At 63.6% G+C, this 54,771-nt stretch carries 57 protein-coding genes (1 of these 57 cut by a window edge); 25 read left to right on the top strand and 32 right to left on the bottom strand.

Translation table 11 applies throughout. The annotated features are described in order from the left end of the window. Nucleotides 1-36 precede the first annotated feature (36 nt). Together CW360_RS05395 and CW360_RS05390 are read right to left on the bottom strand one after the other, a co-directional pair. On the bottom strand, nt 37-942 hold the full coding sequence (locus CW360_RS05395) for a putative 2-dehydropantoate 2-reductase (RefSeq protein WP_093985176.1): 906 nt from the start codon (nt 940-942) through the stop codon (nt 37-39). Beyond that, on the bottom strand, nt 943-1,902 hold the full coding sequence (locus CW360_RS05390; protein WP_093985175.1) for a GGDEF domain-containing response regulator: 960 nt from the start codon (nt 1,900-1,902) through the stop codon (nt 943-945). Nucleotides 1,903-2,064: 162 nt separating this feature from the next. Here CW360_RS05390 and CW360_RS05385 point away from each other — a divergent pair, with 162 nt between their 5' ends. Further along, the gene (locus CW360_RS05385; protein WP_101192989.1) at nt 2,065-2,544 is read left to right on the top strand and encodes a YajQ family cyclic di-GMP-binding protein; all 480 of its coding nucleotides are present in this window, start codon (nt 2,065-2,067) and stop codon (nt 2,542-2,544) included. 106 nt (nt 2,545-2,650) lie between these two features. Continuing rightward, the gene (locus tag CW360_RS05380; RefSeq protein ID WP_093985173.1) at nt 2,651-3,484 is read left to right on the top strand and encodes a mechanosensitive ion channel family protein; all 834 of its coding nucleotides are present in this window, start codon (nt 2,651-2,653) and stop codon (nt 3,482-3,484) included. A gap of 11 nt (nt 3,485-3,495) precedes the next feature. On the opposite strand, the gene CW360_RS05375 is transcribed toward CW360_RS05380, so the two are convergent. The 16 genes from CW360_RS05375 to dksA all read right to left on the bottom strand — a co-directional run bounded on the left by CW360_RS05375 (nt 3,496) and on the right by dksA (nt 22,136). Then, a complete protein-coding gene (locus CW360_RS05375) occupies nt 3,496-3,804 on the bottom strand; it encodes a DUF2845 domain-containing protein (protein WP_093985172.1) in 309 nt (102 codons plus the stop codon). A gap of 1 nt (nt 3,805) precedes the next feature. After that, nucleotides 3,806-4,117, bottom strand: coding sequence for a DUF2845 domain-containing protein (locus CW360_RS05370; protein WP_093985171.1), 312 nt, complete (start codon nt 4,115-4,117; stop codon nt 3,806-3,808). Next, nucleotides 4,114-7,050 carry a DUF748 domain-containing protein gene (locus CW360_RS05365; protein ID WP_483878455.1) on the bottom strand — a complete coding sequence of 979 codons (2,937 nt, stop codon included), beginning with the start codon at nt 7,048-7,050 and terminating at the stop codon, nt 4,114-4,116. Before CW360_RS05365 ends, CW360_RS05370 begins: the two co-directional genes overlap by 4 nt. Nucleotides 7,051-7,109: 59 nt before the next feature. Continuing rightward, nucleotides 7,110-8,126, bottom strand: coding sequence for a class I SAM-dependent rRNA methyltransferase (locus CW360_RS05360; RefSeq protein WP_093985169.1), 1,017 nt, complete (start codon nt 8,124-8,126; stop codon nt 7,110-7,112). Between the two features lie 162 nt (nt 8,127-8,288). Beyond that, nucleotides 8,289-9,470 carry an acetyl-CoA C-acetyltransferase gene (locus CW360_RS05355; RefSeq protein ID WP_101192987.1) on the bottom strand — a complete coding sequence of 394 codons (1,182 nt, stop codon included), beginning with the start codon at nt 9,468-9,470 and terminating at the stop codon, nt 8,289-8,291. An 83-nt stretch (nt 9,471-9,553) separates the two neighbouring features. Beyond that, a complete protein-coding gene (gene pgi / locus CW360_RS05350) occupies nt 9,554-11,218 on the bottom strand; it encodes a glucose-6-phosphate isomerase (RefSeq protein WP_101192986.1) in 1,665 nt (554 codons plus the stop codon). Nucleotides 11,219-11,309: 91 nt separating this feature from the next. Continuing rightward, entirely contained in the window at nt 11,310-11,690 is a 381-nt protein-coding gene (gene panD / locus CW360_RS05345; protein ID WP_093985166.1) for an aspartate 1-decarboxylase, read from the bottom strand. A gap of 79 nt (nt 11,691-11,769) precedes the next feature. Next, nucleotides 11,770-12,621 (bottom strand): pantoate--beta-alanine ligase, encoded by an 852-nt coding sequence (gene panC / locus CW360_RS05340; protein WP_101192985.1) that lies wholly within the window; start codon nt 12,619-12,621, stop codon nt 11,770-11,772. Then, nucleotides 12,618-13,418 carry a 3-methyl-2-oxobutanoate hydroxymethyltransferase gene (panB, locus tag CW360_RS05335; protein WP_101192984.1) on the bottom strand — a complete coding sequence of 267 codons (801 nt, stop codon included), beginning with the start codon at nt 13,416-13,418 and terminating at the stop codon, nt 12,618-12,620. The genes panC and panB overlap by 4 nt, the downstream gene beginning before the upstream one ends. 103 nt (nt 13,419-13,521) lie before the next feature. Then, complete coding sequence (folK, locus tag CW360_RS05330; RefSeq protein ID WP_170307360.1) at nt 13,522-14,031, bottom strand: 2-amino-4-hydroxy-6-hydroxymethyldihydropteridine diphosphokinase; 510 nt, start codon at nt 14,029-14,031, stop codon at nt 13,522-13,524. A 1-nt stretch (nt 14,032) separates the two neighbouring features. Beyond that, complete coding sequence (locus tag CW360_RS05325; protein WP_093985162.1) at nt 14,033-15,439, bottom strand: polynucleotide adenylyltransferase PcnB; 1,407 nt, start codon at nt 15,437-15,439, stop codon at nt 14,033-14,035. A 636-nt stretch (nt 15,440-16,075) separates the two neighbouring features. Then, nucleotides 16,076-17,485 carry a sigma-54-dependent transcriptional regulator gene (locus CW360_RS05320; RefSeq protein WP_101192982.1) on the bottom strand — a complete coding sequence of 470 codons (1,410 nt, stop codon included), beginning with the start codon at nt 17,483-17,485 and terminating at the stop codon, nt 16,076-16,078. A 43-nt stretch (nt 17,486-17,528) separates the two neighbouring features. Continuing rightward, the gene (locus tag CW360_RS05315) at nt 17,529-20,477 is read right to left on the bottom strand and encodes a sensor histidine kinase (protein WP_101192981.1); all 2,949 of its coding nucleotides are present in this window, start codon (nt 20,475-20,477) and stop codon (nt 17,529-17,531) included. Continuing rightward, the gene (locus CW360_RS05310) at nt 20,461-20,637 is read right to left on the bottom strand and encodes a hypothetical protein (protein ID WP_093985232.1); all 177 of its coding nucleotides are present in this window, start codon (nt 20,635-20,637) and stop codon (nt 20,461-20,463) included. The genes CW360_RS05315 and CW360_RS05310 overlap by 17 nt, the downstream gene beginning before the upstream one ends. 78 nt (nt 20,638-20,715) lie before the next feature. Beyond that, the gene (gene gluQRS, locus CW360_RS05305; RefSeq protein WP_101192980.1) at nt 20,716-21,600 is read right to left on the bottom strand and encodes a tRNA glutamyl-Q(34) synthetase GluQRS; all 885 of its coding nucleotides are present in this window, start codon (nt 21,598-21,600) and stop codon (nt 20,716-20,718) included. A gap of 92 nt (nt 21,601-21,692) precedes the next feature. After that, the gene (dksA, locus tag CW360_RS05300) at nt 21,693-22,136 is read right to left on the bottom strand and encodes an RNA polymerase-binding protein DksA (protein WP_093985158.1); all 444 of its coding nucleotides are present in this window, start codon (nt 22,134-22,136) and stop codon (nt 21,693-21,695) included. Between the two features lie 192 nt (nt 22,137-22,328). On the opposite strand from dksA, the gene CW360_RS05295 reads away from it, so the two are divergent. Together CW360_RS05295 and sfsA are read left to right on the top strand one after the other, a co-directional pair. Next, a complete protein-coding gene (locus CW360_RS05295) occupies nt 22,329-23,510 on the top strand; it encodes a pyridoxal phosphate-dependent aminotransferase (RefSeq protein ID WP_101192979.1) in 1,182 nt (393 codons plus the stop codon). Next, nucleotides 23,500-24,210, top strand: coding sequence for a DNA/RNA nuclease SfsA (sfsA, locus tag CW360_RS05290; RefSeq protein ID WP_093985156.1), 711 nt, complete (start codon nt 23,500-23,502; stop codon nt 24,208-24,210). The genes CW360_RS05295 and sfsA overlap by 11 nt, the downstream gene beginning before the upstream one ends. Nucleotides 24,211-24,221: 11 nt before the next feature. On the opposite strand, the gene yjgA is transcribed toward sfsA, so the two are convergent. Next, nucleotides 24,222-24,743, bottom strand: a complete 522-nt coding sequence (yjgA, locus tag CW360_RS05285; RefSeq protein WP_101192978.1) for a ribosome biogenesis factor YjgA — start codon at nt 24,741-24,743, stop codon at nt 24,222-24,224. A gap of 84 nt (nt 24,744-24,827) precedes the next feature. On the opposite strand from yjgA, the gene pmbA reads away from it, so the two are divergent. Beyond that, complete coding sequence (gene pmbA, locus CW360_RS05280; protein ID WP_101192977.1) at nt 24,828-26,174, top strand: metalloprotease PmbA; 1,347 nt, start codon at nt 24,828-24,830, stop codon at nt 26,172-26,174. A 102-nt stretch (nt 26,175-26,276) separates the two neighbouring features. Here the strand turns inward: pmbA and CW360_RS05275 are convergent, their stop codons facing one another. The 10 genes from CW360_RS05275 to CW360_RS05230 form a co-directional block, all read right to left on the bottom strand. Further along, nucleotides 26,277-26,549, bottom strand: coding sequence for an HPr family phosphocarrier protein (locus tag CW360_RS05275; protein ID WP_101192976.1), 273 nt, complete (start codon nt 26,547-26,549; stop codon nt 26,277-26,279). A gap of 10 nt (nt 26,550-26,559) precedes the next feature. Then, entirely contained in the window at nt 26,560-27,417 is an 858-nt protein-coding gene (rapZ, locus tag CW360_RS05270; protein ID WP_101192975.1) for an RNase adapter RapZ, read from the bottom strand. An 8-nt stretch (nt 27,418-27,425) separates the two neighbouring features. Then, complete coding sequence (gene ptsN / locus CW360_RS05265; RefSeq protein ID WP_093985151.1) at nt 27,426-27,890, bottom strand: PTS IIA-like nitrogen regulatory protein PtsN; 465 nt, start codon at nt 27,888-27,890, stop codon at nt 27,426-27,428. Between the two features lie 4 nt (nt 27,891-27,894). Further along, nucleotides 27,895-28,203, bottom strand: coding sequence for a ribosome hibernation-promoting factor, HPF/YfiA family (gene hpf, locus CW360_RS05260; protein WP_093985150.1), 309 nt, complete (start codon nt 28,201-28,203; stop codon nt 27,895-27,897). A gap of 99 nt (nt 28,204-28,302) precedes the next feature. Beyond that, nucleotides 28,303-29,793, bottom strand: coding sequence for an RNA polymerase factor sigma-54 (locus tag CW360_RS05255; RefSeq protein ID WP_093985149.1), 1,491 nt, complete (start codon nt 29,791-29,793; stop codon nt 28,303-28,305). Nucleotides 29,794-29,930: 137 nt separating this feature from the next. Next, nucleotides 29,931-30,656, bottom strand: a complete 726-nt coding sequence (gene lptB, locus CW360_RS05250; protein WP_093985148.1) for an LPS export ABC transporter ATP-binding protein — start codon at nt 30,654-30,656, stop codon at nt 29,931-29,933. Further along, nucleotides 30,656-31,186 (bottom strand): lipopolysaccharide transport periplasmic protein LptA, encoded by a 531-nt coding sequence (gene lptA / locus CW360_RS05245; RefSeq protein WP_093985147.1) that lies wholly within the window; start codon nt 31,184-31,186, stop codon nt 30,656-30,658. Before lptA ends, lptB begins: the two co-directional genes overlap by 1 nt. Next, a complete protein-coding gene (lptC, locus tag CW360_RS05240; protein ID WP_101192974.1) occupies nt 31,173-31,751 on the bottom strand; it encodes an LPS export ABC transporter periplasmic protein LptC in 579 nt (192 codons plus the stop codon). Before lptC ends, lptA begins: the two co-directional genes overlap by 14 nt. After that, complete coding sequence (locus tag CW360_RS05235; protein ID WP_093985145.1) at nt 31,748-32,272, bottom strand: KdsC family phosphatase; 525 nt, start codon at nt 32,270-32,272, stop codon at nt 31,748-31,750. The genes lptC and CW360_RS05235 overlap by 4 nt, the downstream gene beginning before the upstream one ends. Before the next feature lie 2 nt (nt 32,273-32,274). After that, a complete protein-coding gene (locus CW360_RS05230) occupies nt 32,275-33,249 on the bottom strand; it encodes a KpsF/GutQ family sugar-phosphate isomerase (RefSeq protein ID WP_101192973.1) in 975 nt (324 codons plus the stop codon). 243 nt (nt 33,250-33,492) lie between these two features. On the opposite strand from CW360_RS05230, the gene CW360_RS05225 reads away from it, so the two are divergent. The 10 genes from CW360_RS05225 (at nt 33,493) to hisC (ending at nt 41,461) form a co-directional block, all read left to right on the top strand. After that, nucleotides 33,493-34,305 (top strand): ATP-binding cassette domain-containing protein, encoded by an 813-nt coding sequence (locus tag CW360_RS05225; protein WP_101192972.1) that lies wholly within the window; start codon nt 33,493-33,495, stop codon nt 34,303-34,305. Continuing rightward, on the top strand, nt 34,302-35,099 hold the full coding sequence (gene mlaE, locus CW360_RS05220; RefSeq protein ID WP_093985142.1) for a lipid asymmetry maintenance ABC transporter permease subunit MlaE: 798 nt from the start codon (nt 34,302-34,304) through the stop codon (nt 35,097-35,099). Before CW360_RS05225 ends, mlaE begins: the two co-directional genes overlap by 4 nt. Next, nucleotides 35,099-35,566, top strand: a complete 468-nt coding sequence (gene mlaD, locus CW360_RS05215) for an outer membrane lipid asymmetry maintenance protein MlaD (protein ID WP_093985141.1) — start codon at nt 35,099-35,101, stop codon at nt 35,564-35,566. Before mlaE ends, mlaD begins: the two co-directional genes overlap by 1 nt. Before the next feature lie 31 nt (nt 35,567-35,597). Next, nucleotides 35,598-36,236, top strand: coding sequence for an MlaC/ttg2D family ABC transporter substrate-binding protein (locus CW360_RS05210; RefSeq protein ID WP_093985140.1), 639 nt, complete (start codon nt 35,598-35,600; stop codon nt 36,234-36,236). Then, nucleotides 36,233-36,541, top strand: coding sequence for an STAS domain-containing protein (locus tag CW360_RS05205; protein ID WP_093985139.1), 309 nt, complete (start codon nt 36,233-36,235; stop codon nt 36,539-36,541). Before CW360_RS05210 ends, CW360_RS05205 begins: the two co-directional genes overlap by 4 nt. A gap of 91 nt (nt 36,542-36,632) precedes the next feature. Then, nucleotides 36,633-36,872 carry a BolA family protein gene (locus tag CW360_RS05200; protein WP_093985138.1) on the top strand — a complete coding sequence of 80 codons (240 nt, stop codon included), beginning with the start codon at nt 36,633-36,635 and terminating at the stop codon, nt 36,870-36,872. Nucleotides 36,873-36,897: 25 nt separating this feature from the next. Continuing rightward, nucleotides 36,898-38,163 carry a UDP-N-acetylglucosamine 1-carboxyvinyltransferase gene (gene murA / locus CW360_RS05195; RefSeq protein ID WP_093985137.1) on the top strand — a complete coding sequence of 422 codons (1,266 nt, stop codon included), beginning with the start codon at nt 36,898-36,900 and terminating at the stop codon, nt 38,161-38,163. A gap of 64 nt (nt 38,164-38,227) precedes the next feature. Then, on the top strand, nt 38,228-38,860 hold the full coding sequence (hisG, locus tag CW360_RS05190) for an ATP phosphoribosyltransferase (protein ID WP_101192971.1): 633 nt from the start codon (nt 38,228-38,230) through the stop codon (nt 38,858-38,860). Nucleotides 38,861-38,991: 131 nt separating this feature from the next. Next, nucleotides 38,992-40,302 (top strand): histidinol dehydrogenase, encoded by a 1,311-nt coding sequence (hisD, locus tag CW360_RS05185; RefSeq protein ID WP_101192970.1) that lies wholly within the window; start codon nt 38,992-38,994, stop codon nt 40,300-40,302. A 106-nt stretch (nt 40,303-40,408) separates the two neighbouring features. Beyond that, complete coding sequence (gene hisC / locus CW360_RS05180) at nt 40,409-41,461, top strand: histidinol-phosphate transaminase (protein ID WP_101192969.1); 1,053 nt, start codon at nt 40,409-40,411, stop codon at nt 41,459-41,461. Nucleotides 41,462-41,524: 63 nt separating this feature from the next. On the opposite strand, the gene CW360_RS05175 is transcribed toward hisC, so the two are convergent. Then, a complete protein-coding gene (locus CW360_RS05175) occupies nt 41,525-42,511 on the bottom strand; it encodes an outer membrane protein assembly factor BamD (RefSeq protein WP_101192968.1) in 987 nt (328 codons plus the stop codon). Nucleotides 42,512-42,657: 146 nt separating this feature from the next. Between CW360_RS05175 and rluD the strand changes: the two genes are divergently transcribed. From rluD to clpB, 3 genes are all read left to right on the top strand, one after another. Continuing rightward, nucleotides 42,658-43,632, top strand: a complete 975-nt coding sequence (gene rluD, locus CW360_RS05170) for a 23S rRNA pseudouridine(1911/1915/1917) synthase RluD (RefSeq protein WP_101192967.1) — start codon at nt 42,658-42,660, stop codon at nt 43,630-43,632. Further along, on the top strand, nt 43,622-44,350 hold the full coding sequence (gene pgeF / locus CW360_RS05165; protein ID WP_101192966.1) for a peptidoglycan editing factor PgeF: 729 nt from the start codon (nt 43,622-43,624) through the stop codon (nt 44,348-44,350). The genes rluD and pgeF overlap by 11 nt, the downstream gene beginning before the upstream one ends. A 164-nt stretch (nt 44,351-44,514) precedes the next feature. After that, a complete protein-coding gene (gene clpB / locus CW360_RS05160; RefSeq protein WP_101192965.1) occupies nt 44,515-47,079 on the top strand; it encodes an ATP-dependent chaperone ClpB in 2,565 nt (854 codons plus the stop codon). Between the two features lie 63 nt (nt 47,080-47,142). Here the strand turns inward: clpB and CW360_RS05155 are convergent, their stop codons facing one another. Then, nucleotides 47,143-48,111 (bottom strand): polyprenyl synthetase family protein, encoded by a 969-nt coding sequence (locus CW360_RS05155; protein WP_101192964.1) that lies wholly within the window; start codon nt 48,109-48,111, stop codon nt 47,143-47,145. A gap of 265 nt (nt 48,112-48,376) precedes the next feature. On the opposite strand from CW360_RS05155, the gene rplU reads away from it, so the two are divergent. The 5 genes from rplU (at nt 48,377) to CW360_RS05130 (ending at nt 51,973) form a co-directional block, all read left to right on the top strand. Beyond that, nucleotides 48,377-48,688 (top strand): 50S ribosomal protein L21, encoded by a 312-nt coding sequence (rplU, locus tag CW360_RS05150; RefSeq protein ID WP_093985128.1) that lies wholly within the window; start codon nt 48,377-48,379, stop codon nt 48,686-48,688. A gap of 25 nt (nt 48,689-48,713) precedes the next feature. Then, on the top strand, nt 48,714-48,971 hold the full coding sequence (rpmA, locus tag CW360_RS05145) for a 50S ribosomal protein L27 (protein ID WP_093985127.1): 258 nt from the start codon (nt 48,714-48,716) through the stop codon (nt 48,969-48,971). A gap of 119 nt (nt 48,972-49,090) precedes the next feature. Then, nucleotides 49,091-50,314, top strand: a complete 1,224-nt coding sequence (gene cgtA, locus CW360_RS05140) for an Obg family GTPase CgtA (RefSeq protein WP_093985126.1) — start codon at nt 49,091-49,093, stop codon at nt 50,312-50,314. Nucleotides 50,315-50,380: 66 nt separating this feature from the next. Continuing rightward, a complete protein-coding gene (gene proB / locus CW360_RS05135) occupies nt 50,381-51,499 on the top strand; it encodes a glutamate 5-kinase (RefSeq protein WP_093985125.1) in 1,119 nt (372 codons plus the stop codon). A 9-nt stretch (nt 51,500-51,508) separates the two neighbouring features. After that, nucleotides 51,509-51,973 (top strand): CreA family protein, encoded by a 465-nt coding sequence (locus CW360_RS05130; protein ID WP_101192963.1) that lies wholly within the window; start codon nt 51,509-51,511, stop codon nt 51,971-51,973. A 58-nt stretch (nt 51,974-52,031) separates the two neighbouring features. Here CW360_RS05130 and rpsT read toward each other — a convergent pair whose 3' ends face one another. Continuing rightward, nucleotides 52,032-52,307 carry a 30S ribosomal protein S20 gene (gene rpsT / locus CW360_RS05125; RefSeq protein WP_093985123.1) on the bottom strand — a complete coding sequence of 92 codons (276 nt, stop codon included), beginning with the start codon at nt 52,305-52,307 and terminating at the stop codon, nt 52,032-52,034. 158 nt (nt 52,308-52,465) lie between these two features. Between rpsT and murJ the strand changes: the two genes are divergently transcribed. Both murJ and ribF read left to right on the top strand, forming a co-directional pair. After that, on the top strand, nt 52,466-54,013 hold the full coding sequence (gene murJ / locus CW360_RS05120) for a murein biosynthesis integral membrane protein MurJ (protein ID WP_101192962.1): 1,548 nt from the start codon (nt 52,466-52,468) through the stop codon (nt 54,011-54,013). A gap of 73 nt (nt 54,014-54,086) precedes the next feature. Beyond that, nucleotides 54,087-54,771, top strand: the 5' portion of a protein-coding gene (gene ribF, locus CW360_RS05115; protein ID WP_093985121.1) for a bifunctional riboflavin kinase/FAD synthetase. It continues 254 nt past the right edge of the window; the window shows 685 of its 939 coding nt (coding positions 1-685); the start codon lies at nt 54,087-54,089; the stop codon falls past the right edge of the window.

Below are 54,771 nucleotides of genomic sequence, written 5' to 3'. Positions count from 1 at the left end.
GCGGCAGGGTAGCCTGTGTGCCGGACGGCCGCCAGCCTAGGCGCGGGCTGCTGCCTGACGCTCCTGCAGGCGTTGCAGGAGGTCTTCCAGTACCGCTAGGTGCAGTCCGTGCAGGCGCGCCTGCTGGCAGGCATAGCCGAGCAGGTAATCGGTCTCGGTGCGCCGGCCCTGGCTGACGTCCTGGTGCATCGAACTGAAATTGGCGGCGGTGGCGGCGATCACTTGCATGACTTCTGCCAGCAGGCCCTGGGCGGCGCTGCTTTGCCCGCAGGCCTGGAGTAACTGCTGGAGGGCCTGACAGAGGGTCTGCAGCGCCTCCTGATGGTCGCGCAGCTGGCCATTGCGGCAGTCGTGCAGCACGCTGAGTGGATTGATGGCGCAGTTGATGGCCAGCTTGCGCCACAGTCGACTGAGGATGTCGTCGCTCCAGCTGTGGGCAATGCCGGCCTGCTGCAGCTCTGCCAGCCAGCTGGGCGCCGCACTGGCGCCGCGCAGGTCGCCCAGCCAGGTATGCCCCTGGCCGGCAAATACCACCTGGAAATCTGCCTGGCGGAAGGCCCCTTCGGTACTCGACGCGGCCAGGCAGCGTACACCGGGCAGGCTGTCGGCAACGGCCTGCTGACTGCCCAGGCCGTTCTGCAGGAGGATCAATTCGGCGCCAGGTTGCAGACGTGGGGCCAGTTGGCGTGCCGCTGCTGGCGCGTCATAAGCCTTGCAGGCCAGTAGCAGGCGCTGGATGGGCGGGCTGTCCGTCACGCTGTGCGCGGGGAGGCGGTAATGCTGCGCCTGGCCGTGCTCGACCAGGGTCAGCCCGCCGGCACGCTGATAGTCGGCCAGGCGTTGCCGGTCGCGCAGCAGCAGGCCCACTGGCAATCCGGAACGGGCCAGGCGACAGGCCCACAGACTGCCCAGGCTGCCGGCTCCGAGGATATACCAGGTCATTCAGTGAGGCAGGCGGGTGGCAGCCATGCGGCCGCTGGCAATGGCTTCCGGAAGCAACTGGCGGGCTTCGGCGAACAGTTGCTCGGCATTGATCGGTAGCGCCTTGCCGTCCATGCCGACCAGAGCGATGGCCGCCTTGACGCTGACGAAGCCTTCGCTGGTCTTGAAGGCCTTGAGATTGAGCCCCTCATGCAGGCGCTTGAAGCTGGTCGGCGAGCATTCCTGGAGGTTTTCCAGCAGGGTGATGACGGCAAAGTGCTCGTCGTCCAGGCGCGCCAGCACATCCAGCGGGCGGACCAGTTGCTGCAGGCGGCGGGCCACGCCACGCTGCAGTTCCTGTAGATAGGCAGGGCCATGTTGCAGGCGCAGGTTGTCCACGCCCTGCAGGGCGACCAGCAGGAAGCATACGGCGCCGCCGCGGGTGTCGACCTGGCGCAGGCTGTCCTGCAGGCGCTGTTGCAGCAGGCGGGCATTGCCCAGCCCGGTCAGTGGGTCGACCAGATTGCGCTGTTCGAGGCTGGCGATGTTCTGGGTGAGCAGGCGGTTTTCGATGAGCAGGCGCTGCAGGGTGTTGCACAGGCGATCAGCGGCAAAGACCCGGGGTAGCAACTGCTCGTTCATCTGGCCCTTGTTGATGAAGTCGTCGACACCGTGGTCGAAGGCTTCGCTGAGGGCGTTGTCGCCTTCCTTGCCGGTGAGCAGGATGACATAGGTGTAGTGATTGATGCTTTCGTCGAGCTGGCGTACCTGGGCGGTCAGTTGCAGGCCGTCGGTTTCCGGCATCAGCCAGTCGGCGAGCAGCACGCTGGCCGGGCGCTGTTCCAGCTGCTGCAGGGCATCGGCCGCGCTGTGGGCAAAGCGGATGTCCTGGTAGCCGGCCTGGCGCAGGCTGCGGCCGATCATGGCGCTGGAGAACTTGGCGTCGTCCACCACCAGGATGCTGAGTTGAGGATTGGGCATGCGTGTCTCGCTGGTCGCTGAGGCGGAGCGGATCATGAGGTGGCATGCTGCCGAATCCGCAGTGTTTTGGGAGGCTCAGTTATAATGAGCCGGCCTTTTTATCGTCAAGCCAGGTACGCCCCATCCGTGATGGGCTTCGTACCGTTTATCAGGAGAGTTTTCATGCCTTCGTTCGACGTGGTGTCCGAACTGGACAAGCACGAGGTTACCAATGCCGTGGACAACGCTGTCAAGGAACTGGAGCGGCGCTTCGACCTGCGTGGCAAATGCAGCCTGGAGCACAAGGACAAGACCGTGACGATTACCGCCGAGGCCGAGTTCATGCTTGAGCAGGTGCTCGACATCCTGCGCGGCAGCCTGATCAAACGCAAGATCGATTGTCAGTGCCTGGAAGTCAAGGACGCCTATGCCTCGGGCAAGGTCATGAAGCAGGAGGCGCTGCTGCGCGAGGGGATCGACAAGGAGCTGGCGAAAAAGATCGTCGCGTTGATCAAGGACTCGAAGATCAAGGTGCAGGCGGCCATTCAGGGTGAGCAGGTGCGGGTGACCGGCAAGAAACGCGATGAGCTGCAGGAAGTGATTGCCCTGCTGCGCACGCAAAGCCTGGGGATGCCCTTGCAGTTCAACAACTTCCGCGACTGATGCGCAGCGCCGGGGGAACCCGGTGGCTTGTCACGGGTCGGACAATGGACGTCGCCTGGTTGCGCCAGGCGACGTCTTTTTTTTGTGGCAAACCAAGGAGGTAGGCATGGAGATGAACGTGCAACAACTGGAACACTGGCTGGATCGCTCGGAGGCCTGGTTGCCGGTTGTCATGCAATATGCCGGACAGTTGCTGCTGGCTTTGCTGACCCTGACGGTGGGCTGGTGGCTGGTCAACGGTTTGACCCGACGGGTCGGCAATTTGCTGCAGTCGCGTCAGGTGGACCCAACCCTGCATGGTTTTATCGGTAGCCTGGCGAACATCCTGCTCAAGGTCCTGCTGCTGGTTAGCGTGGCCTCGATGATCGGCGTGGAGACCACGTCGTTCATTGCCGTGATCGGTGCCGCCGGCCTAGCTATCGGCCTGGCGTTGCAGGGCAGCCTGGGCAATTTTGCCGGCGGGGTGTTGATTCTGCTGTTTCGCCCTTTCCGGGTGGGGGAGTGGATTGAGGCACAGGGGGTCAGTGGTACGGTGGACAGTATCCAGATCTTCCACACGACGCTGCGCAGTGCCGACAACAAACTGCTGGTATTGCCGAATGGCAGCCTGTCCAACGGGGTGATCATCAACCACTCGCGGCAGCCGACCCGTCGTGTGGACATCAACCTGGGCATTGCCTACGGTAGCGATGTGCAGCAGGCCCGCAGCGTGTTGCTGGCGGTGGCCGAGGACAGCAGGGTGCTGCGTGATCCCTCGCCACAGGTGGTGGTAACCGCGCTGGGCGACAGTGCCATCAACCTGTCGTTGCGCCTGTGGGTCAATTCGCCGGACTACTGGCCAGTGCTGTTTGCCTTTACCGAGCAGGCCCAGCAGCGTCTGGCTGCGGCCGGTATCGAGATCCCCTTTCCGCAGCGCGTGGTGCACCTGCGCCAGGCGTGACGGGCGGCGCGTCAGCGGCCACGCCGGCTGCTGATGCGCACCAGGCGGTTACCCTCGAAACGCAGGAAGTAGTACATGCCATTGTACGGCCCGTAGCTCCATTCCTCGACGGCCACTTCGTGAAGGAAACCGTAGTCGTCGCGGCGTTCCCGGTAGCCCAGCGGGTCGCGGCTGTTGGGTTCGCCGCACTTGCTGTGTACTTCATGGCTGCTGTCGTCCAGGCTGACCAGCTGGTTGCCGCAGCGGTGGGTGGAGGCGGCCTGGAGCAGTGCGGGACTGCCCAGCAACAAAACCAGGCTCAGCAGGTGGCGGGGCGACATCTCAGCGGTTCCTCTTGCGTTCGATGCGCACCAGGCGGTTACCTTCGAAGGTCAGGATATTGAGCATGCCGTTGTTCGGGCCGTACACCCATTCCTCGATCAGCAGCTCGCGGCGCTCGTAAGGGCCGAGGGTATAGCCTACCGGGTCGCGGTAGCGCGGCTCGCCGCAGGCCTGTAGTACTTCGAACTTGCGATCACCCTCGCTTACCAGGCTGCTGCCGCAGCGCAGGCTGTCGGCCTGCGCTGGCAGGCTGGCGCCGCTCAGCAGCAGAAGGGTGAGGGCTAGGTGAGGTAGCGCACGGTAGTGGTTCATAGGCTATCCAGATGCAGGCGGGTTTCGCTGGCCCGCTCGGGCTCGCCGGCTTCGACGCTGACGTCGAGCAGGTAGACGCGGCTGTCTTCCAGGCCGGCTTCACTGACCAGGAAGTCCTTGATGGCGGTAGCACGGGTCTGTGCCAGTTGGCGCAGTAGCAGGTTGCTGTCTTGCCAGTGTTGCAGCAGGGCCTGGCGCAGTTGCGCAGTGCGTTGCTCATCGTCTAGCTCGCGCCAGGCCGCTGGGGGCTGTTGCTTGAGGCGCGCGCGGTAGATGCCTTCCAGCAGCGCCGGCTTGTCGTCTTCGGGAACCTGCAGTTCACGTGCCGAGGCGGGCACTCGCTCACCACGCCGTTGCAGGAGACGGTACCAAGTGTACTGGTATTCGCGCTCCAGGCGGGCTGCAGCGACGTGCGGGCCGTCGGCGGCCGTGCTGGCCAGCGCTTCGATTTCCAGGCGCAATGCCGGGCGGTCCTGCAGCGCCTTGCCCAGCGTGCGTAGATTGTCCTGGGCTGCACCATCCAGTTGCTGGCTGCCGGAGGCGAAGGGCACCACACTGAGGTCGGCGTTGTTGCCGCCGACCAGGCCGGCGACGAACTTGAAGGGCGCCTGGGCAGCGCGCAAGACCAGGTTGCGCAGGGTCTGCCAGACGATCGGCATGACACTGAACTCGGGGTTGTTCAGATCGCCCTGCACGGGTAGGCGGATCTCGATCTTGCCTTCGGTATCCTTGAGCAGGGCCACGGCCAGACGGATGGGCAGGTCGACGGCATCCGGGCTGTCGACTTTCTCGCCCAGTTGCAGCTGCTCCAGCACCACAGCGTTGTCGGCATTCAGCTTGCCCTGTTCGATGCGGTAGTGCAGGTCGAGGTTGAGCCGGCCCTTGCGAATGCGGTAGCCGGCGAACTTGCCGGAGTAGGGGGTCAGGGTGGTCAGTTCGACGCGCTTGAACTGGGTAGCGATGTCCAGTTTGGCCAGCGGGTCGAAGGGGGTGAGCTGGCCCTTGATGCTTACCGGCGCATATTTGTCGACCTTGCCGCTGATATCCACTCGGGCGGCACTGTTGCGCTGGCTGTCGAGCGTACCAATGCGTCCGTGCAACTGCTGGATGGCGGTGGCGAAGCTGGGCATCAGGCTGAAGTCGGCAAAGTTTGCCGAGCCGTCGTTGATGGCGATACCGCCGATGCGCAGGGCCAGGGGGCTGCCCGGGGCGGCTGCGGGAGGCGCGCTGGCGGGCTGGGGTATCAGCAGTTCACCCAGGTTGGTCGTGCGGTCTTCATTGATGATGAAGCGCACATAGGGCTGTTGCAGGTCGACGCTGGCGATGTGCAGGTGCTCGCCGTGCTGGTAATCCAGGCCGTCGAGGTTGAGTTTTTTCCAGCGTACGAAATCGCGTCCCTTGAGCTTGTCGAGGCTGTGCAGTTGCTCGACCTGCGCGGCGCCGCGTACCTGCAGTTGCAGGGGCGTGCCGTCGCGCAGGCTGACCTGCAGCTGGCTGCCGAGCAGGCCGCTGCGCAGCTCAAGGCGCACATACGGATTGAGATAGCCCTGGGCCAGGCGTAGATCGAGCTGCTGGGCATCGATGGTCAGCTCCACGGCCAGGGGTTGCAGTTGTATCTGGCCACTGCTTTTGAGGCGGCCCTGTTTGCCGACCTGGCTCTGCAGGCTGACCGGGAAGGCTTGGGCTGAGCGGCTGTCGAAGTTCTGCAGGCTCAGTTGCAGCTGGCTCAGCTCCAGAGCCAACGGCGGGTTGACGGTGCGGTCGGCGAGGTGCAGCTGGTAGTCGCGTAGGTCAAGCGCCTTGACCTGGATATGCCAGGGCTGGCTACTTGTTTCAGCCGTTTCACTGGACTCGTTTGGCGGCGTTGCTGCGGGCGGCGCAGCGGGCGTCGTGCGGCCAGGCGGTTGAGCCAGCAATTTCTGCCAGTTCAGCTGGCCGTCGGCTTCGCGGCTTAGCCAGGCTTGCAGTGCCTGGCTGTCGATACGCCCGAGGTGCAGCTGCTGCTTGGCCAGGTCCAGTTGTCCATCGTGCAATTCCAGGCTGGCCAGCTTGAGCAGGGGCTGGTCGCTGTCGCTGTGCAGGGCCAGGGCGTTCAGGCGGGTATGCAGCTGTTGCAGGCGCAGGTCGGTGCCCTGGCTGAGATCCAGAGTGTACTGAGCGGCTACCTGTAGTTCTCCGCCCTTCAGCTTCAGCGGCAGATGTTCGCGGACATAAGGCCAGAGCGCCTGCAGTTGCACATCGCGCAGGCTGAGCTGGCCGCTGGACTGCAGCGGTTGCAGCTGCAGCGTACCCTGCCAGTCGAGCTTGCCACCTTGCGCTCCCTGGGCGCTGAGCTGCAGTGCGGCGTGCTCCGTGGCGCGTGTGTCGAGGTGCAGCAGCTGCAGATCGAGGTCCTGGTAGTCCAGGGCAATGGGTTCGGCGAGGCGCTGGTCGGCGAAGGCCAGGGCGCCCTGGCGGATGGCTAGACGCTCCAGACGTATTGCGGGCATGGGGCTGTCAGCGGATTCGCTGGGCGGCTCGCTGGTCGGGCCGGGTTTGAACAGCTGTGCCAGATTGAGTTGACCGTCCGCGGCAAAGGCTACGGCAATCTGCGGCTGCTGCAGGCGTACTTCACCTAGGTGCAGGCGACCTTGCCACAGGCTGCTCCATTGCAGGTCGGCATACAGCTGCTCGAGACGAATCGGCTCCTGCTCGGGTGTGCCGATACGTAGCCCCCAGGCCTGTACTTCCAGGGTGAAGGGATTGAGCTGCAGGCGTTGCAGACTGGCAGCTTCGCTGGCCTGCAGGCTGAGCTGCTGGTTGATCAGGCGCAGGGCCAGACCGGGAATCAGCAGAAAGCCCAGCAGGCTGTAGAGGGTGAGGGTTACGGCAAGCGCGCGCAGGGCGCGGGTCAATCCTTTGGGCATGGCGAACGGCCTGTGTGACTCATGCATAAACGCGCTGGCATGCCAGCTCGCTCGAGTATGGCACGCCTGGGCCGGGCGACGAATGATCAGAAGCGCAGAATGAGCGTCTTCAGCGGCGGTTGAGCGTCGTGCGAGGGAAAGTCAGCGGCTGGCAGTAGTTGTTGCCAGTCGCGCACCGGGCGCCCCAGTTTGCTGGCGCAGCGCAATACCTGTTCCAGCCAGTCGCTGAAGGCTACCTTGGCCAGGTTGTTGTTGCAGACCAGGATGCCGTCACGTGCCGTGGTGAGGATCGCCGGTTTGAGCAGGCTCTGATAGTCGCGCAGCAGGTCCACCGTGCCGAAGGCACTGCGCGCCCAGGCCGGCGGATCGAGGAACACCATATCAAACTTGCGTTGTTCCAGGCGCGGGTAAGCCGGCAGGGCCTGGCCGCGGCGCCGCGCCAGGGGCAGGCCGGCCCACTGGCGGATGGCCGGAAAATAGTCGGACTGCACGAACTGCATGGCCGGCAAGTGCGGGTTGAGTTGGGCATTCTCCCGGCCAACCTGCAGGTTGCCCTCGGCAAAGTCGAGGTTGACCACCTCGCGGGCGCCACCGGCGGCGGCACACAGGCCGACACCACAGGTGTAGGCGAACAAGTTGAGCACGCGTTGCCCGGCGCTGTTGGCCTTGACCCAGGCACGTGCCTGGCGCAGATCGAGGAACAGCAGCGGATCCTGCCCGGCATGCCGGCCGCGCACCCGGTAGTGGATGCCCCATTCCTGACCCTGCTGATCGGCCAGCGCCTCGGCGCTGGCGCTGTACACGCTGTCACGCCGGTCGATACGCGAGTTGCCAGCGCTACGGTCGTTGTAAACCAGCTGCAACGGGCTGGCGAGTTGTGCGCAGCACAGGGCATGCAGGTCCAGCAGGGCTTCGCGGGTCAGTGGCTGGTGGAAACTCTGCACCAGCAGCTGGCTGCCATAGCGATCCACGGTCAGGCCGGGCTGGCCTTCCTGGCTGCCGTGGAACAGCCGATAGCAATCGGTCTGTTGTTGGTGCAGTTCGGCCAGCAGCGGCCGGCGGGCATCAAGGGCGGCGCGCAGCGCCTGGTCGAGAGAGGACATGCGCGGCGTCTCGAAATGAAAGGGTGCGCAGTCTACCAAGAAAAACGCCGGCTCCAGGCCGGCGTTACTTGGTGATCAGCGCAGCTTCTGAGCGCTACACCTATTCGCGAGCAGGGCTCGCTTCTGTGCTACAGGGCTGCGCTGTGGCGTATTGCGCCAGGATCAGCTGCGCTCGATGGCCAGTGCGACACCCTGACCGCCGCCGATGCACAGCGTGGCCAGGCCCTTCTTGGCGTCGCGCTTGATCATCTCGTGCAGCAGGGTCACCAGTACGCGACAGCCGGAGGCGCCAATGGGGTGGCCGAGGGCGATGGCGCCGCCGTTGACGTTGACCTTGGTGGCATCCCAGCCCAGCTCCTTGCCTACGGCCAGGGCCTGGGCGGCGAAGGCTTCGTTGGCTTCGATCAGGTCGAGGTCGGCCAGTTGCCAGCCAGCCTTGCTCAGGCAGCGCTGGGTGGCGCCGACCGGGCCGATGCCCATGATTGCCGGATCGACGCCGGCATTGGCGTAGGCGGCAATGCGCGCCAGTACCGGCAGGCCGAGGGCCTGGGCCTTGCTTGCGCTCATCAGCAGCACGGCAGCGGCGCCGTCGTTGAGGCTGGAAGCGTTGCCGGCGGTAACACTGCCATCCTTCTTGAAGGCCGGCTTGAGCTTGGCCAGCGACTCGGCTGTGGTGCCGGCGCGCGGCTGCTCGTCGCTGGCGAAGCTGACCGGCTCGCCTTTGCGCGAGGGGATGAGGATCGGGGTGATTTCATCGGCGAAGCGCCCGGCTTCGATGGCGGCCACGGCCTTCTGCTGCGAGGCGGCGGCGAAGGCATCCTGCTCCTCGCGGCTGATGGCGTACTTGTCCACCAGGTTCTCGGCGGTGATGCCCATGTGGTAGTCGTTGAAGGCGTCCCACAGGCCGTCCTGGATCATCGTGTCGATCAGCTTGCCGTGGCCCATGCGCTGGCCGGTGCGTGCGGCGGGCATGACATAGGGCGCCTGGCTCATGTTTTCCATGCCACCGGCGATTACCACCTCGGCGTCACCGCAACGAATCGCCTGGGCGGCCAGGTGCAGGGCCTTGAGGCCGGAGCCACAGACCTTGTTTAGGGTGAGGGCCGGTACGGCGTGCGGCAGGCCGGCCTTGAGCGCGGCCTGGCGAGCGGTGTTCTGCCCGGCGCCGGCGGTCAGTACGTGGCCGAGGATTACCTCGTCAACCTGGGCCGCCTCCAGCCCGGTTTGCTCCAGCAGGCGGCGGATGACCGCGGCGCCCAGGTCTACGGCGGCGACATTCGCCAGTGAACCCTGGAAGCTGCCAATGGCGGTACGGCTGGCGGCTACGATGACGACGTCTTGCATGCAATTCTCCTCTGCGCCCGGGTGCGGGCAGGGTGGGCCGAAAACACCGGCCATCTTGGCATAGCCGCGCTAGAGCGGCCAGTTCAGCCGCGATGGCGGTTACGGAAGAAACTCACCAGGCCGGCCGTGGAGGCATCCAGTGGCTGTCCACTGTCCTGGCCCTGTAGGTGCTGATAGACCTGACGTCCCAGCTGCTTGCCCAGTTCTACGCCCCACTGGTCGAAGGCATTGATGCCCCACAGCACGCTCTGTGCATAGACCTTGTGTTCGTAGAGGGCGATCAGTGCGCCGAGGCGGCGCGGGCTGACGCGCTCCAGAATCAGCGTGTTGCTCGGCCGGTTGCCGGGAATCACCTTGTGCGGGGCCAGGCGTTGTACGTCCTGCTCGTCCAGGCCCTGGGCGCGCAGTTCGGCGGCGGCCTCGGCGAGGGTCTTGCCGTGCATCAGCGCCTGGCTCTGCGACAGGCAGTTGGCATACAGCCACTGGTGGTGATCGGCCAGCGGCTGATGGCTGACCACCGGCACGATGAAGTCGGCGGGAATCAGCGGCGTACCCTGGTGCAGCAACTGGTGGTAGGCATGCTGGCCGTTGCAGCCCACGCCCCCCCAGATCACCGGGCCGCTCGGCGTGTGCAGCGGGCTGCCGTCCTGGCGTACCGACTTGCCGTTGGATTCCATGTCGAGTTGCTGCAGGTGGTCGGTGAAATTGCGCAGGTAATAGTCGTAGGGCAGGATCGCATGGCTCTGAGCGCCCCAGAAGCTGCCATACCACAGGCCCAGCAGGGCCAGCAGTACCGGCATGTTGCGGGCCAGCGGCGCCTGCAGAAAATGCTGGTCCATGCAGTACGCGCCGGCCAGCAGTTCCTTGAAGTTGGACATGCCGATGGTCAGGGCAATGGGCAGGCCGATGGCCGACCACAGCGAGTAGCGTCCGCCCACCCAGTCCCACAGCGGGAAGATGTTCTCGGCACGCATGCCAAAGTCGATGGCCGCCTGCGGGTGGCTGGTGACGGCGACAAAGTGCCGGTGCAGGCCGCTTTCGCTGCCCCCCTGGGCGAAGTACCAGGCGCGTGCCGCCTCGGCATTCTTCAGGGTCTCCAGGGTCGAGAAGGACTTGCTGGAAACGATGAACAGGGTGGTGGCGGCATTCAGCTGGGCGGTGACTTCGCGGAACTCGCTGCCATCGATGTTGGCCAGGTAGTGACAGTGCACGCCCTTCTGGTTGAACGGCTGGAGCGCTTCGGAAACCAGTTGCGGTCCGAGGAACGAGCCGCCGATACCGATGTTGACCACGTCGGTGATGGCCTGCTCGCTGTAGCCGCGCCACAGCCCGTTATGGATGCGTGCGACCAGTTCGGTCATCTGCTGCAGCACCTGATGGACCTGCGGCATGAGGTCCGTGCCCTGCAGGTACAGCGGCTGGCCAACCGGGCGGCGCAGGGCCGTGTGCAGCGCCGGGCGGCGTTCCGAGGTATTGACCTCGGCACCCTCGAACAGCGCGCCGATGGCTTGGGGCAAGCCAGCCTGCTCGGCCAGTTGCAGGAGCAGCGCGAGGCTCTGCTCGTCGATCAGGTTCTTCGAGTAGTCGAGAAACAGTCCGCAGCTTTCCAGGGAGTAGCGCTCGAAGCGCTGCGCATCGCTGGCGAAGGCTTCGCGCAGGTTGAAATGCTGCATGGCCTGGCGCTGCGCATGCAGGGCCGGCCAGGCGGGCAGGGCGGTGATGTCCACGGGGTTGAGAAAATGCGCCATGCCGGCAAAGTCCTTATGTCCTGCGGGAAATGCCCGGGCAGAAAAAGGCCCGGTGCTGACCGGGCCTGATTCTAACCGCAGTTGCCGGGTTTCAGGCGAGCTGCACGGGAATCGCGTTGCTGGTGTGGCTCAGCTCGTTGCCGGGCGCCATGTACAGCATGCGCGGCTGGAAGTGCTCCAGTTCGGCTTCGCTGTAGTGGGCATAGGCGCAGATGATCACCCGGTCGCCTACCTTCGCCTTGTGTGCCGCGGCGCCATTGACCGAAATGATCCGCGAGCCTTCCTCGCCACGGATGGCATAGGTGGTGAAACGCTCGCCATTGTCGACGTTGTAGATCTGGATCTGTTCGTATTCGCGGATGCCGGCCAGGTCCAGCCATTGCCCGTCGATGGCGCAGGAGCCTTCGTAGTCGAGCACGGCGTGGGTGACTTCGGCGCGGTGCAGCTTGGCCTTAAGCATGATGGCGTGCATGGCGTTTTCCTCCTCGGGACGCGGCGGCGGCAGAGTGTGCCTAAGGGGGCTGCGCCGATCAAGCGCAGCACGCAGGGATTCAGTCGAGACTGAACTGCAGGTTGTCGATCAGTCGGGTTGTGCCCAGGTATACGGCGGCGAGCAGGACCAGTTGGCGATCGCTGTCCTGTACCTCGCGCAGCCGGACGGCCTCACGCAGCTCCATGTAGTCGGGGCGCAGCCCTGCATCCTCAAGTTGCTGGCGGGCGGCAGCCAGCAGAGTGGACTGCGCAGACGGCTGGCGACGGATCTCTTCGGCCAGTTGCTGCAGGGTGCGATACAGCAGGGGCGCCAGGGCGCGTTGGCTTTCGTTCAGATAACCGTTGCGTGACGACAGCGCGAGGCCGTCGGCGGCACGCACGGTGGGCTCGCCCATGACCTGGATGGGTAGGTTGAGGTCGCGCACCAGCTTGCGAATGACCGCCAGTTGCTGGAAGTCCTTTTCGCCGAATAGCGCCAGGTCGGGTTGCACCATGTTGAACAGCTTGCAGACCACTGTGGCCACGCCCTCGAAGTGTCCAGGGCGACTGGCGCCGCACAAACCTTCGGAAACCAGCGGCACGCTGACGCGTGTCTGCTGCTGCATGCCGTCCGGGTAGACTTCCTCGACATCAGGGGTGAACAGCAGGTGACAACCTGCGCCGACCAGCTTTTCCTGATCGGCGACCAGGGTGCGTGGGTATTTGTCGAGGTCTTCGTTGGCGCCGAACTGCAACGGGTTGACGAAGATGCTGGCGACCACGAAATCAGCGCGCTGGGTGGCTTTTTCCACGAGAGCGATGTGCCCGGCGTGCAGGTTGCCCATGGTGGGTACCAGGGCGATACGCTTGCCCTCGCTGCGGGCACGGCTGACGGCGGCGCGCAGTTCGCGCAGGCTCTTGACGGTGATCATGCGGAGAATCCGTGTTCGGCGGCAGGGAACTCGGCGGCCTTGACCGCGCGGACATAGGCGCTGAAGGCGCCGAGCAGGCTGTCCTGGCCGCTCATGAAGTTCTTCACGAATTTCGGCGTGCGCCCGGATAGCGACAGGCCCAGCAGGTCGTGCATGACCAATACCTGGCCATCGGTATCCACGCCGGCACCAATACCGATTACCGGGATCTGTACGGCGCGGCTGATTTCGGCGGCCAGTGCGCTGGGCACGCACTCCAGCAGCAGCATCGCCGCGCCGGCCTGCTCCAGGGCCATGGCATCGGCGAGCAGTTGGCGCGCCTGGGCTTCGCTGCGTCCCTGCACCTTGTAACCGCCGAACACATTGACCGACTGCGGAGTCAGGCCAAGATGTGCGCAGACCGGTACGCCGCGTTCGGCCAGGCGGCTGATCGGCTCGGCCAGCCAGGCGGCGCCTTCCAGTTTGACCATGTGCGCGCCGGCCTGCATCAACGCTGCGCAGGAGGCGTAGGTCTGTTCCAGGCTGGCGTAGCTCATGAACGACAGGTCGCTGAGAATCAGCGCGCCCTGGTTGCCACGTTTGACGGCGGCGGTGTGATAAACCATGTCGGCCAGGCTGACCGGCAGTGTGCTGTCATGGCCTTGCACTACCATGCCCAGTGAGTCGCCAATCAGCAGCACATCGACCCCGGCCTGGCAGGCCAGTTGGGCGAACGTGGCATCGTAGGCCGTGAGCATGGCGATTTTTTCGCCTTTTTGCTTGAGCGCCTGCAGGGTGCTCAGGGTTACAGCGGGCATTTTTCTCGTCCTCATCGGCGCCGCCGGCACGGGGCTCGGGGCAACGGGACGCCTATAGTCCAGATGGGGGGGCGCCAAGTCAATTGCGGGTGTTACCCCGGTGTTACGCCGTTACCTCGTCGAGCAGGCGCTCTTCCAGGCGCTCCAGGCCCTGGTAAGGGCACTGTGCGAGCAGTTCGGTCAGCCGCCGTCCGTCGGGCAGGATCAGTTCCCCGGCGATCTCTGCCAGCGGATAGAGCACGAAGGCGCGGGCGTGCATGTGGTAGTGCGGTACCTGCAGGCGTGGCAGGTCGATACGCTGTTCGCCATACAGCAGGATATCCAGGTCGAGGGTGCGCGGCCCCCAGCGCTCCGCCTTGCGTTGACGGCCGTGGGCCTGCTCGATGCCTTGCAGGGCGTCGAGCAGCGCTAGTGGGGGCAGTTGGGTGTGCAGGCAGGCCACGGCATTCAGGTAGCGGGGCTGGTCGGGCGGGCCGAGTGGGTCGCTGGCATAGGCCGAAGACAGAGCCAGCAATTGACTGTCGGGCAATCTGGCCAGCGCCTGACAGGCATCGCGCAGTTGTGCCAGGGGCTGGGCAAGGTTGCTGCCCAGGCCGATGTATACCTGTGGCACCTTACTCGCCTGCCTGCTCGCTACGTGGCCCGCGTCGCCGCTTGCCGCCACGGCGGCGTTTGCGTGGTGCGGCACTGGCGGGCTCATCTGGCGTGGCACTGTCGCGCTGGCCTAGCTGGCGAATCATCTGGCGCCGCTGGCTGTCGCTGGCCTCCTGGTAGAGCGTCCACCATTCGCCCAGGCCATCGGTCTGCTCGCCGGCACTTTCGCGCAGGAGCAGGAAGTCGTAGCCGGCGCGGAAACGCGGATTCTCCAGCAACAGGTCGGCACGCTTGCCGCTGCGCCGAGGCAGGCGTTCCTGCATGTCCCAGATTTCCCGCATGGGGATGGTGAAACGCTTGGGTACGGCGGTGTGCTTGCATTGCTCTATGACCAGTTCCTGAGCCGCATCCTGCAAGGCCACGCTGGCCGGCAGGCCGCGCTCCTGCAGTTGTGCCGCGCGCGGTGCCAGTGCCGGCCAGAGCAGGGCGGCGAACAGGAAGGCCGGGGTGACCGGTTTGCCCTCGGCAATACGCTGGTCGGTATTGATCAGTGCCTGGCGAATCAGTGCCTCGCTGTAGCGCGGGTTGCGCTGCAGCGCCTTGGCGCTGGCCGGGAACAGCGGGGCGAACAGGTCGTACTGGCAGAGCAGGTCGAAGGTGATCTCGGCCTGGCCACTGAGGAACAGCTTGAGTACTTCCTCGAACAGTCGTGCCGCAGGAATGTCGCGCAACAAGGGGGCGAGGCGGCGAATCGGGGCGGCGGTGTGCCGCTCGATGTCGAAGTCCAGCTTGGCGGCAAAGCGTACCGCGCGCAGCATGCGTACCGGGTCTTCCTGGTAGCGTTGCTCGGGGTTGCCGATCAGGCGAATCAGCTGATTGCGAATGTCGTGGACACCATGCGCGTAGTCGAGGATGCGCTCGCTGCCCGGGTCGTAATACAGCGCGTTGATGGTGAAGTCGCGGCGCTCGGCGTCTTCTTCGAGGGTGCCGTAGACGTTGTCGCGCAGGATGCGTCCGCTTTCGTGATGCGCCGACTGCTGGTTGTCGGGGCGTGCCTGCTCGACATGGCCGGCGCGGAAGGTCGCTACTTCGATGATTTCGCGGCCAAAGTGCACGTGCACCAGCTTGAAGCGCCGGCCGATCACCCGGGCATTGCGAAACGCCGCGCGTACCTGTTCCGGGGTGGCGCTGGTCGCTACATCGAAGTCCTTGGGGGGCAGGCCGAGCAGCAGGTCGCGCACACAGCCACCCACGGCATAGGCCTGGTAACCGGAGTGCTGCAGTCGTTCGATCACGCTCAGCGCGTTACGACTGATCTGCTGGCGCCCCAGCGGATGCTGGCGCTTGCTGAGCACCAGCGGCGTGGTGCGTGGATGGGGCTGGCGTTTCCGTGGTGAACGCAAAGACTGGATCAGCTTTTTCAGCATGGGGGGCACTGTGTGGCGAATGAGGCGGCCGTTTACAGGCTTGACCGCAGAAGTGCCGCGGATTCTAGCACCGCTCGCCGGCAGGGTGAACGAAGTGGGTAGTCCAGGAAGCACAAGGGGGAGCCTAGGCTCCCCCTCAAATCACTGCGTGCTCTATTGTTATTATTGTCGTGGGCTTGCTTTTCTTGTTGTTTGACCCGGTCCCACTGGCTTGTGACCTGGGACAGCCCTCAGATCGAGGGGTAAGAGCAAACGGATTGCTTTGGTCGCTGGTGGATCTCGGAGCCAAGGCTCTTTGCAGTTCGGGCGCTGCCTTGAGGCAGTTTTATTGTTCTCGGACTGCTGCCGGGATTCCCTGGCCGACCAACCCTCTCCAAAAGAATCAGTTAGCTGCGCCTCCGCCTTGTTGTTCTTGTTGTGCTGGAGTCGTTGCGTGTTGTTCTTGTTATGGGTGTGCGGTTCTTCTTGTTGTTGTGCCTGACATAAAGCATTTGCTGTGCCAGTTTTTGTTTTTTATTTTAAAACAATGAGTTATGTTTTTGTCATTACTGAATGAGCATAAAAAAACCGGGGCCTCGTTACCGTAAGCCCCGGTTCTGTTACGTCTCGGCTTGTGGGTAACAGGCTGGTTGCGGATTATTCGCTGCCCGCTGCGCTCTTGCGGCGCGGAATACCCAGGCGCTGGCGGCGCTCCCACAAGCACTTGCGACTGATGCCCAGCTTGCGGGCCAGTTCGGTCTCGGTCATGTGATCCTGGTGCTCGAGCACGAAGTGCTGGAAGTAATCCTCCAGCGACAGGTCTTCACTGGGCTCCAGGCTGACGGCGGCCGCGCTGTTGGCGAAAGGATCGCCGTCGACTTCGAGATCCGGCTCGATATCGATACCCAGCAGTTCGGTGGAAATCTGCGGGCCTTCGCAAAGAATCACCGCGCGTTCAATGGCGTTCTCCAGTTCCCGCACGTTACCCGGCCAGCTGTACTGGCGAATCGCCTGTTCGGCTTCGCTGGCAAAATGCAGGGGTTCACGCTCCATGCGCTGACATTGCCGGGCGAGGAAAGATTGTGCGATTTCCAGCACGTCATTGCCGCGTTCGCGCAGCGGGGGGAGGCGCAGAGATATCACATGCAGCCGGTAGTAGAGGTCTTCGCGGAACTGGCCGATCTTCGACAGGGCCTTGAGGTCGCGGTGGGTCGCGGCGATCAGGCGCACATCGACTTTCTGTGACTGTACTGAACCGACCCGGCGGATCTCGCCTTCCTGGAGCACCCGCAGCAGGCGGGCCTGCGCCTCCAGAGGCAGTTCGCCGATCTCGTCAAGGAACAGGGTGCCACCATCGGCGGCCTCGACCAGGCCGGCCCGGCCGGCGCTGGCTCCGGTAAAGGCGCCTTTTTCATGGCCGAACAGCTCGGATTCGATGAGGGTTTCCGGAATGGCGGCGCAGTTCACCGAAATCAGTGGCGCTTTGGCTCGCCGTGACAGGTTGTGCAGGGCGCGTGCCACCAGTTCCTTGCCGGTGCCCGACTCGCCCTGGATCAGTACGTTGGAGTCGGTGGGGGCTACTTTGCGAATCTTGTTGTACAGCTCCTGCATGGGCGCGCAGGAACCGATGATGCCCAGCTCGCCAGTGGCCTGGCTGGGCGGTGTGCCAGTGGGCGAGGAGGACTGTTCGACGCTGGTTGGGCCGCGCTCGCCGCGCTGGCGTTCGCTGAGGATACGCGCCACGGCCTGGAGCATTTCGTCGTGGTCGAAGGGTTTGGCGATGTAATCGACGGCACCCATTTTCATCGAGTCCACGGCCGAACGCAGACTGGCATAACTGGTCATGATCAGCACCGGGGTGCCCTGGGCCAACTTGATCAGTTCGGTGCCGGGCGCGCCCGGCAGGCGCAGGTCACTGACCACCAGGTCGAATCCGGGGATGTTGAAGCGCTCCTGGGCTTCCTGTACCGAGCCTGCCTCGCTGACCTGATACTGGTTGCGCTCCAGCAGACGGCGCAGGGCCGAGCGGATGATGGTTTCGTCTTCGACGATGAGGATGTGTGACATCAATGCGTTTCTCTCGACGGTCTGGCGGCCTGGTTACGGCCTGCTAGTTCGCTGGGGACGTCGTGTCGACATGGCGCGGCAGGCTGATCCGCAGGCGTGTGCCACGCCCGCTGTGCGGATCGACCGGGCTGTCGATGCTGATCTGTCCATAATGCTCTTCCACGATTGAATAGACCAGCGCCAGGCCGAGCCCGGTGCCTTTGCCAGGGTCCTTGGTGGTGAAGAAGGGCTCGAAAACCTGCTGGAGAATCGCCTTGGGAATCCCGCTGCCCTGATCTTCCACCAGCCACTCCACGCTGTGCTCGCTGGCCTGGCTGCTGATGCGGATCAGCCCGCCGGCGGGCGAGGCATCGCGGGCGTTGCTCAGCAGGTTGATGATGACCTGCGCCAGGCGTTGCGAGTCGCCATCCACCCAGTGTTGTGGGTCGCACTGGTTGCGGAATTCGACGTCCACGGCATGTCGGTTGAGCGAGAGCAGGGCAATGGCTTCCTCGGTGACTGCGGCCAGGCACACCGGCTCGCTGCTTTGCTGGCGGCCGCCGGCATGGGCAAAGTTCATCAGCGACTGGACGATGCGTGACACCCGGCGGGTCTGCTCGATGACTTGGCTGCTGATTTCGTTGATCTCCGCATCGCCCTCCCGCTCTTCACGCAGGTTCTGCGCCAGGCAGGCGATGCCGGTAATGGGGTTGCCGATTTCATGGGCCACGCCGGCGGCCAGGCGGCCAATGCTGGCTAGTCGCTCGGAGTGGGCCAGGCGATCTTCCAGCAGACGGGTTTCGGTGACGTCCTCGACGAGGATTACCAGGCCGCTGTTGCCGGGAGCCAGTGGTTCCTCAATGGCCGCCTTGTGCAGGTTCAGCCAGCGTGCCTGGCCATCGACACTCAGGCGCTGCTTGTGGCGGTGCGGCTCGCTCTGTCGGCTGAACTCTTCCAGCAGGTTGCGCCAGGGCGCTTCCAGGCTGCCCAGCCGCGAGCCGACCACGCGTTGCGCAGATATTCCGGTGAGTTGCTCCAGGGCGCGGTTCCACATGAGGATTTCCTGGTCCTTGGCCAGTGAGCAGACCCCCATGGGCAGTTCCTGCAGGGTTTGCCGGTGGTAGCGGCGCAGGCTGTCCAGTTCGGCGGCCAGGCCGGTGAGGCGCGACTGATAGTCCTCCAGGCGGCTTTCAATGAAGTGGATGTCTTCGCTGACGTAGCTTTCGCTGCCGGATTTGTAGGGCAGGAAGGTTTCGATCATGTCCTGTGCCACGCTGGGCCCCATCAAGCCGGACAGGTTGGCTTCCAGGCGGTCGCGCAGACGGCGCAGGGCGTAGGGGCGGCGCTCGTCGAACGGCAGTTGCAGGTCCTGCAGGGCCTGCTCGACTTCGCGCTGAGCGGTGATGGCGCCCAGTGGCTTGCTCAGTTGCGCAGCGAATTCCTGCGGCGAATTGGCCAGCAGTTCGCGTCGCTGCGGGCGACGAACGTTATCCACGGTGCAGGCGTCGGCGGCGCTTTGTTCCTCGGCGCTGCTGCGGCTGAACAGCGAAACCAGGGTGAACACCGTGACGTTGGCGGCCAGTGAGGCGATGGCGGCGAGGTGCCAGTTGTTACTGTCCAGGTGCAGGGTGTAATCGGCCAGGTGCAGGCTTTGCAGTTCCGTGATCAGCGGCAGCAGCATGCTGACCAGCCACAGGGCGATACCGGTGAGCAGGCCGGCGATGAAACCGCGGCGATTGGCGCTGGGCCAGTAGAGGACGGAGAGGGTGGCGGGGAGAAACTGTAGTGTGGCCACGAAGGCGACGATGCCCAGATTGGCCAGGTCCTGTTCGGCCGCCAGCAGCAGGTAGAAGCCATAGCCGGCCATGATGATGGCAATGATCAGCAGGCGACGTGTCCATTTCAGCCAGCGATAGATGTTGCCGCCAGCAGGTGGCTGGTACAGCGGCAGCACCAGGTGATTGAGCACCATGCCGGACAGTGACAGGGTCGAGACGATGATCAGGCCGCTGGCGGCAGACAGGCCGCCGACGTAGGCGACCAGGGCCAGCAGATCATTATCCAGTGCCATGCCCAGGCCCAGGGTGAAGTATTCCGGGTTGGTGGTAGCGCCCAGGCGCAGGCTGGCCCAGAGGATCAGCGGTACCGCCAGGCTGAACAGCAACAGCAGCAACGGCAGGCCCCAGCTGGCGCTGACCATGGCGCGTGGGTTGAGGTTCTCCGTGAAGGTCATGTGATACATGTGCGGCATGACGATGGCCGAGGCGAAGAACACCAGCAGCAGGGTGCGCCATGGTCCCTCCTGCAGGGGCGTGTGCAATTCGCTGAGGCTGGCCTGGTTCTGTTGCAGCCAGACCTGCAGTTCCTGCGGGCCGTCGAACACGCCATACAGCGCATACAGGCCAATGGCGCCCAGGCAGAGCAGCTTGACCAGCGATTCGAAGGCAATGGCGAAGACCAGTCCCTGGTGTTTCTCGCGGGTGGCGATATGGCGTGCGCCGAACAACATGGTGAACAGCGTGATCAACGCACAGAAACCCAGGGCAAAGCGCTCCTGCAGTGGTTCGCGGGTGAGGATGCCTACCGAGTCGGCGACGGCCTGGATCTGCAGGGCCAGCAGCGGCAGCAGGCCGAGCAGCATGAACAGGGTGGTCAAAGCGCCGGCCCAGCTACTGCGAAAGCGGAAGGCGAACAGGTCAGCCAGCGAGGACAGCTGGTAGGTGCGGGTAATGCGCAGGATCGGGTAGAGCAACACTGGAGCCAGCAGGAAGGCACCGGACACCCCGAGAAAGCTGGCCAGGAATCCATAGCCGTACTGGTAGGCCATGCCTACGGTGCCGTAGAAGGCCCAGGCACTGGCGTAGACCCCCAGTGACAGGGTGTAGGTCAGCGGATGACGCATGATCCAGCGCGGAATCAGGCCACGGTCGCTGATCCAGGCAACACCGAACAGGGTTAGCAGGTAGAGGCAACTGATCAGGATCAGTTGGCCGAGGTCAAAGCTCGTCAGCATCGCGTTGGCTCTGCAGGATAAGGGTTACCACGATGAGGATCAGCCACAGCAGGTAGGGGCGATACCAGGCGCCGCTGGGCTCGATCCACCAGTCCATGATGGCTGGAGAGAACAGGTAGATGCCGACCACCAGGATCAGCACAAGGCGATAGATGTACATGACGAGCGATGAGTCTCAGGCAGCAGGCTGCCAGTTATAAGCGCTGGGCTTCGGCTTGGCGAGTGCTGCGTGGCGTCGTCACGGCAATTGTGCTTCGGCCAGGCTCGCGCAGCGTGGAATGCGCGCCGCCTGCCAGTGCGTGATGGCCCAGCGCATCACCTCGTGCGGCATGGCGTCGTGCAGCGCTCCGGGAGGCTGCTGGCCGAGCGCACGCAGGGCGCGCAGCAGCAGGGGGGCAGCCTGTTGCGCGGGCAGCGGTGGCGAACGGTAGCGCTTGCCCAGCTTCTGTCCGTCCGGCTGGATGATCAGCGGAACGTGCAGGTAGCGCGGCTCCGGCAGGCCGAGCAGTTGTTGCAGGTAGAGTTGGCGTGGCGTGGAATCGAGCAGGTCGGCGCCGCGCACGACATCGGTCACACCTTGCCAGGCGTCATCCACAACCACTGCCAGCTGGTAGGCGAACAGGCCGTCGCGGCGGCGAATGATGAAATCGCCGGCCTCTTGCAGTGCCTGGCTGAACATACCCTGCACGCGATCGGTGAAGTGGTAGGTGCAGTCCGGGACACGCAGGCGGATGGCCGCACCCTGTAGGGCATGACCGGCTGTGCGGCAGGTGCCGGGGTAGCGGCCGGCATGGCCTTCCAGTTGCTTGCGCGAGCAGGTGCAGGCATAGGCCAGGCCACGTTCCAGCAGCTGTTCGACAACTGCGGCGTAGGCCGCCAGGCGCTGGCTCTGGTAGAGCACCTGACCATCCCATTCGAAGCCGTAGTCTTCCAGGGTGCGCAGGATGGCCGCCTGCGCGCCGGGCATCTCGCGGGGAGGGTCGAGGTCCTCCATGCGCAGCAGCCACTGGCCGCCGGCATGGCGGGCATCCAGGTAGGAGGCCAGGGCGGCGACCAGCGAGCCGAAGTGCAGGTAGCCGCTGGGCGTCGGGGCGAAACGCCCGATGTAGGCAGAGTCGGTCATGGCGCGCAGGCTAGTGGCTGTGGCAGATACATGCCAGTCTGCAAAATGCCGACGGGGCGCCTTGGCGCCCCGTCGTGCTGCAGCGAGTGGCCTCAGGAGCCGAGCTGCTTTTCCTTGATTTCCGCAAGGGTCTTGCAGTCGATGCACAGGGTCGCTGTCGGACGGGCTTCCAGGCGGCGGATGCCGATTTCGACGCCACACGAGTCGCACCAGCCGTACTCGTTGTCTTCGATCAGTTGCAGGGTTTCGTCAATCTTCTTGATCAGTTTGCGCTCGCGGTCGCGGGCGCGCAGTTCAAGACTGAACTCTTCTTCCTGGCTGGCGCGGTCGGCCGGGTCGGGGAAGTTGGCGGCTTCGTCCTGCATGTGATGCACGGTGCGATCCACTTCCTGCATCAACTCAAGTTTCCACTTGTTGAGGATGTCGGTGAAGTGGGCGCGCATGGCCTCGCTCATGTACTCCTCGCCCTTCTTTTCTTTGTAGGGTTCGAAGCCACGAATCAGTTGGCTGTTTTGTTGCTTTGCTTTTGTGGCCATGGATGGCTGCCTCTCACTTGCTCTAATCCATCGCGCAGGGGCGTGTCCCTTGCTCGCGGTGCGAGCCCTGCGGCTGCGAGCGGGCGAACTTACCAGAAGCCTAGCAACGATGCCACTCCCGCATGTCGCACGTGCTGCCGCTTTGGCAGGCCTTGGGTACAATCGCGTGTTTTATCCTTGAAGGATAGGCCAATGGCCCGGATTTACAGTGCGCGCAGTCGCGCCATCGAACCTTTCCATGTCATGGCGCTGTTGGCGCGTGCCAACCAGTTGCAGGCGGCCGGGCATGATGTGATCCATCTGGAGATCGGCGAGCCGGACTTTTCCACGGCCGAGCCGATTGTGCGTGCCGGCCAGGCGGCGCTGGCCGCCGGGCACACCCGCTACACCGCGGCCCGCGGCCTGCCGGCGCTGCGCGAAGCAATTGCCGGTTTCTATGCGCAGCGCTACGGGGTGTCGGTCGACGCCGAACGCATCCTGATTACTCCCGGTGGCAGCGGTGCCTTGTTGCTGGCTGCTGCCTTGCTGGTTGATCCGGGCAAACACTGGCTGCTGGCTGATCCGGGCTATCCCTGCAACCGGCACTTCCTGCGGCTGGTCGAAGCGAGTGCGCAACTGGTGCCGGTCGGTCCGCAGCAGCGCTACCAGCTGGATGCAGACAGCGTGGCACAGTACTGGAACGCCGACAGCGTCGGGGCTCTGGTTGCTTCGCCCGCCAACCCGACCGGCACCCTGTTGCAGGCAAACGAGCTGGCCGCGCTGTCCGGCGCGCTGAAAGCGCGTGGCGGGCATCTGGTGGTGGATGAGATTTATCACGGCCTGACCTACGGCTGCACGGCCGATACGGTGTTGCAGGTGGATGACCAGGCGTTTGTCCTCAACAGCTTTTCCAAGTATTTCGGCATGACCGGCTGGCGTCTCGGCTGGCTGGTGGCGCCTGACGATGCGCTGGGTGAGTTGGAGAAGCTGGCGCAAAACCTCTATATCAGCGCGCCGAGCATCGCCCAATATGCGGCGCTGGCCTGCTTCAGCGATGAAAGCCAGGCGATTTTCGAGCAGCGTCGCCAGGCCTTTGCCGAGCGCCGCGACTACTTGCTGCCTGCGTTGCGCGAGCTGGGTTTTGCCATCGCGGTAGAACCGCAGGGCGCGTTCTATCTGTATGCCGATGTTTCGGCCTTCACCGACGATGCCTTTGCCTTCTGCCGCTATTTTCTCGAAGAGCAGCATGTGGCTTTTACCCCGGGGCTGGATTTTGGCCAGCACCTGGCGAGCCGGCATGTGCGTTTTGCCTATACGCAAAGCCTGCCGCGTCTGGAACAGGCGGTCGAGCGGATTGCCCGCGGTCTGCGTCAGTGGTCAGGTCATGCACTTTGATCCGCCCTTGCAGGAAGCGCGCCTGCTGCGCCGTTACAAGCGCTTCCTGGCCGATGTCGAGACGCCGCAAGGCGAGTTGCTGACCATCCACTGCGCCAACACCGGCTCGATGCTCAACTGCCAGGGCGAAGGTGCTCGTTTGTGGTTCAGTCGCTCGCAGGACCCCCGACGCAAACTGCCGGGCACCTGGGAACTGGTGGAAACCCCGCAGGGGCGCCTGGCCTGTGTGAATACCGCGCGCGCCAATGCGCTGGTGGAGGAGGCGCTGCTGCAGGGGGTGATCAGTGAGCTGGCAGGCTTCACCCGGCTGCGTCGTGAAGTGCCGTTTGGCGAGGAAAACAGCCGCGTGGACTTTTGTCTGGACTACCCCGGCGGGCCGGCCTATGTCGAGGTGAAGAGCGTCACCCTGGGCTTTGCCAACAGCCCGTTGGCGGCTTTTCCCGATGCGCGCAGCGTGCGGGCCTGCAAGCATCTGCGCGAGCTGGCGCGTCTGGCTCAGCAAGGCGTACGGGCTGTGCAGCTGTACTGTGTCAACCTCAGCGGGGTCGATGCTGTGCGGGTCGCCGAGGAAATTGATCCCGCGTATGCCGCCGAGTGCCGCCGCGCGCGGGACGCCGGGGTCGAGTTCCTGGCCTATGCCAGCCACCTGGATGTACAGGGTGTCTGGCTGCGCGAGTCTCTGCCGGTGTCCTGCGCTTAGGCTGGGGGCCTTCAGCGCAAGCCGCGCTGGCGCTCGTCGAGTTCGCGGATGTACTTGAAGACCTTGCGTGCGGCGGCCGGTGGCTTGTTGTGGGCCGCTTCATGCTGGGCATGGCGGATCAGCCCGCGCAGGTGCTGGCGGTCGGTGTCCGGGTAGTCGCTGACGAACTGTTCGAGGGTCTGGTCATCGCCATTGAGCAGGCGGTCACGCCAGCGCTCCAGGGCATGGAAGCGTTCGTTGTATTCGCGGGTGGAGGCGTCCAGCTGGTCAACCAGCGCGCGAATCGCCTCGACATCGGCGCTGCGCATCAGTTTGCCGATGTATTGCAGGTGGCGTTTGCGGGCAATATGCGCATGGTGCTTGGGGGCGTCGAGCAATGCCTTGTGCAGGGCGTCGCTGAGTGGCAACTTGGCCAGCATGTCGGGCGTCAGGGTGGTCAGGCGCGCGCCCAGCTCCTGCAGTTCGTGCAGTTCGCGCTTGATCTGGGATTTGCTCTTCTCGCCAGAGAAGTCGTCATCGAAAAATTCGGCCATGGGCAGGGTCCAGTGGGAAACCTGCCCATGATAACCAGTCCGGCAGCGCTTGTCCGAGCGACTGCCGGGTAGTGGAGTAAGGCAATGAGTGCAGTGCAAGGGGTAGGGCCGCAAGCTCAGCAACAGCTGGCCGAGCAGGTCGAACAGATTATCGATGAAGCGCGCCGGCAGGGCGCCAGTGCCTGCGAGGTGGCGGTGTCGCTGGAGCAGGGGCTGACCACCAGTGTACGCCAGGGTGAGGTGGAGACCGTTGAGTTCAATCGTGACCAGGGCTTTGGCATTACCCTCTATCTAGGGCAGCGCAAAGGCTCGGCGAGCACCTCGGCCAGCGGCACAGAGGCCATTCGCGAAACCGTGGCCGCCGCGCTGGCGATTGCCCAGCATGCCAGCGAGGATGACTGCGCTGGCCTGGCCGACGCGGCGTTGATGGCCCGCGAGCTGCCCGACCTGGATCTTTACCATCCCTGGTCGATCGAGCCTGAGCAGGCCATCGAGCTGGCCCTGCAGTGCGAGGCCGCAGCGTTTGCCCATGATCCGCGCATCCGCAATGCCGATGGCAGCAGCTTGTCCAGTCACCAGGGCTGCCGGGTCTATGGCAACAGTCACGGCTTCATCGGCGGCTACACCAGCAGCCGGCACAGCCTGAGCTGCGTGATGATTGCCGAGCAGGCCGGGCAGATGCAGCGTGACTACTGGTATGACTTGAACCGTCGCGCTGAGCGCCTGGAAAGCCCCGAGCTGATTGGTCGGCGTGCTGCTGAACGGGCGGTTCGGCGTCTGGGTGCGCGTTCGGTGCCGACCTGCGAGGTGCCGGTGCTGTTTGCCGCCGAATTGGCTGGTGGCCTGTTTGGTCATCTGCTGGCGGCGATTTCCGGTGGCAACCTGTACCGGCGCTCCTCGTTCCTGGTGGATGCATTGGGCCAGACGCTGTTCCCTGAGTGGATGACCATCGATGAACGCCCGCGGCTGCCGGGTGGACTGGCCAGTGCGGCGTTTGACGGCGATGGTCTGGCCACCTACGACAAGGCGTTCATTGCGCAGGGCCGTCTGGTCTCCTACGTGCTGGGTACCTACTCCGGGCGCAAGCTGGGCATGCCCAGCACCGCCAATGCGGGCGGTGTGCACAACCTGTTCGTCAGCCATGGCACGGATGACCAGGCCGCGCTGCTGCGGCAGATGGGGCGTGGCCTGCTGGTCACCGAGCTGATGGGGCAGGGCGTGAACTTGGTGACCGGTGACTATTCGCGGGGAGCGGCAGGCTTCTGGGTGGAAAACGGCGAGATCCAGTTCCCCGTCGAGGAAGTGACGATCGCCGGAAACCTGCGCGATATGTTCCGCCAGATAGTCGCGGTGGGCGCTGATCTGGAGTGGCGCGGCAATGTGCGTAGCGGTTCGCTGCTGATCGAACGGATGACCGTGGCGGGCAGTTAAGAGCAGGGTGCAAACACCAGCCCTGCACTGCACATCGCGGCGGGGCTTGGTTGCTCAGGCGGGCCGTGGACGGGCCGTTGATGTGCTGGCGACGTGCAGTCGCTATTCGCCTTCCTCGAAGAAGTCCTCGATCAGCGCGCACAGCGCGTCCAGCGCTTCTTCGGCCTGTTCGCCTTCACCATGCAGGCGCAGCGCGGTGCCCTTGCCGGCCGCCAGCATCATTACCGACATGATGCTCTTGCCATCCACCAGGCTGCTGTCGCAGCGCCCCAGGCGAATCTGGCAGGGGAAGCGATTGGCCACGCCGACGAACTTGGCCGCGGCGCGGGCATGCAGGCCGAGCTTGTTGATGATGGTGATGTCGCGCGCGGGCATGGGCTGGTCCTTAGTGCAGATCGCGATGGCGAATTTGCACGTTCTTCAGCAGTGGACGCAAGGCTTGTCCGAGGCGTTCGGCCAGGTAGACCGAGCGGTGTTGGCCGCCAGTGCAACCAATAGCCACGGTGACATAGGCGCGATTGCTTGCGGCAAAGCGTGGCAGCCACTTGTGCAGGTAGGCCAGCAGGTCGTTAAGCATTTCGCCGACATCGCTCTGCGCGGCCAGGTATTCCTGTACGCCCTGATCCAGTCCGGACTGGGCGCGCAGTTCAGGCTTCCAGTAGGGGTTGGGTAGGCAGCGCACATCGAATACCAGGTCGGCATCCACGGGGGCACCGCGCTTGAAGCCAAAGGACTCGATCAGGAATGCGGTGCCGGGCTCGGGGGTGTTGAGCAGACGCAGCTTGAGAATGTCGCGCAGCTGATAGAGGTTCAGCTGGGTAGTATCGATACGCAAGTCGGCCAGGTCGGCAATACTGCCGAGCAGGACCTTCTCGTCGGCAATAGCCTCGCCCAGTGAGCGCTGGTCGTTGGTCAGCGGGTGGCGGCGCCGGGTTTCGGAAAAGCGCTTGAGCAGGGTCTCGTCCGCAGCATCCAGATACAGGACATGGCATTGGATATGCCGGGCGCGTACGTCAGCCAGGAGTTCGGGAAAGCGTTGCAACTGGCTGGGCATGTTGCGCGCATCGATGGATACGGCGACCCGTGGATGCATCAGTTCGGTATGCAGCAGAGCGCGTTCGGCCAATTCCGGCAGCAACGCCGCCGGCAGGTTGTCGATGCAGTAGAAACCATGGTCTTCCAGCACGTCCAGTGCCGTACTCTTGCCCGAGCCGGAGCGGCCGCTGACGATGATCAGCTGCATGGCCAGGCTTAACTGCCGCTCTGCACGGCCAGTACCACCTGCAACAGGGCCTCGTTGCTGTCGGCCTGGCGCAGGCGCTCCCGCACGTCGGCGCGATCGAGCATGCTGGCGATCTGTCGGAGTAGTTCCAGGTGTTCGTCGGTAGCTGCTTCAGGAACCAGCAGGACAAACAGCAGATCCACCGGGGCGCCGTCGATGGCGTCGAAATCCACGGGGGCATCCAGGCGCAACACGGCGCTCAGTGGCTGGCTGCAACCGGGCAGACGACAGTGGGGGATGGCGATGCCGTTGCCAAAGCCGGTCGAGCCAAGCTTCTCGCGGGCAATCAGGCTTTCAAAGATTTGTTGTGCATCCAGGTCGGGCAGGTCGCGGGCAATCAGCTGAGCGATCTGTTCGAGGACGCGTTTCTTGCTGCCGCCCGGCACGTTCACCAGGGAACGGCCGGGGGTCAGGATATTTTCGAGACGGATCATGGGATCAGCGGACGGTTGCGCCCTGCTGGCGGTCGAGGTGCTTTTCCTTGTGCTTGATCAGCTGGCGGTCCAGTTTGTCAGCCAGCAGATCAATGGCCGCGTACATGTCTTCATGCTCGGCGTTGGCGACGACTTCGCCGCCGGCGATGTGCAGGGTGGCTTCGATTTTCTGCTTGAGCTTCTCGACCTCAAGGATGATCTGCACGTTGGTGATCTTGTCGAAATGGCGCTCCAGACGGCTGAGTTTCTCGCCGATGTAGTCGCGCAGGGCGTCGGTCACATCCAGTTGGTGTCCACTGATGTTGACTTGCATACCGCTTCTCCTTGTTGCCCGGTGGGTAGTGACAGGCTAGCTCAGCCGTCGGGGTAATTACTTGGCCTGAATCAATTTCCGGCCGTTGTCTGAGTGTGTTCAGAGTAGCCGCTTGCGTTCGCTGGAGGGTGCAATACCCAGTGACTCGCGGTATTTGGCCACTGTGCGGCGGGCTACCTGAATGCCTTGTGCTTCCAGTAGACCAGCGATCTTGCTGTCGCTCAATGGCTTTTTGCTGTTCTCCGCCGCCACCAGTTTCTTGATGATGGCACGTATTGCAGTGGATGAGCATTCGCCGCCTGCTGCCGTGCTCACATGGCTGGAGAAGAAGTATTTCAGTTCGTAAATGCCCCGTGGGGTGTGCATGTATTTCTGCGTGGTGACTCGCGAAATGGTTGACTCGTGCATGCCCACTGCTTCGGCAATGTCATGCAGCACCAGCGGCTTCATGGCCTCGTCACCGTAGTCGAGGAAGCCGCGTTGGTGTTCGACGATCTGGGTCGCCACCTTCATGAGGGTTTCATTGCGGCTCTGCAGGCTTTTGATGAACCAGCGGGCTTCCTGCAGCTGGTTGCGCATGAAGGTGTTGTCGGCGCTGGAGTCGGCGCGGCGAACGAAACCGGCGTATTGCGGGTTGACGCGCAGGCGTGGCATGGCCTCCTGGTTAAGTTCGACCAGCCAGCGCTCATTGTCCTTGCGCACGATGATATCGGGCACGATGTATTCGGGTTCGCTGCTTTCGATCTGTGCGCCGGGGCGTGGGTTGAGGCGCTGGATCAGTTCGACGACCTGGCGCAGTTCGTCTTCCTTGAGGCGCAGGCGCCGTCCCAGTGCGGCATAGTCACGGCTGCCCAGCAGGTCAAGATGTTCCTCGACCAGGCGTTTGGCTTCTTCCAGCCAGGCGGTTTGCGCAGGCAGTTGACGCAGTTGCAGCAGCAGGCACTCACGCAGATCGCGTGCGCCAATACCGGCGGGCTCGAATTGCTGGATGCGGTGCAGAACGGCCTCGATCTCGTCGAGTTCGACATCCAGTTCGGGATCGAAGGCTTCGAGGACTTCTTCAAGGGTTTCCTCAAGGTAACCCTGGGGGTTCATGCAATCGATCAGGGTGACCGCGATCAGCCGGTCCTTGTCGCTCATCGGCGCCAGATTGAGCTGCCAGAGCAGATGGCTGTGCAGGCTTTCGCCGCTGCTGGTGCGGCTGGTGAAGTCCCATTCGTCGTCATCATTGCTCGGCAGGCTACTGGCGCTGGTCTGGTAGACATCTTCCCAGGCGGTATCGACCGGCAGTTCGCTGGGAATGCGCTCGTGCCACTCACCTTCTTCGAGCTGTGCTTCGTGTTGTTCGCTGCTGGTACTGGCAATTTCCTGCGGGCTGGTCAGGGTCAGGCTGTCGCCTTCGGCCAGCGGGTCGCTGTTGTCGAAGTCTTCGCCTTCTTCCTGGCGTTCGAGCATCGGGTTGGATTCCAGCGCTTCCTGGATTTCCTGCTGCAGGTCCAGTGTCGAGAGCTGAAGCAGGCGAATGGCTTGTTGCAGCTGCGGTGTCATCGTCAGCTGCTGGCCCATCTTGAGTACGAGCGATGGTTTCATAGCAGGGGGCTAGCACCTTGTTTGCCGGCGCCTTCGCGCCATCCACTACAGGGCGCCTTGAGGCGCCGCCAGGAAGCAAGATATATGCCTGATTTTTTGCGCTTTGCCTAGCAGGCCGTTGCCTGCGAGGCGCGGCTTTATAAGCGGAACTCGTGGCCGAGGTAGACTTCCTTGACGTGCTGGTTGGCCAGAATGGCTTCAGCGTTACCTTCGGCAATCAGTCGCCCTTCGCTGACAATATAGGCGGTTTCACAGATGTCGAGGGTCTCGCGGACATTGTGGTCGGTGATCAGGATGCCGATGCCGCGATTCTTCAGGTGGTGGATGATCTGCTTGATATCGCCCACCGAGATGGGGTCGACACCGGCAAAGGGTTCGTCGAGCAGGATGAACTTGGGTTCGGTGGCCAGGGCGCGGGCAATTTCCACGCGGCGCCGTTCGCCGCCGGACAGGCTCATGCCCAGGCTGTCACGAATGTGGTGAATATGGAACTCCTGCAGGAGGTCCTCCAGGGCCTGGCGGCGACCGGCGCGATCGAGGTCCTTGCGGGTTTCCAGGATCGCCATGATGTTGTCGGCAACGCTCAGCTTGCGAAAGATCGAGGCCTCCTGGGGCAGGTAGCCGATGCCGGCACGGGCGCGGCCATGCATGGGCTGGTGGCTGAGATCCTGCTGATCGATGAGGATGCGCCCCTGATCAGCCTGTACCAGGCCAACGATCATGTAGAAGCAGGTGGTTTTGCCGGCGCCGTTGGGGCCGAGCAGGCCGACGATCTGCCCGCTGTCGATGCTGAGGCTGACGTCGCGAACCACCTGGCGGCCTTTGTAGCTCTTGGCCAGGTGCTGAGCTTGGAGAGTTGCCATTATTGGGCCTGGTTCTTGCGCGGTTGCAGGATCATGTCGATGCGCGGACGCGGCGTGCTGATGGCATTGCCGCTGGCACGACCGGCGTTGACGATCTGGCGGCGCGTGTCATAGACGATTTTTTCGCCCTCGAAGGTGTTGCCCTGCTGCACGACCTTGGCCTGATCGATAAGGATGATCCGTTCGTTGGCGGCAAAGTACTGGATAGTGCGGCCGTAGGCCTTGACGATGTCCTTGTCGACGGCCGGCTTTTGTTCGTAGTAGGCGCGATTGCCGACCGCCGTGAACACTTCGATATCACCATTCTTGTCTTGGGTGATGGTCACTGTGTCGCCGGTGATCTTCAGGGTGCCCTGGGTGATCACCACGCTGCCGCGGTAAACGGCTACACCCTGGCGTTCGTCCAGTTCGGCACTGTCGGCCTGCACGCGGATGGGTTGCTCGCGATCGCTGGGCAGGGCCATGGCGACGCTGCTGGCGCAGGCCAGGGCGAGCGAAAAAAACAGGGGGATTGGGTTATCGAACCTCATGCTGGCCTCTTACGTTGGACAGCAGGTGCATCCGGCTGTCTTGCAGGTACGCTTTCATTCCTTGTGCCGTGGTCACCCCGTTGGCGGCGTCGATTCTAACGGCTTGCCGGGTTTCGGCATATTCCTTGTCGGGAAAAACCGTCAGCCGGCTGGTGGTCAGCAGGGTCGGGCGGCCGCGTGCGTCGGTACGGGCAATGCGTACATTGTCGATCAGTTCCACCTCGCTGCCGTCGCCCTTGGCTTCGCCGCGGGTGCTTTGTACATGCCAGGGATGTGGGTTGCCGCGGTATAGCAGCAGGTCGGGCTGCTCGACCAGGGTTAGTTCGCTGCGCTGCAGGTGCTCCAGGCGCGGGGCCTGCAGGCGGTAGTCGAGGGTGCCGTCGGCCTGGTACTGCACGGTTTCCGTGCCGATGATGTAGAAGTCCACCTGCTCGGCGCTGCTGGTGTTGGCGGTCCGGGCCAGGAAGGTTTCCGGTCGGATGTTCCAGTAGCCCAGCGCCAGCAGACCGATAAGCACCGGCAAGCCCAACAGGGCCAGGCGCAGGTTTTTGTTCGGTCGTTTCACAGGTAGGCCGCCTGTGCCTGTTCGAGGGTGCCCTGGGCGCGCATGATCAGTTCGCAGAACTCGCGTGCGGCGCCCGCGCCGCCGGCGGCACTGGTAATGCCGTGAGCGTGCTGGCGTACGAAGGCATCGGCGCTGGCTACGGCCATGCCCAGGCCCACCCGGCGGATCACCGGCAGGTCGGGCAGGTCGTCGCCGAGGTAGGCAACTTCCTCGTAACCCAGGCCCAGTTCGCCGAGCAGCTGCTCCAGTACCACCAGTTTGTCCTCACGCCCCTGGATGAGGTGTTGGATGCCCAGGTTGGCGGCGCGTCGTTCAACCACTGGCGAACTGCGTCCGCTGATGATCGCGGTTTGTACGCCGCTGGCGATCAGCATCTTGATGCCGTGGCCGTCCAGTGTGTTGAACGTCTTGAATTCACTGCCGTCGGCCAGGAAATACAGGCGCCCATCGGTCAGCACGCCGTCGACGTCGAAAATGGCCAGGCGTACGGCCTTGGCGCGTTGCAGCAGGGCATTGCTCATGTTCAGAGAACTCCGGCACGTAACAGGTCGTGCATGTTCAGGGCGCCCACCGGACGGTCGTTACCGTCGACTACCACCAGGGCGTTGATCTTGTGGTCTTCCATGATTTTCAAGGCTTCCGCGGCGAGCATCTCGGGGCGAGCGGTCTTGCCGTGCGGGGTCATCACCTCGTCGATTGCCGCGCTGCGCAGATCAATGCCCTTGTCCAGGGTGCGACGCAGGTCGCCATCGGTGAAGACGCCGGCCAAACGGCCGTCACCTTCAAGAATTACCGTCATGCCCAGTCCCTTGCGGGTCATTTCCAGCAGGGCTTCACGCAGCGAGGTGCCGCGGGCGACGCAAGGCAGGCGCTCGCCGCTGTGCATGACGTGCTCAACCTTGAGCAGCAGGCGCCGACCCAAGGCTCCGCCGGGATGCGAGAAGGCGAAGTCTTCGGCGGTGAAACCGCGTGCCTCGAGCAGGGCAATGGCCAGGGCATCGCCGAGCACCAGGCTGACCGTGGTAGAGGCGGTGGGTGCCAGGTTCAGCGGGCAGGCTTCCTGCTCGACGCTAGCGTCAAGGTTGACTTCCGCGGCCTGTGCCAGCGGAGAGGCGCTATTGCCGGTCATGCTGATCAGGGTGATGCCCATGCGCTTGATCAGTGGTAGCAGCGTGACGATTTCCGAGGTGCTGCCCGAGTTGGACAGAGCCAGCACCAGGTCATCACGGGTGATCATGCCCATGTCGCCGTGACTGGCCTCGGCGGGATGCACGAAGAAGGCGGGGGTGCCGGTGCTGGCCAGGGTGGCGGCGATCTTGTTGCCGATATGCCCGGACTTGCCCATGCCGACCACGACCACGCGGCCCTTGCAGGCGAGGATCAGCTCGCAGGCACGGGTGAAGTCGCCGTTGAGGCGGGCACGCAGGCTGTCGATGGCTTGGCGTTCCAGGTCGATGGTGCGTTGCGCGGAGTGCAGCAGGGTGCGTGTGTCGGTCATGGGCGTAACAGCTGGCAACAAAAGATGCAGAGTATACCGCCAAAGCCCGGTATGCCTGCCAGTGCCTGTGTCGCAGGCTGTGTGCTGCAGATGCTGCCGGATGTTGCCGGATGTTGCCGGATGTTGCCGGATGTTGCCAGGTTGGGGTGCGCGGGGGGGCGGTGGTATAGTGCGCGGCCAATTCGCCGGGGCGCGAGATGCCGGCCCGGCCAGCGACAGGACGAGGGTCGCCAAGGAGAGATGATGAGCGTCGATAATGCCTATGCCGTCGAACTGAAAGGACTGACCTTTCGGCGCGGTGCGCGCACCATTTTCGACAAGGTGGATATCCGTATCCCGCGTGGCAAGGTCACCGGGATCATGGGGCCGTCCGGTTGCGGCAAGACCACCTTGCTGCGCCTGATTGCGGCACAGTTGCGCCCACATGCCGGCGAGGTATGGGTGAACCAGTGCAACCTGCCGCAACTGTCGCGTAGCGAGCTGTTTCACATGCGCAAGCAGTTCGGTGTGCTGTTCCAGAGCGGCGCGCTGTTTACCGATCTCAATGTATTCGAGAACGTGGCCTTTCCGCTGCGGGTGCATACGCGCCTGCCGGAGGAAATGATCCGCGACATCGTGTTGATGAAGTTGCAGGCGGTGGGCTTGCGAGGTGCCGTGGAACTGATGCCGGACGAATTGTCTGGCGGTATGAAGCGTCGTGTGGCACTGGCTCGGGCGATTGCTCTGGATCCGCAGATTCTCATGTATGACGAACCGTTCGTCGGTCAAGACCCGATTGCCATGGGGGTGCTGGTGCGCCTGATCCGGTTGCTCAACGATGCGCTGGGAATTACCAGCATCGTGGTGTCCCATGATCTCGCCGAGACGGCGAGCATTGCCGACTATATCTATGTGGTCGGTGATGCACGGGTGTTGGGGCATGGCACGCCGGCGGAGCTAATGGCCTCGCAGGATCCGCAGATTCGCCAGTTCATGCAAGGGATTCCTGATGGGCCGGTGCCTTTCCATTTTCCCGCCGTGGATTATCGGACCGACTTGCTGGGAGGTGCGCAATGAAGCGCCGCAGCCTGTTGGAACGGGTGCGTCTGCTCGGCGTCAGTGGCCTGGCGGTGCTGCAGGCCATGGGGCGTGCCGTGCTGTTCCTCGGCCATGCGCTGATCGGTCGCAGCGGTACGCGCAATGGTTTTGCCCTGTTGGTCAAGCAGCTGTATGGCGTGGGCGTGCTGTCTCTGCCGATCATCATCGTCGCCGGCGTTTTCATCGGCATGGTGCTGGCCCTGCAGGGCTATAGCATTCTGGTTGACTACGGTTCGGCGCAGGCCGTCGGGCAGATGGTCGCGCTGACTCTGCTGCGTGAGCTGGGGCCGGTGGTCACCGGCCTGCTGTTTGCCGGGCGTGCCGGTTCGGCGCTGACCGCGGAAATCGGCAACATGAAGTCCACCGAGCAGATTTCCAGCCTGGAGATGATCGGCGTCGATCCGCTCAAGTACATCATCGCGCCGCGTCTGTGGGCCGGCTTCATTTCCATGCCGCTGCTCGCCGCCATTTTCAGTGTGGTGGGAATCTGGGGAGGCGCCATGGTCGCGATCGACTGGCTGGGTGTGTATGAGGGCTCGTTTTGGGCCAACATGCAGAACAGTGTCAGCTTCTATGACGATGTGCTCAATGGCGTGATCAAGAGCGTGGTGTTTGCCTTCGTGGTGACCTGGATTGCGGTATTCCAGGGCTATGACTGCGAACCCACCTCGGAAGGTATCAGTCGTGCCACTACCCGTACCGTGGTCTATGCCTCGCTTGCCGTGCTGGGACTGGACTTCATCCTGACTGCCCTGATGTTTGGAGACTTCTGATGCAAAACCGCACCCTGGAAATCGGTGTCGGCCTGTTCCTGCTGGCCGGACTGCTGGCGTTGTTGCTGCTGGCCCTGCGGGTCAGCGGGCTGACGGTCAGCCCGAGCGCCGAGACCTATCGCATACAGGCCTATTTCGACAACATCTCCGGCCTGACTGTACGGGCCAAGGTCACCATGGCCGGCGTGGTGGTCGGCAAGGTCACGGCCATCGATCTGGATCGTGACAGCTACATGGGGCGTGTGACTCTGGAGATCGATAAGCGCGTCGATAACCTGCCGGTCGACTCGACGGCTTCGATTCTTACTGCGGGCCTGCTCGGCGAGAAGTACATCGGCCTGAGCGTAGGGGGTGAAGAAGAGGTTTTGGTGGACGGCAGTACCATCCACGACACCCAGTCGGCCCTGGTTCTCGAAGACCTGATCGGTAAGTTCATGCTCAATTCGGTCAACAAAGACAGCGAGTGATGGCGGCGCGGGCTGCCTGGAGGAAAAACAGATGTTCAGTCGTGTTCGTCAACTGGCCCTGGGGCTGCTGCTGGCCCTGCCGCTGAGCGCCCTGGCAATGCCGGCTGCACAGCAGGTTGTGCAGCAGACCACCGACACCCTGCTGGCTGACCTGAAGGCTAACAAGGTGCAGTACAAGGCTGATCCGGCGGCGTTCTACGCCAGCCTGGAACGCATTCTGGGCCCGGTGGTCGATGTGCAGGGAATTGCCCGTGGGGTGATGACTGTGCGCTACAGCCGGCGCGCCAGTGCCGAGCAGTTGCAGCGTTTCGAGGAAGAGTTCAAACGCAGCCTGATGCAGTTCTACGGCAATGCCCTGCTTGAGTACGACAACCAGGATATTCGCGTGCTACCGGTGGCCAATGCCCAGGATGCCCAGCGCAGCACGGTAAACATGGAGATTCGCGATGCCCGCGGCACGGTCTACCCGCTGTCCTACACCATGGTGCGCCTGGATGAGCAATGGAAGCTGCGCAACATGGTGATCAATGGCATCAACGTCGGCAAACTGTTCCGTGACCAGTTTGCGCAAAGCATGCAAAGCAATCGCAACGACCTGGACAAGACCATTGCCGGCTGGGCCGAGCTGGTGGCGCGCTCCCGCCAGGGCGAGCAGGCTGCAGCGCAATGAGTGAGGCCCAGGTCAATCTGCAGGGTAACTGCCTGAGCCTGAGCGGTGTGCTCGACTATACCAGCGGGCCGCAGTTGCGCGAGCAGGGCGGGCGCTTGTTGCGAGGGCTGGCTGGCGAGCAGCTGCAGATCGACTGTCAGGCCGTCAGCAAGTCGAGTAGTGTCGGTCTGGCGTTGTTGCTGGCCTTCATGCGTGACGCTCAGGCGCAGGGCAAGACGGTACGCATTGTCGGCCTGCCCGAGGACATGCGGCAGATTGCCGAGGTCTGTGCGCTGGATGAATGCTTGCCGCTGGGCGACAGCTGAGGTTTCGCCGGCGCGGGGCTTTTTGTATGATGGCCGGCTCCGAGAGGGGCCGTAGTCGGCTCCTTGGTTACCCGCTCGAATGAGGACGCCCATGCAGGCTGTTGAAGTGAAGCGCCTTCTTGAAGAGAAGATGGCCAATACCCAAGTCGAGATCGAAGGTGAAGGCTGCAACTTCCAGCTCAACCTGATCAGTGACGAACTGGCAGCCCTGAGCCCGGTCAAGCGCCAGCAACAGGTATATGCCCATCTCAATCACTGGATTGCCGATGGCAGCATTCATGCCGTCAACATGAAATTCTTCTCCCGCGCCGATTGGGCGCAACGCACCTGAGCGCCCGGCGGGCCAGAGACCCTATATGGACAAGTTGATCATTACCGGCGGCACACGCCTGGACGGTGAAATCCGTATTTCCGGCGCGAAGAACGCCGCGCTGCCGATCCTGGCAGCTACCCTGCTGGCCGATACGCCGGTAACGGTCGGCAACCTGCCGCACCTGCATGACATCACCACCATGATCGAGCTGTTCGGTCGCATGGGGGTGCAGCCGGTGATCGACGAAAAGCTCAATGTCGAGGTGGATGCCAGCACCATCACCACGCTGGTGGCACCTTACGAGCTGGTCAAGACCATGCGCGCCTCGATCCTCGTGCTGGGGCCGATGGTGGCACGCTTTGGTGAAGCCGAAGTGGCCCTGCCGGGCGGCTGCGCGATTGGCTCGCGTCCGGTCGACCTGCACATTCGCGGCCTCGAAGCGATGGGCGCGAAGATTGATGTGGAAGGCGGCTATATCAAGGCCAAGGCCCCTGAGGGTGGCCTGCGCGGCGCGCACTTCTTCTTCGATATCGTCAGCGTGACCGGTACCGAGAACATCATGATGGCAGCAGCCCTGGCCAAGGGTCGCAGTGTGCTGGAAAATGCCGCGCGCGAGCCGGAAGTGGTCGACCTGGCCAACTTCCTCAATGCCATGGGCGCCAAGGTCAGTGGTGCCGGCACCGATACCATTACCATCGATGGCGTCGAGCGCCTGGGTGGCGGGCGTTACAACGTGATGCCTGACCGCATCGAGACCGGCACCTATCTGGTGGCGGCGGCGGCTACCGGTGGACGCGTCAAGCTCAAGGATACCGATCCGACCATCCTCGAAGCGGTACTCGCCAAGCTGCAGGAAGCCGGTGCGGAAATCACCAGCGGCAAGGACTGGATCGAGCTGGACATGAAGGGCAAGCGTCCGCGTGCGGTCAACCTGCGTACCGCACCCTATCCGGCCTTCCCGACTGACATGCAGGCGCAGTTCATTGCCCTCAATGCGGTCGCCGAGGGGACGGGTACCGTGATCGAGACCGTCTTCGAGAACCGCTTCATGCATGTCTATGAAATGAACCGCATGGGCGCGCAGATTCTCGTTGAAGGCAATACCGCGGTGGTCACGGGCGTGCCGAGCCTGAAAGGGGCTCCGGTGATGGCTACCGACCTGCGGGCATCGGCCAGTCTGGTGATTGCTGCGCTGGTAGCCGAAGGCGAGACGCTGATCGACCGCATCTACCACATCGACCGTGGCTACGAGTGCATCGAGGAAAAACTGCAGCAGCTGGGCGCGAAGATTCGCCGCGTGCCGGGCTGATTAGCCAACCCTTACTGCCTGCCCGGCTTAGCGCCGGGCTGCCCGTTGCCAAGGAATTCGCTGCATGCTGACCATCGCCCTGTCCAAAGGCCGTATTCTCGACGACACCCTGCCGTTGCTGGCGGCGGCGGGTATCGCGCCGACCGAGAATCCGGAAAAGAGCCGGAAGCTGATCATTCCCACCACGCTGGAGGATGTGCGCCTGTTGATCGTGCGCGCCACCGACGTCCCGACCTATGTCGAGCACGGTGCCGCGGATATCGGCGTGGCCGGCAAGGATGTGCTGATGGAGTACGGTGGCCAGCTGTACGAACCGCTGGACCTGCGCATTGCCCAGTGCAAACTGATGACCGCCGGTAAGGTGGGCGCTGCCGAACCCAAGGGGCGCCTGCGCGTGGCCACCAAGTTCGTCAACGTTGCCAAGCGTTACTATGCCGAACAGGGGCGCCAGGTAGACATCATCAAGCTGTATGGCTCGATGGAGCTGGCGCCGCTGGTCGGCCTGGCCGACAAGATCATCGATGTCGTGGATACCGGAAACACCCTGCGTGCCAATGGCCTGGAGCCCCAGGAATTGATTGCCACCATCAGCTCGCGGCTGATCGTCAACAAGGCGGCGATGAAGATGCAGCATGCGCGCATCCAGGCACTGATCGAGACCCTGCGCGAGGCGGTCGAGGCGCGACATCTGGGCTGACTTTTCGCACGGCACTGCGCTGCCCGTGCATATCCCGGCCCTATCCGTGTCATAGAGACTTTTCTCGGGCGTCCAGGCGGAGGGCTTGCTAGTCTAGCGACGCCCGAGTATTTGCCATCAAGAGGCTCGTCATGACTGCACCTACCGCTATTCGCCGACTCAATGCCGCTGACCAGGACTTTGCCCAGCATCTGGATCATCTGCTGAGTTGGGAGAGCGTTTCGGACGACGCGGTCAACCAGCGCGTGCTGGAGATCATTCAGACGGTACGCGTGCGTGGCGATGCCGCGCTCGTCGACTTTACCCGGCAGTTCGATGGCCTGGACGTCGCCAGCATGGCCGAGCTGATCCTGCCACGTGAGCGTCTGGAGCTGGCGCTGACGCGGATCAGCAGCGAGCAGCGTGCGGCTCTGGAAAAAGCCGCCGAGCGCGTGCGGGTATACCACGAGCGGCAGAAACAGGACTCCTGGAGTTACACCGAAGCCGACGGCACCGTACTGGGGCAGAAGGTCACTCCGCTGGATCGCGCCGGCCTGTATGTGCCGGGTGGCAAGGCCTCCTATCCCTCGTCGGTGCTGATGAATGCCATTCCGGCCAAGGTGGCCGGGGTGCCGGAAGTGGTCATGGTGGTGCCGACGCCGCGTGGCGAGGTCAATGAACTGGTACTGGCCGCCGCCTGTATCGCCGGTGTCGACCGGGTCTTCACCATCGGTGGGGCGCAGGCGGTTGCTGCGCTGGCCTACGGCACCGAGAGCGTGCCGCCGGTGGACAAGATTGTCGGTCCGGGCAATATCTATGTGGCGACTGCCAAGCGCCACGTGTTCGGCAAGGTCGGTATCGACATGATCGCCGGCCCGTCGGAGATTCTCGTGGTCTGCGATGGGCAGACCGACCCGGACTGGATCGCCATGGACCTGTTTTCCCAGGCTGAACATGATGAGGATGCCCAGTCGATCCTGGTCAGCCCGGATGCAGCGTTCCTCGACCGCGTAGAGCAGAGCATCGAACGCCTGCTGCCGACTCTGGAGCGCGAGGCGATAGCACGTACTTCGCTGCAGGGGCGCGGCGCGCTGATTCAGGTCGCCGATATGGCCCAGGCTATCGAGGTGGCCAACCGTATCGCTCCCGAGCACCTGGAGCTGTCGGTAGAGAACCCCGGGCAATACCTGGCGCAGATCCGCCATGCCGGTGCCATTTTCATGGGGCGCTACACCGCCGAAGCACTGGGCGACTACTGTGCCGGGCCCAACCACGTGCTGCCGACCTCCGGTACTGCGCGCTATTCCTCGCCGCTGGGTGTGTATGACTTCCAGAAGCGCTCGTCGATCATCCATTGCTCGGCTGACGGCGCCTCGGAACTGGGCAAGGTGGCGTCGGTGTTGGCGCGTGGTGAGTCGCTGACCGCGCATGCGCGCAGTGCCGAATACCGCATCAAGGGCTGAAAAGCCGATAAAAGCGCCGGGGGCTGAAGGTTGGACGAGGTACATGCTGCTTTCGTCCAGCCTCCAGCCTCCTGCCTCCAGCGATTTTTAGAGGAGAGAAGGGCAGATGAGCAAATTCTGGAGCCCCTTCGTCAAGGACCTAGTGCCCTATGTGCCGGGCGAGCAGCCCAAGCTGAGCAAGCTGGTCAAGCTCAATACCAACGAGAATCCCTATGGGCCTTCGCCCAAGGCGATTGCCGCCATGCAGGCCGAACTGAACGATGACCTGCGCCTGTATCCTGACCCGAATGGCGAGCGCCTCAAGCAGGCGGTGGCCGACTACTACGGGGTGAGCAGCAAGCAGGTGTTCGTCGGCAACGGCTCCGACGAGGTGTTGGCGCATGCCTTCCATGGCCTGTTCCAGCATGGCCAACCCTTGCTGTTCCCGGATATCAGCTACAGCTTCTACCCGGTGTATTGCGGTCTGTACGGCATCGACTTTGTGCGGGTGCCTCTGGATGAACAGTTCCAGATCCGCGTGGAAGATTACGCTCGGCCCAATGGCGGGATTATCTTCCCCAACCCCAACGCCCCGACTGGCCGGGTCTTGGCGCTGCAGGCCATCGAACAGCTGCTCAAGGCCAATCCGCACAGTGTGGTGCTGGTGGATGAGGCCTATATCGATTTCGGGGGCGAAACGGCAATCAGCCTGGTCGATCAGTACCCCAATCTGCTGGTCACCCAGACCCTGTCCAAGTCGCGTTCCCTGGCCGGGTTGCGGGTTGGCCTGGCAGTGGGGCATGCCGATCTGATTGAGGCGCTGGAGCGGATCAAGAACAGCTTCAATTCCTATCCGCTGGATCGCCTGGCGATTGCCGGCGCTGCGGCGGCGTTCGAGGACAAGGCGTACTTCCAGCAGACCTGCCGGCAGGTGATCGATAGCCGCGAGCGCGTGGTGGCCGGGTTGCAGCAGCTGGGATTCGAGGTATTGCCGTCCGCAGCCAACTTCGTGTTTGCCCGCCATCCGCACAAGGAAGCCGCCCAGCTGGCCGCCGGCCTGCGCGAGCAGGGGGTGATCGTGCGTCACTTCAAACAGCCGCGCATCGAGCAGTTCCTGCGCATCAGCATCGGTGACGAGGCGCAGAACAGCGCGCTGCTGGACGCCCTGCGCGGGCTCTGAAAGCAGGTATTAAAAAGCCTCTGTCAGGTTGCCCTGGCAGAGGCTTTTTTGTGGCGCGTTGACTTAGTCGAGCAAGCCAAAGGTCAGGCGGCTGAACCAGCTGCGCTTGGCCGGCTGCTCCTGTTGAACGCCTTCGAGCAGTTCGCTGGGGATGGCCTCGGCGGCGTCTTCGTATTGCTTGATGACGTCCTGGCTGGCACGGGTCTGGCCCGGTGGCAGCGGGTCGCTGCTTTCCAGGAAGCCCAGTGCGGTGCGCGACAACCAGTTGCGCTCGTCGGCTTCGCTGACGCGCGGCTGGAAGCTGCCGCTGGCCAGCGACGGATGCTCTGGGTAGTTGAGCTGCAGGGTTTCCAGGCTGCTGGCGGCCAGATCATCCAGGGTCAGGCGCTGGTAGGCTTCGACCATGATGGCCAGGCCATCGCCGACGGCCGGGGTTTCCTGGAAGTTCTCCACCACGTAGCGGCCGCGGTTGGCGGCGGCGACATAGGCCTGACGCTTGAGGTAGTAGTGGCCGACATGCACTTCGTAGGCAGCCAGCAGGTTGCGCAGGTAGATCATGCGCTGCTTGGCATCCGGGGCGTAACGGCTATTCGGGTAGCGGCTGGTGAGCTGGGCAAACTCGTTGTAGGAGTCGCGTGCCGCACCGGGATCGCGCTTGGTCATGTCCAGCGGCAGGAAGCGCGCCAGCAGGCCGCGGTCCTGGTCGAACGATGCCAGACCTTTCAGGTAGTAGGCGTAGTCGACGTTGGCATGCTGCGGATGCAGGCGAATGAAACGCTCGGCGGCGGCGCGTGCAGCCTCCGGTTCAGCATTCTTGTAGTAGGCGTAGATCAGTTCCAGCTGGGCCTGCTCGGCGTAACGGCCGAACGGATAGCGTGATTCCAGGGCCTTGAGGCGGGCGATGGCGCTGCTGTAGCTGCGCGAGTCGAGATTGTCCTGGGCCTGCTGGTACAGCTGGGCTTCACTGAGGTTCTCGTCCACCACTTCCTTGGACGAACAGGCGGCGGTGAGGCCGAGAATGGCGATCAGCAGCAGGTGTTTCACGTGCATGGCGGCTTGCGTCCCTGTGACGGCCGGCTGTCGTGTGCGTAGCCGTCCTGTTATGATGAGCGCCCCGCTTCGGTCGGGGCAAAGACGCCGTATTTAACCACAAGCGTGCCGCCGAAACCAAAGGCCGCACCCCGCCGCAGTAGCCCATGCCCAACTCGCCGATCCAGACTATTCATTTGCAGGCCGAAGTGCCTTACGAACTGGGCAGCCAGCGCCTTGACCAGGTCGCCGCGCAGCTGTTCCCGGAGCACTCGCGTTCGCGCCTGAGCGCCTGGATCAAGGAGGGGCGTCTGACCGTGGATGGCGCCGTGTTGCGTCCGCGCGACCCGGTACATGCCGGTGCGCTGCTGGCGTTGCAGGCCGAGCAGGAAGCCCAGGGCGAATGGCTGGCCCAGGACATTGCACTGAATATCGTCTACGAAGACGAGCACCTGCTGGTCATCGACAAGCCTGCCGGGCTGGTGGTGCATCCGGCTGCCGGGCATGCCGACGGTACGCTGCTCAATGCCCTGCTGCACCATGTGCCGGATATCGTCAATGTGCCGCGCGCCGGTATCGTGCATCGCCTGGACAAGGACACCACCGGGCTGATGGTGGTGGCCAAGACCATCGAGGCGCATACCCAGCTGGTGGCGCAATTGCAGGCACGCAGTGTCGGGCGCATCTACGAGGCCATCGTGATAGGCCAACTGACCTCCGGCGGCACGGTGGATGCGCCGATCGGGCGCAGTTCGGCGCAGCGTCAGCGCATGGCGGTGACCGCCGGAGGCAAGCCCGCGGTGACCCACTACCGGGTGCTGGAGCGCTTCCGCTCGCATACCCATGTGCGCGTCAAGCTGGAGACTGGGCGTACCCACCAGATTCGTGTGCACATGAGTCACATCGGTTATCCGCTGGTGGGCGATCCGGTATATGCCGGGCGTTTTCGCATTCCTCCGGGCGCTAGCCCGACCCTGGTGCAGGAACTCAAGAGCTTCCCTCGTCAGGCGCTGCATGCGCGCTTCCTCGAACTGCAGCACCCGGCCACCGGGCTGCGCATGAAGTGGCAGTCAGCGCTGCCGGATGACTTCGTGTGGATGCTCAGCCTGCTGCGACAGGATCGTGAGTCCTTTGTCGGCTGACTGGCTGTGCCCGGACTGGCCGGCGCCGGCCCGGGTGCGCAGCTGTGTGACGACCCGTCAGCCCGGGGTGAGCCTGCCGCCCTATGACGCCTTCAACCTGGCCCTGCATGTCGGCGATGATCCCCGGCGGGTGGCGCACAACCGTGCCTTGCTGTGCCAGCGCCTGGGTTGCCAGCCGGGCTGGCTGGAACAGGTGCATGGTACGCAGGTGATGGCGGTCGATCCGCAGCGGGTGCTGGTGGCTGATGCCAACTGGACCGATCAGCCGGGGCTGGCTGCCTGTGTCATGACGGCTGACTGCCTGCCGGCGCTGTTCTGTGATCGCACCGGCCGTTGCGTCGCGGCAGCGCATGCCGGGTGGCGCGGTCTGCTGGATGGCGTGCTGGAAGCGACGCTACAGGCCTTGCCGGCGGCGCCCGAGGACGTGCTGGTGTGGCTTGGTCCGGCGATTGGGCCGGCGTCCTTCGAGGTGGGTGATGAGGTGCGCGAAGCCTTTGTGGCCCGCCAGGCGCAGGCGGCGCAGGCCTTCCAGCGTGCCGTGCAGCCTGGCAAATGGCTGGCCGATCTGTACCTGCTGGCGCGTCAACGCCTTGCCGGCTACGGAGTGACGGCCATCTATGGCGGTGGCTTCGATACCTTCCGTGATCCGCGCTTTTACTCCTATCGCCGTGGCACGCCGACCGGGCGTTTTGCTTCGCTGGTCTGGCTGCAGGACTGATTCGCGGCCGCTACGTCTCGCGTGCGGCGTCCGCCGAACGGGGTATTGACCCCGGCCCCGCTTGAAACCCTGTTAAACGCCCCTATGTTGAGTGCATCTCGGCAGGTTTTTCCCAGGGGGCGTTTGTCTGGCTCCGCCTGCCCAACACGAGGAAGGAAAGCCCTATGCGTATCGATCGTTTGACCAGCAAGCTGCAATTGGCCCTGTCCGACGCCCAGTCCCTGGCGGTGGGGATGGATCATCCGGCCATCGAGCCTCTGCACCTGCTGCAGGCCCTGCTGGAGCAGCAGGGCGGCTCGATCAGGCCGCTGCTCCTGCAGGTTGGCTTCGACATTAACGGCCTGCGCCAGGCGCTGGCCAAGGAGCTGGATCAGCTGCCGAAGATCCAGAACCCGACAGGTGACGTCAACCTGTCCCAGGATCTGGCGCGCTTGCTCAATCAGGCCGATCGCCTGGCCCAGCAGAAAGGCGACCAGTTCATTTCCAGCGAGCTGGTGTTGCTCGCCGGCATGGATGAAAACACCCGTCTTGGCAAGCTGCTGCTGGGCCAGGGCGTGACCAAGAAGGCCCTGGAAAATGCCATCGCCAACCTGCGCGGCGGCGAGGCGGTAAACGACCCGAATGCCGAGGAGTCGCGCCAGGCGCTGGACAAGTACACGGTCGACCTGACCAAGCGCGCCGAAGACGGCAAGCTGGATCCGGTGATCGGCCGTGATGATGAAATCCGCCGCACCATCCAGGTGTTGCAGCGCCGTACCAAGAACAACCCGGTGCTGATTGGTGAACCAGGCGTGGGCAAGACCGCCATCGTCGAAGGGCTGGCCCAGCGCATCGTCAATGGCGAGGTGCCGGATGGTCTGAAGGACAAGCGCCTGCTCTCGCTGGATATGGGCGCGCTGATTGCCGGCGCCAAGTTCCGCGGCGAGTTCGAGGAGCGCCTCAAGGCCGTGCTCAATGAGCTGGGCAAGCAGGAAGGGCGGGTGATCCTGTTCATCGACGAGCTGCACACCATGGTCGGTGCCGGCAAGGCCGAGGGCGCCATGGATGCTGGCAACATGCTCAAGCCGGCGCTGGCGCGTGGCGAACTGCACTGCGTGGGTGCCACCACGCTGGACGAATACCGCCAGTACATCGAGAAGGATGCCGCGCTGGAGCGGCGTTTCCAGAAGGTACTGGTCGATGAGCCGAGCGAGGAAGACACCATCGCTATCCTGCGTGGCCTTAAGGAGCGCTACGAGGTGCACCACAAGGTGACCATCACCGACGGGGCGATCATCGCCGCCGCCAAGCTCAGCCATCGTTACATCACCGACCGCCAGCTGCCGGACAAGGCCATCGACCTGATCGATGAGGCGGCCAGCCGTATCCGCATGGAGATCGACTCCAAGCCCGAGGAGCTGGATCGTCTGGAACGCCGGCTGATCCAGCTGAAGGTGGAGCGTGAGGCGCTGAAGAAGGAAGACGACGAGGCTGCGCTCAAGCGTCTGGAGAAGCTCAAGGAGGATATTGCCCGCCTGGAGCAGGAATATGCCGACCTGGAGGAAATCTGGAAGTCGGAGAAGGCTGAAGTGCAGGGCTCGGCGCAGATCCAGCAGAAGATCGAACAGGCCAAGGCGGATCTTGAAGCGGCACGCCGCAAGGGTGACCTCAATCGCATGGCCGAGCTGCAGTACGGCATCATTCCGGATCTGGAACGCAGTCTGCAGATGGTCGATCAGCACGGCAAGCCGGAGAACCAGTTGCTGCGCAGCAAGGTGACCGATGAAGAAATTGCCGAAGTGGTTTCCAAGTGGACCGGTATCCCGGTCAGCAAGATGCTCGAGGGCGAGCGCGAGAAGCTGCTGAAGATGGAAGGCCTGTTGCACCAGCGGGTGATTGGTCAGGAGGAAGCCGTGGTAGCGGTCTCCAATGCGGTGCGCCGTTCGCGCGCCGGATTGGCGGATCCGAACCGGCCGAGCGGTTCCTTCCTGTTCCTTGGCCCGACCGGGGTGGGTAAGACCGAGTTGTGCAAGGCGCTGGCCGAGTTTCTCTTCGATACCGAGGAAGCGCTGGTGCGCATCGACATGTCCGAGTTCATGGAGAAGCACAGCGTGGCGCGGCTGATCGGTGCGCCGCCCGGCTACGTGGGCTACGAGGAGGGCGGCTATCTGACCGAGGCGGTGCGCCGCAAGCCGTATTCGGTGGTGCTGATGGATGAGGTGGAGAAAGCTCACCCGGATGTGTTCAACGTGCTGCTGCAGGTGCTGGAGGATGGCCGGTTGACCGACAGCCACGGGCGTACCGTGGACTTCAAGAACACGGTGATCGTGATGACCTCCAACCTCGGCTCGGCGCAGATCCAGGAACTGGTCGGTGACCGCGAGGCGCAGCGGGCGGCGGTGATGGATGCGGTGAGCGGCCATTTCCGCCCCGAGTTCATCAACCGTATCGACGAAGTGGTGGTGTTCGAGCCGCTGGGCCGCGAGCAGATCGCCGGTATCGCCGAAATCCAACTGCAGCGCCTGCGTCGCCGTCTGGCCGAGCGCGAGCTGAGCCTGGAGCTGACGCCGCAGGCGTTGGACAAGCTGGTGGCGGTCGGCTACGACCCGGTGTATGGCGCGCGTCCGCTCAAGCGGGCGATCCAGCGCTGGATCGAGAACCCGCTGGCCCAGCAGATCCTGTCCGGGCAGTTTGCCCCGGGGGCGGTGGTGCGCGCCGAGGTGTCCGGCGAGGAGATTATCTTCGCCTGAGCTATCGGCACCTGAAAAAAACCGGCCTGCGGGCCGGTTTTTTAAGGGCTGTCTGCGTGTCGCTTAGTGGCTGCGTGCTACCGCGAAACGGGTCAGTTCGATGAGCGCCTGGCGGTGTGCGTTGTCCGGCAGTTCCTGCAGGCAGGCGATGGCCAGTTCGGCGTGTTGCTGGGCCAGGCGGGCGGTGTAGTCGAGTGCGCCGGCGGCTTCGACAGCGGCGCGAATACCTTCGATATCCTGGCTGCCGCCCTGCTGGATGGCTTGGCGCACCTGCGCGGCCTGCTCGGCGTTGCCGTCGCGCATGGTGACGATCAGCGGCAGGGTGGGCTTGCCTTCGGCCAGGTCATCGCCGACGTTCTTGCCCAGTTCGCTGGCGTCGCCGCGGTAGTCCAGCAGGTCGTCAACCAGTTGGAAGGCGATGCCCAGGTGGTCGCCGAAGCGTTGCAGGGCCTGGCGTTGACTGTCGCCGGTCTGCGCCAGGGCGGCAGCGCTGTGCGTCGAGGCTTCGAAGAGCATGGCCGTCTTGCCGCGGATAACCTCCATATAGGTTTCTTCGGTGGTGCTGGCGTCGCGCACCTTGGAGAGCTGCAGGACTTCGCCTTCGGCGATGACCCGTGTGGCATGCGAGAGAATCTGCATGACCGACATGGAACCGAGCTCGACCATCATTTCAAAGGAGCGTGAATAGAGGAAGTCGCCGACCAGTACGCTGGGCGCGTTGCCCCACTGGGCGTTGGCAGTGGCGCGCCCGCGGCGCATGCCCGACATGTCGACTACGTCGTCGTGCAGCAGGGTTGCGGTATGCAGGAACTCGATGGTTGCGGCCAGCAGGCGCAGGTCGTCGGCCTGATAGCCGAGCGCACGGCCGCTGAGCAGTACCAGCAAGGGGCGCAGGCGCTTGCCGCCAGCGGAGATGATGTAGTCACCGATTTTCTGTACCAGCGGTACACGCGACACCACCTGCTGCCGGATGATCTCGTCAACCGCCTGGAAATCCTCGGCGACTACACGGTAAAAGGCGGGCGACTGCATGGTGGACGATACTCCTGGCGACGTGCGCGGCATGCTAGGCGGCAGGTGGGGGGGTGTCAAGGAAAGCCCCCGGCGGGAGCCGGGCTGCGCGCTGTGGATGGCTTGCAGTGCGCGCGGCGCTTGCGTACAATCGCGGCCCCTAACTTTCTTGGGCATTTCCCTGCCTTACGCAATTGCACAGGTGTCAGTCCGGCCTTGTGCAGCCATGCCGGCCAATAGCTATTTTCATAAAGCGTCGGGTGAGCAGGTTTAACGGAGAAGATCCATGTACGCAGTAATTGTTACCGGTGGCAAGCAATACAAAGTCGCCGAAGGTGAATTCCTGAAGGTCGAGAAGCTGGAAGTCGCTACTGGCGAATCCCTGACTTTCGATCGCGTTCTGCTGGTCGCCAATGGCGACGACGTCAAGATCGGTGCGCCGGTCGTAGATGGTGCCAAGGTGACTGCCGAAGTGGTCAGCCAGGGTCGTCACGACAAGATCCGCATCATCAAGTTCCGTCGCCGTAAGCATCACATGAAGCGTCAGGGCCACCGCCAGTGGTTCACTGAAATCAAAATCACCGGCATCCAGGCCTAATATTCCTTTTTGGAGGATTTGACACATGGCACACAAAAAAGCTGGCGGTAGTACTCGTAACGGCCGCGACTCAGAAAGTAAACGCCTTGGCGTGAAGATGTACGGCGGTCAGGCCATCAAGGCCGGCAACATCATCGTGCGTCAGCGCGGCACCCAGTTCCACCCCGGTGTAGGTGTGGGCATGGGCAAGGATCACACCCTGTTCGCCAAGGTCGAAGGCGTGATCAAGTTTGAAGTGAAGGGCGCTTTTGGCCGTCGCTATGTAAGTGTTGTGACTGCCTAAGTCCGCGCTTGCTGGAAAAGCCCTGTCTTGCGACGGGGCTTTTTTGTTTGTAGGCCTGCTGTGGGCCGCACTGTATTCTTTTGTTGTTTCTGACCCGCTGCCTGGCGGGAGGCGCCTAGATGAAATTCGTCGATGAAGTATCCATACACGTGAAAGCGGGCGACGGCGGCAATGGCTGCATGAGCTTCCGTCGCGAGAAATTTATCGAGAAGGGCGGCCCCAACGGCGGCGATGGCGGCGATGGCGGCTCGGTCTTCCTGGTGGCTGACGAGAACCTCAATACCCTGGTGGACTATCGCTATACCCGCCGTTTCGATGCCCAGCGTGGGCAGAATGGTGGTAGCTGTGACTGTACCGGGCGCAAGGGTGATGATCTGGAACTGCCGGTGCCGGTGGGAACCACGGTGATCGATGCCACCACCCAGGAAATCATTGGCGACCTGGTCAAGCCGGGGCAGCGCCTGCTGGTGGCTCAGGGCGGCTGGCACGGGCTGGGCAATAGCCGTTTCAAGTCGAGCACCAACCGTGCGCCGCGTCAGACCTCGCCGGGCAAGCCGGGTGAGGCGCGCGATCTCAAGCTGGAGCTCAAAGTGCTGGCCGATGTGGGGCTGCTTGGTCTGCCCAATGCGGGCAAGAGCACCTTCATCCGTGCCGTCTCGGCGGCCAAGCCCAAAGTGGCGGATTATCCCTTTACCACCCTGGTGCCCAACCTGGGGGTGGTCAGTGTCGGTCGCTACAAGAGCTTCGTGGTTGCCGATATCCCCGGCCTGATCGAGGGCGCTTCCGAGGGCGCTGGCCTGGGGATTCGCTTCCTCAAGCACCTGGCGCGCACCCGTCTGCTCCTGCATCTGGTGGATATGGCGCCGCTGGACGAGTCCGATCCGGCCGAAGCGGCAGCGACCATCATCGAGGAGCTGGCGCGCTTCAGTCCGGCGCTGGCCGAGCGGGATCGCTGGTTGGTGCTGAACAAAGCCGATCAGTTGCTGGACGAGGAGCGTGACGAGCGCCTGCGCGCCGTGGTCGAGCATCTTGACTGGCAAGGGCCGGTGTTCGTGATTTCTGCACTGGAGCGCGAAGGTACCGAGGCGCTGAGCCAGGCGATCATGCGTTACCTGGATGAGCGTGACCTGCGTATCGCCGAGGATCCGGCCTATGCCGAGGCGTTGGCTGAGCTTGACGAGCGTATCGAGGGCGAGGCGCGTGCCCGTCTGCAGGCTCTGGATGACCGTCGTGCGTTGCGCCGTGCCGGGGTGCGTAGTGTCGATGATCTGAGTGATGAGGATTGGGGCGACGACTTCCTGGATGAAGAAGATGGTCCCGAGATCATCTACGTTCGCGACTGATTGCGATGTTTTGTTCGGCGCCGCTGTCTCCAGCGGCGTTGTGCTATCTGGCTGGGGTTGGATGAGATGCGAGACAAGGTGACTGGCGCGCAGCGCTGGGTGGTGAAGATCGGCAGTGCCTTGCTGACTGCCGATGGCAAAGGGCTGGATCGTGCCGCCATGGCGGTATGGGTGGAGCAGATGGTGGCGCTGCGCGAAGCTGGCGTAGAGCTGGTGCTGGTGTCTTCCGGTGCGGTGGCGGCAGGCATGAGTCGCCTGGGCTGGGCGGCGCGGCCCAGTGCCATCCATGAGCTGCAGGCGGCGGCAGCGGTCGGCCAGATGGGCTTGGTGCAGGCCTGGGAGTCGAGCTTTGCCGAGCGCGGCCGGCAGACCGCGCAAGTACTGCTGACCCATGATGACCTCTCCGATCGCAAGCGCTACCTGAATGCGCGCAGCACCCTGCGCACCCTGGTTGAGCTGGGCGTGGTGCCGGTGATCAATGAAAACGACACGGTGGTCACCGACGAGATTCGCTTCGGTGACAACGATACCCTGGCGGCCTTGGTAGCCAACTTGGTGGAGGCTGACCTGCTGGTGATCCTCACCGACCGCGATGGCATGTTCGATGCCGATCCGCGGCATAACCCCGATGCACAGCTGATTTTCGAGGCGCGTGCCGACGATCCTTCGCTGGATGCGGTGGCTGGTGGCACCGGTGGTGCGCTGGGGCGTGGCGGCATGCAGACCAAGTTGCGTGCGGCGCGTCTGGCGGCCCGTTCGGGGGCCTATACGGTGATTGTCGGTGGGCGTATCGAGCGGGTGCTGGATCGCCTCAAGGCGGGCGAGCGCCTGGGCACGTTATTGGCCCCCGAGCGTGGCTTGCTGGCGGCACGCAAGCAGTGGCTGGCCGGCCATCTGCAGACGCGTGGTGCGCTGCAGCTCGATGAGGGAGCGGTCAAGGCGCTGTGCGAGGGCCGCAAGAGCTTGCTGCCGGTGGGCGTGCGCGGCGTGCAGGGCAGTTTCCGGCGTGGCGAGATGGTGGTGTGCCTGGCGCCGGATGGTCGTGAGGTGGCGCGCGGGCTGGTTAATTACAGTGCCCTGGAGGCACAGAAGATCATGGGGCAGCCTTCGGATGCCATCGAGCGCCTGCTGGGCTATGTCGATGAACCGGAGCTGTTGCACCGCGATAACCTTATCCTGGTCTGAGGAGTCGTCATGCGGCGTAGCATTCTGCTGGGTGGCTTGCTGTTCGGTCTGTGTGGCAGCGTGCAGGCCGAGTCGATTGGCGAGGTGTCGACGGTCTTCAAATGGTTGGGGCCGAACGACAAGGTGGTGGTAGAGGCGTTCGACGACCCCAAGGTGGCCGGGGTGACCTGCTACCTGTCGCGGGCCAAGACCGGCGGCGTCAAGGGCGGCCTGGGGCTGGCCGAGGATCGTTCGGAGGCTTCGCTGGCCTGTCGTCAGGTGGGGCCTATCGAGTTCCTGGCGCCGCTGGAGGAGGGTGAGGAAGTCTTCAAGGAACGCACCTCGCTGGTCTTCAAGACCCTGCAGGTCGTGCGCTTCCATGACCGCAAGCGCAACACGCTGGTGTACCTGGCCTACAGCGACCGGGTCATCGAGGGCAGCCCGCAAAACAGCATTACCGCCATTCCGCTGATGCCCTGGCCAGCGGGGCGTTGAGTCGGCAGGCATAAAAAAACCGGCGCTGGGCCGGTTTTTTTATGACAAGAACGAACGCTTAGGCAGCAGCTTGGCTGAGAGCCTTGATGTGCGCGTTCAGGCGGCTCTTGTGACGAGCGGCCTTGTTCTTGTGGATGATACCTTTGTCGGCCATGCGGTCGATCACCGGAACAGCTGCAGTGTAGGCAGTCTGAGCCTTGGCGAGGTCTTTGGCATCCAGGGCCTTGACCACGTTCTTGATGTAGGTACGGACCATGGAGCGCAGGCTGGCGTTATGGCTACGACGCTTCTCAGCCTGTTTGGCGCGTTTTTTGGCAGAAGGTGAGTTGGCCACCGTCAAGCTCCTCGAAAAAAAACAGGGGGGTTACAAACAAATAAGGCCGCGAATCATGCGGATCTTAACCCGGCTTGTCAACCCCGCTAGCGGGGTGGCGGGCTGGCTGTGCTGCCCGGCTGTCGGTACACTCGGCGACCTTGCAGGCGAGGTGGTCGATGTCCGAGAAATCCGGTTCAGGCGGTTTGTTGCGTTCCAGTGCGGTAGTCAGCCTGATGACCCTGCTGTCGCGGGTGCTGGGCATGGTACGCGATGTCGTGGTGGCTGCCTACTTCGGTTCCGGTGCCGCGGCCGATGCCTTCTTCGTAGCGTTCAAGATTCCCAATTTCCTGCGCCGTCTGTTCGCCGAGGGCGCTTTTGCCCAGGCTTTCGTGCCGGTCTTGTCGGAATATCGCGAAAAGTACAGCCCGGCGCAGGTCAAGCAGCTGATCGACCGCACCGCCGGTATGCTTGGCCTGGTGCTGACGGCCCTGACCGCGTTGTGCGTGGTGGCCTCGCCCTACCTGATCATGCTGTTCGCACCGGGTTTTCGTGGCGAGCCGAGCAAGCTGCAGTTGGCAGGCGAGCTGCTGGCCATCACCTTTCCCTACCTGCTGCTGATTTCGCTCACGGCCTTCTGTGGCAGCATTCTCAACAGCTTCGGTCGCTTTGCTGTGCCTTCCTTTACCCCGGTGCTGCTCAATCTCAGCCTGATCGGCGCCACGCTGTTCCTTACGCCATTCTTCGCTGAGCCGGTGATGGCTCTGGCATGGGGGGTGTTCATCGCGGGGGTGGCGCAGTTGCTGTTCCAGTTGCCTTTTCTCGCACGCATGCAGCTGCTGCCCGTGCCGCGGCTGGTGCCGGGTGACCCGGGCGTCAAGCGGATCATGCTGCTGATGCTGCCGGCGCTGTTCGGCGTCTCGGTCAGTCAGATCAATCTGCTGCTGGATACGGTGCTGGCTTCGTTCCTGGCCACCGGCAGCGTGTCCTGGCTGTATTACGCGGATCGCCTGACCGAGCTGCCGCTGGGGGCCTTCGGGATTGCCATCGGTACGGTGATCCTGCCCAGCCTGTCGCGCCAGCATGCGGCGCAGGACCCCAAGGCTTTTTCCGCCACCCTCGACTGGGCACTGCGTATGGTGTTGCTGGTGGGTGTGCCGGCCGCCCTGGCCCTGGCGCTGCTGGCCGAGCCGCTGATCGCCACGCTGTTCCTGCGTGGCGCGATGACCAGCGAGGCCGTGGTGCAGTCGGCGGCGGCCTTGCAGGCTTACTCACTGGGGGTGCTCACCTTCATGCTGATCAAGGTCTTGGCGCCGGGCTACTTTGCCCGCCAGGACATGAAGACCCCGGTGCGCATCGCGGTGATCAGCATGATCGCCAATATGCTGTTCAATCTGCTGCTGATCTGGCCATTGCAGCATGTTGGCCTGGCCCTGGCGACCTCGTTGTCCGCCATGCTCAACACCAGCCTGTTGTTCTGGGGGCTGTACAAGGCCGGCATCTATCGCCCGCAGGCCGGCTGGCTGGCGTTTGCCATGCGCCTGCTGGCGGCCTGTGCACTGATGTGTCTGGTGCTCTGGCTGCTCGCGGGCGATGCCGGGCAATGGTTCGTCTGGGGCGAATGGCGGCGCATCGGCGAGTTGAGCCTGCTGGTGGTGGCTGGCTTGCTGGCCTATTTGCTGGGGCTCGGCCTGGCCGGGCTGCGCCCACGCCATTTGCGTCATTGAGCAGCCTTGCGCGGGCTTACCGCGGGGGGCTGGAGTGTCTATAATCGACCACTTTTTCGACAAGTAGCGGGCTATGCAACTGGTTCGGGGTCTCCACAATCTGCGCGCGGAACATCGCGGCTGCGTTGCCACCATCGGTAACTTCGATGGGGTGCATTGCGGTCATCAGGCGATTCTGGCGCGCTTGCGCGAGCGTGCTGCGGCCCTTGGCGTACCGGCCTGCGTGGTGATCTTCGAGCCGCAGCCGCGTGAGTTCTTCGCGCCGGACAGCGCGCCGGTGCGCTTGTCGCGTCTGCGTGACAAGCTGCAGCTGCTGGCTGCGCAGGGTGTGGAACGGGTGCTGTGCCTGGCTTTCAACCGCCGCCTGCGCGAACTGAGTGCCGCGCAGTTCGTTCAGCAGGTACTGCTCGATGGGCTGGGGGTGCGTCACCTGGAAATTGGTGACGATTTCCGCTTCGGTTGCGATCGCGCCGGGGATTTCGCCTTCCTGGAGCAGGCCGGGCAGCAGCACGGCTTTACCGTCGAAGCCGCCGCCACGGTAGCTCAGCAGGGACTGCGAGTGAGTAGTACCGGCGTGCGCGAGGCGCTGGCCGTAGCGGACTTTGCTTTGGCAGAGCGTCTGCTTGGGCGTCCCTATGCGATTGCCGGGCGGGTGTTGCATGGCCAGAAACTGGGCCGCCAACTCAATGCGCCCACCGCCAATGTGCAGCTCAAGCGCAAGCGTGTACCGCTGAGCGGGGTATACCTGGTCAGCGTGC

Origin of the sequence: Pseudomonas fluvialis, assembly GCF_002835605.1 — a bacterium.
Taxonomy (GTDB): Bacteria; Pseudomonadota; Gammaproteobacteria; order Pseudomonadales; family Pseudomonadaceae; genus Aquipseudomonas; species Aquipseudomonas fluvialis.
This window is presented reverse-complemented; position numbering and strand designations above follow the sequence as displayed.

Coding starts and splice junctions, on each gene's coding strand:
- CW360_RS05395 (WP_093985176.1), bottom strand. CDS start 942: ATGACCTGGTATATCCTCGGAGCCGGCAGCCTGGGCAGTCTGTGGGCC.
- CW360_RS05390 (WP_093985175.1), bottom strand. CDS start 1,902: ATGCCCAATCCTCAACTCAGCATCCTGGTGGTGGACGACGCCAAGTTC.
- CW360_RS05385 (WP_101192989.1), top strand. CDS start 2,065: ATGCCTTCGTTCGACGTGGTGTCCGAACTGGACAAGCACGAGGTTACC.
- CW360_RS05380 (WP_093985173.1), top strand. CDS start 2,651: ATGGAGATGAACGTGCAACAACTGGAACACTGGCTGGATCGCTCGGAG.
- CW360_RS05375 (WP_093985172.1), bottom strand. CDS start 3,804: ATGTCGCCCCGCCACCTGCTGAGCCTGGTTTTGTTGCTGGGCAGTCCC.
- CW360_RS05370 (WP_093985171.1), bottom strand. CDS start 4,117: ATGAACCACTACCGTGCGCTACCTCACCTAGCCCTCACCCTTCTGCTG.
- CW360_RS05365 (WP_483878455.1), bottom strand. CDS start 7,050: ATGCATGAGTCACACAGGCCGTTCGCCATGCCCAAAGGATTGACCCGC.
- CW360_RS05360 (WP_093985169.1), bottom strand. CDS start 8,126: ATGTCCTCTCTCGACCAGGCGCTGCGCGCCGCCCTTGATGCCCGCCGG.
- CW360_RS05355 (WP_101192987.1), bottom strand. CDS start 9,470: ATGCAAGACGTCGTCATCGTAGCCGCCAGCCGTACCGCCATTGGCAGC.
- pgi (WP_101192986.1), bottom strand. CDS start 11,218: ATGGCGCATTTTCTCAACCCCGTGGACATCACCGCCCTGCCCGCCTGG.
- panD (WP_093985166.1), bottom strand. CDS start 11,690: ATGCACGCCATCATGCTTAAGGCCAAGCTGCACCGCGCCGAAGTCACC.
- panC (WP_101192985.1), bottom strand. CDS start 12,621: ATGATCACCGTCAAGAGCCTGCGCGAACTGCGCGCCGCCGTCAGCCGT.
- panB (WP_101192984.1), bottom strand. CDS start 13,418: ATGCCCGCTGTAACCCTGAGCACCCTGCAGGCGCTCAAGCAAAAAGGC.
- CW360_RS05325 (WP_093985162.1), bottom strand. CDS start 15,439: ATGCTGAAAAAGCTGATCCAGTCTTTGCGTTCACCACGGAAACGCCAG.
- CW360_RS05320 (WP_101192982.1), bottom strand. CDS start 17,485: ATGTCACACATCCTCATCGTCGAAGACGAAACCATCATCCGCTCGGCC.
- CW360_RS05315 (WP_101192981.1), bottom strand. CDS start 20,477: ATGCTGACGAGCTTTGACCTCGGCCAACTGATCCTGATCAGTTGCCTC.
- CW360_RS05310 (WP_093985232.1), bottom strand. CDS start 20,637: ATGTACATCTATCGCCTTGTGCTGATCCTGGTGGTCGGCATCTACCTG.
- gluQRS (WP_101192980.1), bottom strand. CDS start 21,600: ATGACCGACTCTGCCTACATCGGGCGTTTCGCCCCGACGCCCAGCGGC.
- dksA (WP_093985158.1), bottom strand. CDS start 22,136: ATGGCCACAAAAGCAAAGCAACAAAACAGCCAACTGATTCGTGGCTTC.
- CW360_RS05295 (WP_101192979.1), top strand. CDS start 22,329: ATGGCCCGGATTTACAGTGCGCGCAGTCGCGCCATCGAACCTTTCCAT.
- sfsA (WP_093985156.1), top strand. CDS start 23,500: ATGCACTTTGATCCGCCCTTGCAGGAAGCGCGCCTGCTGCGCCGTTAC.
- yjgA (WP_101192978.1), bottom strand. CDS start 24,743: ATGGCCGAATTTTTCGATGACGACTTCTCTGGCGAGAAGAGCAAATCC.
- pmbA (WP_101192977.1), top strand. CDS start 24,828: ATGAGTGCAGTGCAAGGGGTAGGGCCGCAAGCTCAGCAACAGCTGGCC.
- CW360_RS05275 (WP_101192976.1), bottom strand. CDS start 26,549: ATGCCCGCGCGCGACATCACCATCATCAACAAGCTCGGCCTGCATGCC.
- rapZ (WP_101192975.1), bottom strand. CDS start 27,417: ATGCAGCTGATCATCGTCAGCGGCCGCTCCGGCTCGGGCAAGAGTACG.
- ptsN (WP_093985151.1), bottom strand. CDS start 27,890: ATGATCCGTCTCGAAAATATCCTGACCCCCGGCCGTTCCCTGGTGAAC.
- hpf (WP_093985150.1), bottom strand. CDS start 28,203: ATGCAAGTCAACATCAGTGGACACCAACTGGATGTGACCGACGCCCTG.
- CW360_RS05255 (WP_093985149.1), bottom strand. CDS start 29,793: ATGAAACCATCGCTCGTACTCAAGATGGGCCAGCAGCTGACGATGACA.
- lptB (WP_093985148.1), bottom strand. CDS start 30,656: ATGGCAACTCTCCAAGCTCAGCACCTGGCCAAGAGCTACAAAGGCCGC.
- lptA (WP_093985147.1), bottom strand. CDS start 31,186: ATGAGGTTCGATAACCCAATCCCCCTGTTTTTTTCGCTCGCCCTGGCC.
- CW360_RS05235 (WP_093985145.1), bottom strand. CDS start 32,272: ATGAGCAATGCCCTGCTGCAACGCGCCAAGGCCGTACGCCTGGCCATT.
- CW360_RS05230 (WP_101192973.1), bottom strand. CDS start 33,249: ATGACCGACACACGCACCCTGCTGCACTCCGCGCAACGCACCATCGAC.
- CW360_RS05225 (WP_101192972.1), top strand. CDS start 33,493: ATGAGCGTCGATAATGCCTATGCCGTCGAACTGAAAGGACTGACCTTT.
- mlaE (WP_093985142.1), top strand. CDS start 34,302: ATGAAGCGCCGCAGCCTGTTGGAACGGGTGCGTCTGCTCGGCGTCAGT.
- mlaD (WP_093985141.1), top strand. CDS start 35,099: ATGCAAAACCGCACCCTGGAAATCGGTGTCGGCCTGTTCCTGCTGGCC.
- CW360_RS05210 (WP_093985140.1), top strand. CDS start 35,598: ATGTTCAGTCGTGTTCGTCAACTGGCCCTGGGGCTGCTGCTGGCCCTG.
- CW360_RS05205 (WP_093985139.1), top strand. CDS start 36,233: ATGAGTGAGGCCCAGGTCAATCTGCAGGGTAACTGCCTGAGCCTGAGC.
- CW360_RS05200 (WP_093985138.1), top strand. CDS start 36,633: ATGCAGGCTGTTGAAGTGAAGCGCCTTCTTGAAGAGAAGATGGCCAAT.
- murA (WP_093985137.1), top strand. CDS start 36,898: ATGGACAAGTTGATCATTACCGGCGGCACACGCCTGGACGGTGAAATC.
- hisG (WP_101192971.1), top strand. CDS start 38,228: ATGCTGACCATCGCCCTGTCCAAAGGCCGTATTCTCGACGACACCCTG.
- hisD (WP_101192970.1), top strand. CDS start 38,992: ATGACTGCACCTACCGCTATTCGCCGACTCAATGCCGCTGACCAGGAC.
- hisC (WP_101192969.1), top strand. CDS start 40,409: ATGAGCAAATTCTGGAGCCCCTTCGTCAAGGACCTAGTGCCCTATGTG.
- CW360_RS05175 (WP_101192968.1), bottom strand. CDS start 42,511: ATGCACGTGAAACACCTGCTGCTGATCGCCATTCTCGGCCTCACCGCC.
- rluD (WP_101192967.1), top strand. CDS start 42,658: ATGCCCAACTCGCCGATCCAGACTATTCATTTGCAGGCCGAAGTGCCT.
- clpB (WP_101192965.1), top strand. CDS start 44,515: ATGCGTATCGATCGTTTGACCAGCAAGCTGCAATTGGCCCTGTCCGAC.
- CW360_RS05155 (WP_101192964.1), bottom strand. CDS start 48,111: ATGCAGTCGCCCGCCTTTTACCGTGTAGTCGCCGAGGATTTCCAGGCG.
- rplU (WP_093985128.1), top strand. CDS start 48,377: ATGTACGCAGTAATTGTTACCGGTGGCAAGCAATACAAAGTCGCCGAA.
- rpmA (WP_093985127.1), top strand. CDS start 48,714: ATGGCACACAAAAAAGCTGGCGGTAGTACTCGTAACGGCCGCGACTCA.
- cgtA (WP_093985126.1), top strand. CDS start 49,091: ATGAAATTCGTCGATGAAGTATCCATACACGTGAAAGCGGGCGACGGC.
- proB (WP_093985125.1), top strand. CDS start 50,381: ATGCGAGACAAGGTGACTGGCGCGCAGCGCTGGGTGGTGAAGATCGGC.
- CW360_RS05130 (WP_101192963.1), top strand. CDS start 51,509: ATGCGGCGTAGCATTCTGCTGGGTGGCTTGCTGTTCGGTCTGTGTGGC.
- murJ (WP_101192962.1), top strand. CDS start 52,466: ATGTCCGAGAAATCCGGTTCAGGCGGTTTGTTGCGTTCCAGTGCGGTA.